This is a genomic window from Xanthomonas sp. XNM01, assembly GCF_014851915.1.
Taxonomy (GTDB): domain Bacteria; phylum Pseudomonadota; class Gammaproteobacteria; order Xanthomonadales; family Xanthomonadaceae; genus Pseudoxanthomonas.
In genome coordinates this window covers 57672-110550 of record NZ_JACVAP010000003.1, presented here as the reverse complement: position 1 = coordinate 110550, position 52879 = coordinate 57672, and the positions used below count along the sequence as shown (strand labels likewise).

The following is a 52879-nucleotide window of genomic DNA, read 5'->3' as shown; positions in this document are numbered from 1 at the left end:
ACCGATCCGGCCAGCCCGATCTACGGCATGCCGATCCTGGACGTGGTCGCCTCGAAGAACACCATCGTGATCAAGCGCGGCAAGGGCACCGGCTTCGCCGGCATCGAGAACGCGCTGTTCTACGCCGACAACACGCGGATGCTGTACGGCGATGGCGCGGAGATGGCCGGAGCGCTGGTCAGCGAGCTCAAGGCGCTGGACGGCGGGCACTGAGACCCGCCTCGCGGCCGCGTCCGGCATCGGGCGTGGCCGCCGCCCGTGCGGTGGCTGTCAGCGTGCGGCCAGCAGCGCCGCCAGCGGTGCCAGCGCCAGGCAGGCCAGGTCGGTGCCGGTGTTGGCCAGCGCCGACAGCGTCCACGCGTAGCCCGGGCCCATCTTCAGCAGCGACTCCCACGGCATCAGGCCCATCTGCGCGCCGATGTGGCCGGCGGCGATCGCCCATTGCGCGGCGGCCACCACCACCAGCGTCGCCAGCACGGCGAGCAGCATCCGTGGCAGGCCGCGGCGCATCCCGCCCAGGCGCAGCATCAGTCCGGCCTGGACGCCGGCGGCCAGCGCCAGCCAGCCATGCTGGCGGCCGGTGGACAGGCCGAGCAGGCTCCAGGCGATGGCCAGCGTCACGGCGCCGAGCACCAGCAGGAACAGGGACACCAGCAGGCCGGGGCGGCGGCTGGGCGATGGCGGGACGGTCGACGGCATCGGCTGGCAACGGCGGAAGGACCGGCAAGGATACGCGAGGCCGCATCGGCTAAAATGACGGCTTGCCCGGACACCCCGGCGCCCCCATAAGCAAGCACATGTACTCCCGCAGCAGTGAACCCGTCCGTTTCGAGCGCGACTGTGCCGCCGTCATGGTGCCGCAGGGCGAAGCCGTGACCCTGCCGGCCGGCAGCGTCGGCTACATCACCCAGGGCCTGGGTGGCAGCTACACCGTCTTCGTCGAAGGCACCCTGTTCCGCATCGCGGGCAAGGACGCCGACGCGATCGGCAAGGAGCCGCCGGAAGAACTGGCATTGCCGGACGACGCCGGCGACGAGGAGGTCGAGGCGATGGTCTGGCGCCAGCTGCGGACCTGTTTCGATCCCGAGATCCCGTTCAACATCGTCGACCTCGGCCTGGTCTACGAGGCCACGCTGCGCCACCGCGAGGACGGCCAGCGCGGCGTCGACGTGAAGATGACCCTGACCGCGCCCGGCTGCGGCATGGGCGAGATCCTGGTCGACGACGTGCGCAGCAAGCTCGAGCAGATCCCGACGATCGCCGACGCCGATGTCGAGCTGGTGTTCGATCCGCCGTGGGGCCAGCACATGATGTCCGAGGCCGCGCGCCTGGAAACCGGGATGTTCTGATCCGATGCCGCCTGCGGGCGGCATCGTCGTTTCCGGCGCCGGTGACCGGCCCTTCGCGCTGGTCGGCGATGCGATGGGGCGTGAGTCGGCTCGATCCGTTTCGCCGCGGGACGTCGGACGTCACCGATGCAGGCGGGAATGTCCGCGTCGCGTTTCCTGCAGCACCGCAGGACCCGGGCGGCGGGCAGGGCGCCCGCCGCGGCGCTCAGTGCGTGCCGAGGTCCGCCAGCTGCGCGTCCAGCACCCGCCGTGCGTCGGCTGGATCGAGCTGCAGCAGCAGGCCGCGCTGGCCGGCGTTGATGTAGACGCTGGCCTCGGCCGCCGCGTCGCGGTCGAGCCACACCGGCACCGGCCGCTGCTGGCCGAACGGGCTGATTCCACCGACCTTGTAGCCGCTGCGGCGTTCGGCCTCGGCGACCTCCATCATCCGCGCCGCCTTGCCGCCGCAGAGGGCCGCCAGCGCCTTGAGCTGCAGCTGGCGGTCGCAGGCCAGCACCACGCAGGCCGGGCGCGCATCGACCCAGGCCATCAGCGTCTTCAGGACCCGCGCCGGTGGTGCTCCCAGCGCGGCGGCGGCCTGCAGGCCCTTGCCCGCGGCATCGGCCGCGTAGTCGTAGGGATGCAACGTGTAGCGCACGCCGGCGGCGTCGAGCACGCGCGTGGCGCGGGTCGCCATCGACACCGCGGCCGGCCTCAGATCGCTTCGAAGCGGTTGGCGTCGACGTTCTTGCGGACCTTCTCGGGGTCCCAGATGCGGCCGTTCATCGCGATGTAGACCCCGGCAGGCAGCGCCTGCACCGCGCCGATCGCGCAGCCGATGTTGAACTCGGCGTCCGAGCCGCGGAAGCGGGCCGGGCTGAGCGCGCCGGTCATCACGATGGTCTTGTCCGGGATCGTCGCCAACACCTTGCCGGTCTGGACCATGCTGTCGGTGCCGTGGGTCACCAGCACGTGCCGGGTCGGCTGCGCGGCGATGGTGGCGCGGACCAGCTCGCGGTCGGCATCGGTGATGTGCAGCGAATCCTTGCGCAGGATCGGGATCACGTTGAAGCGGAAGGTCACGCCCAGCTCGCGCAGGATCATGCCGATCTGCGGGTCGCCGATCTGGTAGTCGGACTTGTCGTCGAAGTAGATCTTGTCGATCGTGCCACCGGTGGTGACGATCAGAAGCTCGTCCATCATGGTTCCTGGGAAGGGCCGGCGCCGGGCGCCTGGTCTGGGAGGACGACATGATACGGCGCGTCGTACCAGTCGCAGAGCCGCAGCCAGTCCGGTCCCGGCGGCGCGATCGCGGTCCAGTCCGTGCCGTCGCGACGCTGGAAGGCGCAGGCCAGCGGCGTCGCGTCATCGGTCGCGCCCGTTGCCACGCCGACGGTGGCCAGCAGATCCATGTTGCCGCCGTCCAGCACCGCGGTCCGCCCGTCCAGCCGCCAGGCATGGAATTCCCAGCTGCAGCAGCTGGCCCGGCCGGCCTCGACCAGATGCCCGTCCATCACCCACAGCTCGGCGTAGCCGCCGCTGAAGAACAGGCGCAGCTCGCCGCTGGCCGGGTCCAGCCGGTAGAGGGCGCCGAGGCAGTTGGGGCCGGCGCCGCACAGCCCGCGGATCTCGACCTCATGGATGCCGTCGCCGTCGATGTCGACCAGGCTGGCGCCGCGCAGCGGCTCGCCCTCGGGATCGGCGACCAGGTCGAGCCGGCGCACGAATCCCTCCACACTGGGTGCGGCGTGATCGACCAGGACCCGAACGAAGCCGGCATCGTCGGGATCGGGCAGGTCGCGCAGTTGCAGTCGCAGACGCGAGCCGTCGCGGTTGCGCTGCTCCTGGACGTCGCTGGCGCAGGCGTCCGCCACGCTGCCGGTGGCCAGCAGCGCGACCAGCAGCCGGGCGCAGGCCGACGTCCGGATCACCGCCGACGCCTGCCGAAGCGCGCGCTCAGCCCGGGCCAGCTCGAGGCCAGCACCGCCAGCACCGACAGCCCGATCTCCGCCAGCGCGAACAGCCGCTGTTCGGGATGGCTCCAGGCCACCATCACGCCATGGCTGAACCAGAACAGCGCCAGCACGCCGGCCCAGAACGTGGCCTTCGGCCCGCCGCGCAGCACGAATGGTGCCAGCAGCAGCGGCGGGGCGGCGAAGACCAGCAGCGAGGCGACGACGTGGCGGTCGTCGTGGTACCAACCCGCGTACAGCAGACCGAGCGCGAGCAGGGTGGCGGCCAGCAGCCGCTGCGAGGTGTGCGCGGCCATCAGCGGGCCAGCCGCGCGGCGATGTCGGCCAGGCGCCGGCCCAGGGCGCGTGCCAGCGCGGCCTCTTCCTCGCTGGGTTGCGGGTCGTCGTTGGCGCCGGACACATGGCTGGCGCCGTATGGCGTGCCGCCGGTGCGGGTGCTGCTGAGCAGCGGCTCGGTGTAGGGAATGCCGACGATCACGCAGCCGTGATGCAGCAGCGGCAGGTGCATCGACAGCAGGGTCGATTCCTGGCCGCCATGCTGGGTCGCGGTGGAGGTGAAGGTGGCGGCCGGCTTGCCGGCCAGCAGGCCGCTGGCCCACTCGGCGCCGAGACCATCGATGAAGTGCTTGACCGGCGCGGCCATGTTGCCGAAACGGGTCGGGCTGCCCAGGGCGATGCCCGCGCAGTCGGCCAGGTCCTGGGAGGTCGCGTAGGGTGCGCCGTCCTCCGGCACCGGCGGGGCCGCCTGCTGGGTCACCGCGGCGACCGGCGGAAGCGTGCGCAGCCGCGCCTGCATGCCCGGGACCTCTTCGATGCCACGGGCGATCTGCCGCGCCAGACGTGCGACCGAACCGCCGCGGCTGTAGTAGAGGACCAGGATCTCGGCCATGCGCGCACTCCGTGTGGGATCGCCGCCCAGTATCGGCGATGCGGCCTTCGCCGCGCATCGGGTAGGCTTGCGCGGATGAGGCTCGCCCGGATCGCGGCAGGGATGAACGAACGCATGCGCGACCGCGCGCGCGCGGCCTCGTTCGGGCGTTTCCTGTGGCGGCGTTTCCTCGACGACCGCCTGTTCCAGGCCGCCGCCGCGCTGGCCTACACCAGCGCGTTCGCGCTGGTGCCGCTGGCGGTGGTGGTGTTCGGCGTGCTGGCGGCGTTTCCGGTGTTCGACCGCTGGAGCGACCAGCTCAGCGACTACGTCTTCTCCAACTTCGTGCCCAGTGCCGCGCGCGCGGTCGAATCCTCGCTGCGCGCGTTCTCGGCCAGCGCCGGGCAGCTGACCGCGGCCGGCATGGTCGCGCTGGTGGCCTCGCTGCTGGTCACCCTCAACAGCATCGAGGGCACGTTCAACCAGATCTGGCGGGTGGCCTCGACCCGGCCGCGGCTGAGCCGCTACCTGGTCTACTGGACCGTGCTGACCCTGGGCGCGCTGCTGGCCGCGGCGATGCTGTCGATCTCGGCGCGCTTCTTCGCGCTGCCGCTGTTCGCCACGCCGGAAGGGCGCTGGCTGGCCGACCTGAGCCTGCGCCTGGCGCCGGTGCTGATCGAGTTCGTGGTGGTGACCCTGGTCTACCGCGTGGTGCCGCACCACACCGTGCAGTGGCGGCATGCGGCGGCCGGCGCGGTGCTGGCGGTGTTCCTGCTGGAGCTGGTCAAGACCGGCCTGAGCCTGTACCTGGGCAGCTTCCAGGCCTACCAGAAGCTGTACGGCGCGCTGGCGATCATTCCGATCTTCCTGCTTTGGATCTACCTCGGCTGGGTCGCGATCCTGCTCGGCGCGTCGCTGGCATCCTCGATGGCCGCATTCCGCTACCAGCCGGCGGCGATGCGGCTGCCGCCCGGCTACGAAGCCTATGCGCTGCTGCGCCTGATCGGTCGCTTCCAGCAGGCCCGGCGCGGTGGCCGTGGCCTGCATACCGCGCAGATGCTCGAACTGGAGCCGCTGCTGACCGACTCGCTGCTGCAGGAATTCCTGTGCCGGCTCGGCGAGATCAACCTGCTGCGCCGCGACGAGCAGGGCGAATGGCTGCTGGCACGCGACCTGGACAGCCTCACCCTGGCCGAGCTGTACGAAGCCTGCCAGCTGCGCGTGCCGGTCGACGAGGCCTGGCTGCCGTGCCGCGACGACGAACTGGGCGCGGCGGTGACCGCCGTGCTCGACGACCTGCGCCTGCCACTGCGTGCCGCACTGAAGCGGCGCGTCGGCGACCTGTATGCGAACACCGGAGACTGACATGCGTGTACCCCTGATCCTCGCCTCGCTGGTGCTGCTGGCCGCCTGCCAGCGCGATGCCGATCCCGCGGCCACGCCGCCTGCCGCTGCTGCGCCGGCCGCCACCGGCGCGCAGGACGGCGGCACCGAGGCGGCGGGCAACGGCGTGGTCGATGCGACCGCGGAGGTGCCCACCTTCACCGGCACCGCCACCGACGGCACGCCGTACGATCTGGCCGCACACCGCGGCCGCTGGGTGGTGGTCAACTTCTGGGCGACCTGGTGCGGGCCGTGCATCAAGGAGATGCCGGAGCTGTCGGCGCTGCACACGATGCGGCAGAACGTGGAGGTGGTCGGCCTGGCCTACGAGGACATCGAGCCGGCCGACATGCAGGCCTTCCTCGAGGAGCGGCCGGTGTCGTATCCGGTCGTGGTGCTGGACCCGATGCGACCGCCGCAGGATTTCGCGACGCCGCGCGGCCTGCCGACCACCTACCTGATCGCGCCGGACGGCAAGGTCGCGCGCCACTTCCTCGGCCCGGTGACCGCGCAAGACATCGAGCAGGCGATCGTCGACGGCGGCGGCAAGGTCGGTTGATGGCCGCGGCGCGCTTTCTCGTCTCCGGGCGCGTGCAGGGCGTGTTCTTCCGTGCCTCGACGCGCGACCAGGCCTTGCGGCTGGGCCTGCATGGCAGTGCCGTCAACCTGGACGATGGCCGCGTGGCGGTGATCGTCGCAGGTGAGGACGCCGCGCTGGAGCAGCTGCAGGTCTGGCTGCATCACGGCCCGCCGGCGGCGCGGGTCGACACGGTCGAGCGGCACCCATCCCCCGACACGGTCGAAGACGGATTCATCATCGGCTGAGCTCGCCGCGGAGGCGCTGCGGCCGCCTGCCGCCGGTGTGGCGACCTTGCCTCAGAACCGGAGCGCGCGCGATGACGGGCGCCGCTGCGCCGCTGCGCCGCTCAGTCATCGGCCGGCGGCGAGAACGACGCGATCGGCGTCAGCACGCCGTAGCGTTCGCGATGCAGGCGTCCGCGCAGCGGCGGCAGCTCCAGGTTCGAGATCGCGTCGGGCCGGGCCGGCAGGCGGTCGAGCAGGTCGCGGATCAGGGTCAGCCGGCCGCGGCGCTGGTCGTTGAAGTCCACCAGCGTCCACGGCGCGTGCGCACTGTGGGTGGCGGCCAGCATCTCCTCGCGGGCGCGGGTGTAGGCCTGGTACTGGTGGCGGGCCTGCAGGTCCACCGGCGACAGCTTCCAGCCCTTCAGCGGATCCTCGCGGCGCTCGGCGAAGCGGCGTTCCTGCTCGGCCTGGTCCACGCCCAGCCAGTATTTGAACAGCAGGATGCCGTCGTCGACCAGCTGCTGCTCGAACACCGGCGCCTGCACCAGGAAGCGCGCGTGCTCGGCGTCGCTGCAGTAGCCCATCACCCGCTCGACGCCCGCGCGGTTGTACCAGCTGCGGTCGAACAGGGTCATCTCGCCGGCGGCCGGCAGGTGGCCGACGTAGCGTTGGAAATACCATTGCGTGGATTCGCGCTCGGTGGGCCTAGGCAGCGCGGCGATCCGGCACTGGCGCGGATTGAGGTGCTTGGCGATCGCCTGGATCGCGCCGCCCTTGCCGGCGGTGTCGCGGCCTTCGAACAGCACCACCAGGCGCTGGCCGCTGTGCTGCAGCCAGGCGGCCATGTGCGCCAGCTCCAGCTGCATCGGTTCCAGCAGTGCGTGGTAGCGACGCTTCTTCAGCGGCTTGTCGCGGTCCTTGCCCATGCCGGTCAGGCCTCGCGCAGCCGTGGACGGATCGTGGCCAGGTTGCAGGGCTTGGTGCGCGCGTCGAGCTGGTGGACGATGATCTTTTCCCACGCGGTGCGGCAGGCCGAGGTCGAACCGGGCAGGGCGAACACGAAGGTCGCGTTGGCCAGGCCGGCGAAGGCGCGCGACTGCAGCGAGGACGTGCCGATCTCCTCCACGCTGACCGCGCGGAACAGTTCGCCGAAGCCGGGCATTTCCTTGTCCAGCAGCGGCAGCAGCGCCTCGGGCGTGGAGTCGCGGCCGGTGAAGCCGGTGCCGCCGGTGACCAGGATGCCGTCCACGTCCGGGTCGGCGATCCAGGCCGAGACCAGCGCGCGCATGCGGTAGCGGTCGTCCGGCAGCAGTGCGCGTTCGCGGACGCGGTGGCCGGCGCCGGTGAGCGCGCCGACCAGATAGTCGCCGGAAGTGTCGGTGTCGAGGCTGCGGCTGTCCGAGACGGTCAGCACGCAGATGTCCAGGGGGATGAAATCGCGTTCGGCAGTCATGCGCCGAGGGTAGCACCGGGCGTGTCCTGCGCAGCTGGACACTTCGTCCCGGACTCAGGGTGTCAGGCGCTCGACCAGCCGTCGCCACGCCTCGCGCGGTCGCCGCAGCAGCGGCAGTCCGGCGATGAAGACCGACAGCGCCATGCCCGGGAACATGCCGGCGACGTACATCCACACATCGGCCGGCCAGACGCGGTAGGGACTGACCCGGTAGACGGACGGATCGTGCGCCATGCCGGGAACGCCGGCCAGGCCGGCGAGCCATGCGGCGACCGACGCCCCGCCGCCGATGGCGACCAGACCGAGCGCGATGAGCTCGACGACCGCGACCATCCCGCCGATGCAACCCTGCGGCAGCCAGCGGAGCGACCAGCGCATCCACAGCAGGAACGGCGGATAGACGGCCCAGAAGATCGGTGGCGCGCACAGTCCGCCGACCAGCCCGCGCAGGAATTCGCCGGCAACCGGCCCGATCATCGGTCCGCGCCGATCATGGCTCCGCGCGGTGGCGTCACTGCGCCGACAGCCGTGCCAGCTCGTCGACCTGGTGCTCGTGCATCAGCCGGTCGACCAGCGGCGCCAGCTCGCCTTCCAGCACGTTGGGCAGGTCGTACAGGGTCAGGCCCTCGACGCGGTGGTCGGTGATCCGGCCCTGCGGGAAGTTGTAGGTGCGGATGCGCTGGCTGCGGTCGCCGCTGCCGACCTGCAGCTTGCGGGTCTGCGCCTCGGCCGCGGCCTGGCGGCTGCGCTCGGCATCGAGCAGCTGCGCCTTCAGCCGCTTCATCGCCTTGTCGCGGTTGGCGTGCTGGCTGCGTTCGGTCTGGCATTCGACCACCACGCCGGTCGGCAGGTGGGTGATGCGGATCGCCGAGTCGGTCTTGTTGACGTGCTGGCCGCCGGCGCCGGAGGAACGGAAGGTGTCGACCTTCAGGTCGGCCGGGTTCAGCGCGACCTCCTCGACCTCGTCGGCCTCGGGGATGATCGCCACGGTCGCCGCCGAGGTGTGGATGCGGCCCTGCGATTCGGTCGCCGGCACGCGCTGTACGCGGTGGGTGCCGGACTCGAACTTCAGCCGCGAATACGCGCCGCGGCCGACGATGCGGGCCACGATCTCCTTGTGCCCGCCGTGCTCGCCGGGGTTGTCCGATTCGACCTCGACCTTCCAGCCCTGGCGTTCGGCATAACGCGCGTACATGCGGAACAGGTCGCCGGCGAACAGCGCCGCCTCGTCGCCGCCGGTGCCGGCACGCACCTCGAGGAACAGGTTGCCGTCGTCGCGCGGATCCTTCGGGACCAGCAGCAGCAGGAGTGCGTCGTTCAGTTCGGCCAGCCGCGCCTGGGCGCTGGCGATCTCCTCGTCGGCCAGTTCGCGCAGCTCGGGATCGGCGCGCATCGCCTCGGCCGCGGCCAGGTCGGCCTTGGCACGGGCCTCGTCGCCCAGCGCTACCGAGACCGGTTCGAGCTGGGCGAACTCGCGCGACAGGTCGCGGAAGCGGGCGTTGTCGGACAGCACGCCGGGGTCGGCGAGCAGGCGTTCGAGTTCTTCGCGGCGCTCGGCCAGCGCTTCGAGCTTACGGCGCAGGCTTGGGGTCATCGGGCTGCCGGGTGTGGTGGTAGGGCGCCTTGTCCGGGAACAGCCGGTCGGCGGCGCGCGCCAGCTCGACATCGCCCGTGAGCGCGGCCTCGCGCAGGGCGGCCGTCGGCGGGTGCAGCAGGCGGTTGGTCAGGGTGTTGGCGAGGAACTGCAGGACCTCGTCCGGATCACGGCCGCCGGCCAGCTGCTGGCGGGCGCGGGCCAGGACCTCGTCGCGGGTGCCGTCGCCGAGCGCGCGCAGGCGCTTGAGCGAATCCTGGCGGCCGGCGGCCTGCAGGGTCTCCATGTAGCGGGCGACCTGCAGGTCGATGATCGCCTCGGCCGCTTCGGCCGCCTCATGGCGGCTGCGGCGGTTGTCCTCGACCGCGCGCTCGAGGTCGTCGACGGTGTACAGGTAGGCGTCGGCCAGGTCGGCGATGCCGGCCTCGATGTCGCGCGGCACGGCCAGGTCGAACAGCAGGACCGGCTTGCGCCGGCGCGCGGCCAGCGCGGCCTCGACCTGGACCCGGCGCAGCACCGGCTCGCGCGCGGCGGTGGCCGAGAACACCACGTCGGCCTCGGCCAGGTGCCGGTCCAGCTCGGTCAGCGGCAGCGCGTAGCCGCCATGGCGCGCGGCCAGTTCCTGGGCGTGGGCGAGGGTGCGGTTGGCGACCAGCAGCCGGCGCACGCCGCCCTTCACCAGATGCCGTGCGGCCAGTTCGATGGTCTCGCCGGCGCCGATCAGCAGCACGGTGGACTCGGACAGGCGCGCGAACGATTCCTGCGCCAGCCGCACCGCGGTCGAGGCGACCGAGACCGGGTTCACGCCGACGCGGGTGTCGGTGCGTGCGCGCTTGGCCACGGCGAAGGTCTGCTGGAACAGCCGGTCCAGGCGCCCGCCCAGCGCGCCGTGTTCGCGCGCCAGCGCCCAAGCGTCCTTCACCTGGCCCAGGATCTGCGGTTCGCCCAGCACCATCGAGTCCAGCCCGGTGGCGACCCGGAACAGATGCCGGACCGCCTCGGCATCGCTGTGCCGGTAGGTGTAGGCGTGAAGGCCGCTGGCGTGGCCGTCCAGCCAGTCCACCAGGGTGGTGTCGCTGGAGGACACCGCGTAGATCTCGGTGCGGTTGCAGGTCGACAGCAGCGCGGCCTCGGACACCTCCGGCAGCGCCCGCAGCGAGGCCAGCGCGCCGGCCAGCGCGTCACCGGCAAAACTTGCCCGTTCGCGCAGGTCGACCGGCGCGGTCTGGTGGTTGAGTCCGAGAAGCCACAACGTCATCTGTTCAGGTGCTTGCGTTAATCTGCTGGCCGTCTTTGGGCCGCCATTTTACGGCCCGGTGGGTGCCAATGCCTGTATCAAATCGTCCCGCTGTCGCAGACCCGTGCCGCGGGCCCCGTCCGGTCGGGTCCGGTGGCCGCGTCGCGCTGCTCGCTTCGGCCCTGCTCGCGGCCGCGCTGCTGCTGCCCGGTCCGGCGATGGCGAGCCCGCGCGACGACGTGATGACCCCGTTGCTGGCCGGCGAGTTCGCGCTGCAGGCCGGGCAGCTGCCCGATGCCGCGCGCTGGTACCTGGAGGCCGCCCGGGGTGCGGAGGCCGACGAGGCGCTGGCCGACCGCGCCACCCGCATCGCGATGCTCGCCAACGACGACAAGGCCGCCGCCGAGGCGCTGGCGCTGTGGCGCGCCCGCGCGCCCGAATCGCTGCCCATGCACGCGGCCAGCGCCTCGCTGGCCCTGCGGCGCGGCCAGGCGCGGCAGGCGCGGCGTGAGCTGGAAGGGCTGCTGCGCTCCAGCGACCCGCGCGGCTGGCGCTATGCCCTGGTTGCCCTCTCCGGCGGGCGCGACCAGAAGACCACGACCCGGGTCCTCGGCCAGCTGGTCGACAGTGGCGCCATTCCCGATGAACTCCCGGCATGGCAGGAGTTCGGGCGGCTGGCGCTGCGCCTGGAAGAACAGCCGCTGGCCAAGCGCATCGTCGACCAGGTCGTCGTCCGCTTCCCCGACGAACCGCGCGTCGCGGTGCTGCGGGCCGGGCAGCTGCAGCAGTCCGGGCGGCCCGAGGAGGCGCGCGCGATGCTGGCCCAGGTCGAGCCGCGTGCCGCCGACGATGGCGAGATCCGCGCGATGCTGGCCATCGCCTACGAATCCATGCGCGATTTCGGCGCGGTGGCCCGCGTGATGGCGATGGGCCCGCAGGACACCCAGACCTATGGCGCGCGCGCCTCGGCGCTGGCGCGCGGCGAGGACACCGGGGGCCTGACCGCGCTGTACGACCAGCTGGTCGCCGAGGGCGCGCAGCCCGATCCCGGACGGCGCCTGCTGCTGGGCCGGCTGGCCGAATTCCTCAAGCGTCCCACCGAGGCGCTGGACTGGTATCGCGGCGTGCCCGGCGGGCCGCAGCGGATCGAAGCGCGGATCCGCATCGCCGCGGTGCTGCACGCGCTGGAGCGCCGCGAGGAGGCCTACACCGAGGCGCGTGCGCTGCAGAACGACGGCACCGCCGACGACGATGCCCGCCGCGACGCCTACCTGCTGGAGGCCGAGCTGCGGCACAGCGCCGACGACGATGCCGGCGAGCTGGACGCGCTCGGCCGCGGCCTGGCCGCCTATCCGGACGACAACGCGCTGCTGTACGCGCGGGCGCTGGCCTGGGAGCGGCGCGACCGCATCGACCGGGCCGAGGCCGACCTGCGCAAGGTGCTGGTCACCGAGCCGGAGAACGTCGCCGCGCTCAACGCGCTCGGCTACACCCTGGCCGACCGCACCACCCGCTACCAGGAGGCGCTGGAACTGATCGACCGCGCCCGCACCGCCGAGCCGGACAATCCGGCCATCGTCGACAGCTACGGCTGGGTGCTGTACCGGCTGGGCCGGCATGCGCAGGCGCTGGTCGAGCTGCGTCGGGCCTGGAGCCTGATGAAGGACCCGGAAGTGGCCGCGCACGTCGGCGAAGTGCTGTGGGTGACCGGCCGGCGCGAGGAAGCGCGGCGCTTCTTCGACGAGGCGCTCAAGCTCGATCCGGAAAACCGCTCGCTGCGGCGCGCGCTGGAAACGCTGGGCGTGGAGGTGGCGCCATGAGCCGCCTGCGCGCGGTCGGGGTACTGCTGGTCGCTGGCCTGCTGGCCGCCTGCGGTTCGGTGCCGCAGCGTCCGGCGCGGGCGCCGGTGGATGTCGAGGCCGCGCAGGCGGCCCAGCGCGAGCGGCAGGCGCAGCTGGCCCGTTTCCCGGACTGGTCGCTGCAGGGCCGGGTCGCGATCAGCCAGCAGGGCAAGGGCGGCAACGGGCGCATCGACTGGTCGCAGCAGGGCACGGCCTACCGCATCGCGCTGAGCGCGCCGGTGACCCGGCAGAGCTGGCAGTTGAGCGGCGAACCCGGCGGCGCGACCCTGGAAGGCCTCGACGGCGGCCCCCGTTCCGGCCCCGATGCGACCGAACTGTTGTGGCAGTCCACCGGCTGGCTGATCCCGGTCGAAGGGCTGGCCGACTGGGTGCGCGGCCTGGCCGCTGGCGATGCGCAGGTGTCCTATGGCGAGGATGGCCACCTGCGCCGGATCGTCGCCGCGGGCTGGACCGTCGAGTACCAGGCCTGGCAGCCGGCCGCCGACGGGTTCCCGGCGATGCCGACCCGGATCCAGGCCGAGCGTGACGGCGCGCGGGTACGGCTGCTGGTCGACCGCTGGATGCCGATGCCGTGAATCACGCGGTCATGGAAGGGCAGGGCTGGAGCCTGTGGCCGGCCCCGGCCAAGCTGAACCTGTTCCTGCGCATCACCGGCCGCCGTGCCGATGGCTACCACATGCTGCAGAGCGTGTTCCGGCTGCTGCACTGGGGCGACCGGATCGGCCTGCGGGTGCGCACGGACGGGGCGATCGTGCGGGTCGGTGCGTCCGTTCCCGGCGTGGCCGCAGCCGACGATCTGGCGGTCCGCGCCGCGAAACTGCTGCAGGAAGCAGCCGATTGCCCGCTGGGTGCCGACATCTTCGTCGAAAAGCACGTCCCCACCGGCGGCGGGTTCGGCGGTGGGTCGTCCGACGCGGCGACCGTGCTGCGTGTGCTGGACCGGCTCTGGCGCCTGGACCTTGGCGAGGAACGGCTGGCCGCGCTCGGCCTGCGACTGGGCGCGGACGTGCCGGTGTTCGTGCGCGGCCGCAATGCCTGGGCCGAGGGGGTCGGCGAGGTGCTGACCCCGCTGGCGCTGGACCCGGCCAGCTACCTGCTGGTCGATCCCGGCGTGCACGTACCGACCCCGGTCCTGTTCCAGGACCCGGATTTGACGCGAAATGCCCCGCCCGCGACAATGTCGGGCTTCGCTGCTGGATCGGTGCTCGACAACGCCTTCGAGCCGGTGCTGCGCTGCCGCGAACCGGCCGTCGAGGCCGTGTTCGATGCGCTGGCGCGTGTCGGCCGGCCACGCCTGACCGGGTCTGGCGCAGGGTGTTTCGTCGAGTTCGCCGATCGCGCCGCCGCCGACCAGGCGCTGGCGCGGCTGCCGCAGGGCCTTCGCGCCTGGGTGGTGGACGGTGCGGCGCGGTCGCCGTTGCTGGATGCGCTGGCGCGGCCACCGGAAGGTTGATCGAACGCAGGGGCGTCGCCAAGAGGTCCAAGGCACCGGGTTTTGATCCCGGCATTCGCAGGTTCGAATCCTGCCGCCCCTGCCATCCGTTTCGTGCGGATGGCGTCCGTCCCGTCCGCGCATCGGAAGGGCGGCATCAATCCGCCGACGGCGGAGTCACGGAACGACGTCTCGATTCACCCGCCCACCGCCACCAGATCGAACGCCGCCGTGATCAAGAAACTGCAAGAAGACCGGAACCTGCTCGTCTTTTCCGGCAATGCCAACCGCCCGCTGGCGAACAGCATCTGCCGCGAGCTGGGCGTGCGCCCGGGCAAGGCCCTCGTTTCCACCTTCTCCGATGGCGAAGTCCAGGTCGAGATCGAGGAGAACGTGCGCCGGCAGGAGGTGTTCGTCATCCAGCCGACCTGCGCGCCGACCGCCGAGCACCTGATGGAATTGCTGGTGCTGATCGACGCGCTCAAGCGCGCATCGGCGGCCAGCGTCACCGCGGTGATGCCGTACTTCGGCTATTCGCGCCAGGATCGCCGCCTGCGCTCCACGCGCGTGCCGATCACGGCCAAGGTCGCGGCCAAGATGATGAGCGCGGTGTCCACCGACCGCGTGCTCACCGTCGACCTGCACGCCGACCAGATCCAGGGTTTCTTCGACATCCCGGTCGACAACGTCTACGCCTCGCCGCTGCTGCTGGCCGACATCTGGCGCGCCTACGGCACCGAGAACCTGATCGTGGTCTCGCCGGACGTCGGCGGCGTGGTCCGCGCCCGTGCGGTGGCCAAGCGCCTCGACGACGCCGATCTGGCGATCATCGACAAGCGCCGGCCGCGCGCCAACGTGTCCACGGTGATGAACATCATCGGCGACGTCGAGGGCAAGACCTGCGTGATGGTCGACGACATCGTCGACACCGCCGGCACGCTGTGCGCCGCCGCGGCCGCGCTGAAGGCGCGTGGTGCGCTGAAGGTCGCCGCGTACTGCACGCACGCCGTGCTGTCCGGCGCGGCGATCGACAACATCAACAACTCGCAGCTCGACGAACTGGTGGTGACCGACACGATCCCGCTGTCGGACGCCGCCAGGGGCTGCAAGCGGATCCGCCAGGTCAGCGTGGCCGAGCTGCTGGCCGAGACGATCCGCCGCATCGCCTTCGGCGAATCGGTGAGCTCGCTGTACGTGGATTGACGGTGCGCGGCGCTGGCCGCGTATCGCAGGAAGGATCGGCCGCCTCCGGGCGGCCGTCCGGACGACGGTAATCGGGAGTGGTCGGCGCGCCGGTCACTCCCGTTTCCCGACCTCCGGGAACGCACGACTCGTCTGGTCGCGGACGAGTCGCCCGGGCCGCCGCAAGGCGGTCCATCGAACGGGATCCCATCCGGTGTCCCGCAACCACCAAGAGTGAATGAAATGTCCAACCATGTGATCAATGTCGAACGTCGCGAGGACGAGGGCAAGGGTGCGAGCCGCCGCCTGCGTCGCGACGGCAAGATTCCGGCCGTCGTCTACGGTGGCGACCTGAAGCCGGTCAACATCCAGCTCGACCACGAGAAGATCTGGCTGGCCCAGCAGAACGAGTGGTTCTACTCCTCGATCCTGGACCTGAGCCTCAACGGCGACGTGCAGAGGGTGCTGCTGCGTGACATGCAGCGTCATCCGTACAAGCAGCTGGTCATGCACCTGGACTTCCAGCGCGTGAACGAGAACGAGGTCCTGCGCGCCGCCGTGCCGCTGCACTTCGTCAACGCCGAGACCTCGCCGGCCGGCAAGGCTGGTGGCGTGGTCATCACCCACGAGCTGAACGAAGTCACCGTGACCTGCCTGCCGAAGGACCTGCCGGAGTCGATCGAAGTCGACCTGTCGCAGCTGGCCGTCGGCGACGTCGTCCACCTGTCGGCGATCAAGCTGCCGGCCGGCGTCGAGATCCCGGAGCTGAAGCTGGGTGCCGACCACGACGTGGCCGTCGTCATCGCCAAGCACGCCCGCGTCGAGGCCGACCCGGCCGAAGGCGAAGGCGAGAAGGCCGAGTAAGCCGCACACCTGCTGCCCGGCCTTGCCGGGCAGCAGGCGGCTGCAGACACGATGGCGGAACTGCGTCTCATCGTCGGACTGGGCAATCCCGGTCCGGAACACGCCCGGACCCGGCACAACGCCGGGTTTCGTTTGGTCGACACCCTGGCCGAGCGCGCCGGTGCGCGTTTCGCGCTCGAATCCAAGCTGTTCGGCGAGACCGCGCGGGTCGACATCGGCGGACGCAGCGTCTGGCTGCTGAAGCCGGCGACCTACATGAACCTCAGCGGCAAGTCGGTCACCGCCGCGCTGCGGTTCTGGAAGATCGCGCCGGAGGAGGCGCTGCTGGCGCACGACGAACTCGACCTGGCGCCCGGCGTGGCGCGGCTGAAGTTCGACGGAGGTCATGGCGGCCAGAACGGCCTGCGCGACACCATCCAGCTGCTCGGCCACGGCAGGTTCCATCGCCTGCGCATCGGCATCGGCCATCCCGGCCACAAGGACCGCGTCACCGGCTGGGTGCTCGGGCGTCCGGGCGCCGACGACGAGATCATGATCGGCCGCGCGATCGACGACGCGATCGACGTGCTGCCGCTGGTGGCGTCCGGCGAGGTCAACGAGGCGATGAAACGGCTGCACACGGCGCGGTAGAGGACGATCCCGGCGGCTGGTCCGCCCCCGGAGAGTCAAGGGTCAAGCTGGGCGCGCGGCATCCTGCTTGACCCTTCACTTTTCACTGTTGACGGCACTCATCATGGGCATCAAATGCGGCATCGTCGGCCTGCCGAACGTCGGCAAGTCGACCCTGTTCAACGCGCTGACCAAGGCCGGCATCGCCGCGGCCAACTTCCCGTTCTGCACGATCGAGCCGAACGTCGGCGTGGTGCCGGTGCCGGACCCGCGCCTGAACCAGCTGGCCGAGATCATCAACCCGCAGAAGGTCGTGCCGACCGCGGTCGAGTTCGTCGACATCGCCGGCCTGGTCGCCGGCGCGGCCAGCGGCGAGGGCCTGGGCAACAAGTTCCTGGCGCACATCCGCGAGGTCGATGCGATCACCCACGTGGTGCGCTGCTTCGAGCATGGCGACATCATCCACGTGAACAACAAGGTCGACCCGCTCTCTGACATCGACACGATCGACACCGAGCTGGCCCTGGCCGATCTGGACAGCGTCGAGAAGGCGCTCAACCGCGCCGAGCGCTCGGCCAAGGGCGGCGACAAGGAGGCTGCTGCGCGCAAGCCGGTACTGGCCAAACTGCAGGCGGCGCTGGCCGAGGGGCGTTCCGGCCGCAGCGCCGGCCTGGACGACGAGGAGAAGGCGCTCGTCCGCGACCTGTTCCTGCTGACCCTCAAGCCGGTGATGTACATCGCCAACGTGCTGGAGGACGGCTTCGAGAACAATCCGCACCTGGAGGCCGTGCGCGCCCGCGCCGCCGCCGAGGGTGCCGAGGTGGTGCCGGTCTCGGCCGCCATCGAAGAAGAGCTGTCGCAGCTGGACGATGCCGACCGCGACACCTTCCTGGCCGATCTCGGCCTCGAGGAGCCGGGCCTGAACCGCGTGATCCGTGCCGCCTACAAGCTGCTGGGGCTGCAGACCTACTTCACCGCCGGCGTGAAGGAGGTCCGTGCGTGGACGGTCAAGGCCGGCGCCACCGCGCCGCAGGCCGCCGCGGTGATCCACACCGACTTCGAGAAGGGCTTCATCCGCGCCGAAACCATCGCCTTCGACGACTTCATCCGGTATCGTGGCGAGTCGGGTGCGCGCGAGGCCGGGCGCATGCGTCTGGAGGGCAAGGAATACCGCGTGCAGGAAGGGGATGTGCTGCACTTCCGCTTCAACGTCTGACCACTGGAATCCGATGCAACAAATCTGTTGACAGGCGTATCGGATGCGGTCAGAATTTCGGGCTCCTTCACCCCTCCAGCGATTTCGGCGGGGCGGACAAGGAGGGATACCCAAGCGGCCAACGGGGGCAGACTGTAAATCTGCTGGCTTACGCCTTCGGTGGTTCGAATCCACCTCCCTCCACCAGGTTCAAGTGGTGCCGGAAACATCGTGACAGGCTTCGGAGTGTGGTTTGCCGAAGTGCGGTTCCCCTCGCGGGAGTAGTTCAATGGTAGAACCTCAGCCTTCCAAGCTGATGGTGCGGGTTCGATTCCCGTCTCCCGCTCCATTGCGCCACACGATGTTCCGTTGAAAAGTTGTTGCATGTGCTCACGTAGCTCAGTCGGTAGAGCACCTCCTTGGTAAGGAGGAGGTCGAAGGTTCGATTCCTTTCGTGAGCACCACTTTTCAAGTCGCCCGAGCAGGGCGGTTCTTTCAAATCATCATCCGAGAAGCAGCCATGGCCAAGGGTAAGTTCGAGCGCACCAAGCCGCACGTCAACGTCGGCACCATCGGTCACGTCGACCACGGCAAGACCACGCTGACCGCCGCGCTGACCAAGATCGGCGCCGAGCGCTTCGGTGGCGAGTTCAAGGCCTATGACGCGATCGACGCGGCGCCGGAAGAGAAGGCGCGCGGCATCACGATCTCGACCGCGCACGTCGAGTACGAATCCCCGACCCGTCACTACGCCCACGTCGACTGCCCGGGCCACGCCGACTACGTCAAGAACATGATCACCGGCGCCGCGCAGATGGACGGCGCGATCCTGGTGTGTTCGGCTGCCGACGGCCCGATGCCGCAGACCCGCGAGCACATCCTGCTGTCGCGTCAGGTCGGCGTGCCGTACATCGTCGTGTTCCTGAACAAGGCCGACATGGTCGACGACGCCGAGCTGCTCGAGCTGGTCGAGATGGAAGTGCGCGAGCTGCTGAGCAAGTACGACTTCCCGGGCGACGACACCCCGATCGTGCACGGTTCGGCCCGCCTGGCGCTGGAAGGCGACCAGAGCGACATCGGCGTGCCGGCGATCATCAAGCTGGTCGAGGCGCTGGACACCTGGATTCCTGAGCCGGAGCGTGCGATCGACCGTCCGTTCCTGATGCCGGTCGAGGACGTGTTCTCGATCTCGGGCCGCGGCACCGTGGTGACCGGCCGCATTGAGCGCGGCGTGATCAAGGTCGGCGAGGAAATCGAGATCGTCGGCATCCGTCCGACTCAGAAGACCACCGTCACCGGCGTGGAAATGTTCCGCAAGCTGCTGGACCAGGGCCAGGCAGGCGACAACGCCGGTCTGCTGCTGCGCGGCACCAAGCGTGACGACGTCGAGCGCGGCCAGGTGCTGGCCAAGCCGGGTTCGATCACCCCGCACACCTCGTTCGACGCCGAAGTCTACGTGCTGTCGAAGGACGAGGGCGGCCGCCACACCCCGTTCTTCAAGGGCTACCGTCCGCAGTTCTACTTCCGCACCACCGACATCACCGGTGCGGTCGAGCTGCCGGAAGGCGTGGAGATGGTGATGCCGGGTGACAACGTGAAGATGGCCGTCACCCTGATCAACCCGGTGGCGATGGACGAAGGCCTGCGCTTCGCGATCCGCGAAGGCGGCCGTACCGTCGGCGCCGGCGTGGTCTCCAAGATCACCAAGTAAGCCCCCTGCGGGTCCCGGCGACGGGTCGCCGGGAAAGCGCGAAGGGCGGGCCGGAGCTTCGGTCCGCCTTCGCCGTCTAAGGAAGTCCTGGTCAGTTCCTGTACGCCAGTAGCTCAATTGGCAGAGCAGCGGTCTCCAAAACCGCAGGTTGGGGGTTCGAGTCCCTCCTGGCGTGCCATCTGACGGAGTTCCATGCAGTAATCCGGTCCGCGTCTGTCGGGCCGTACCGATTGAGAGCGACCGCGACTTGAACAGCAAGATCGATCCGGCCCAGTCCGCCGCCGGCGGCGACATCGCCAAGTACGTCATTGCCGCGTTGCTGGTCCTCGGCGGTCTCTTCGTCTGGTTCTGGTTCGGTGCCGCCGAGCGCTCCGCCCAGCTGGGTGCATGGGGCGGTCAGCTGCGTGGCCTGGCCGTCGTGGCTGGTCTGCTCGCGGGTCTCGGCGTCTTCATGGTCACCGCCAAGGGGCGCGACACCCGCGATTTCCTGAGCGAATCCCGCTTCGAGCTGCGCAAGGTGGTGTGGCCCACCCGTCAGGAAGCGACCCGCATGACCTGGGTGGTGATCGTGGTGGTGATCATCCTGAGCCTGCTGCTCGCCGGTTTCGATTTCTTCGTCAAGTGGGCGATCGAGCTGTTCCTGAACTACGGCCGCTGAGGAGAATGTCGCAGTGAAGCGTTGGTATGTGGTTCACGCCTATTCCGGATTCGAGAAGTCCGTTGCCCAGGCCCTGCGCGACCGCATCGTCCGCAACGGCATGGAAGAGCGTTTCGGCGAAGTGCTGGTGCCGACCGAGGAAGTGATCGAGATGCGCTCCGGCCAGAAGCGCCGTTCCGAGCGCAAGTTCTTCCCGGGGTATGTGCTGGTCCAGATCGAGACCCACGACGAGAACGGTATTCCGCGCATCGACAGCGAAAGCTGGCACATGGTCAAGGAAACCTCGAAGGTGATGGGCTTCATCGGCGGCACCGCCGATCGCCCGCTGCCCATCCAGGACCATGAGGCCGCCGCGATCCTCGATCGCGTGCAGGAAGGCGTCGAGAAGCCGCGTCCGAAGGTGCTGTTCGAACCGGGCCAGATGGTCCGCGTCACCGATGGCCCGTTCAACGACTTCAACGGCGTCGTCGAAGAGGTCAACTACGAGAAGAGCCGCCTGCGTGTCGCGGTGCTCATCTTCGGTCGCTCGACCCCGGTCGAGCTCGAGTTCGGTCAGGTCGAGAAGGCCTGACCAGGCTCCCGGGCGCGCGCCTGCGGCCGCCCCGGATATCTGATACACTGCGCGGCTTCCTGTCCGGGATGCCGGGCATCCACATCGGCCGCCCTCGGGGCGGCCGTTCGTGCGAGATGGATCTAGCGTCAACGCGATACCGGGACGCGTGATTTTCCCGGAGCGATGGGGAGCCTGAATCCAGGCGTCTGCACCCGGAGAGTACTCAAATGGCAAAGAAAGTTGTCGGTTACATCAAGCTGCAGGTGAAGGCCGGTCAGGCCAACCCCTCGCCGCCGGTCGGTCCTGCGCTGGGTCAGCGCGGCCTGAATATCATGGAGTTCTGCAAGGCATTCAACGCAGCGACCTCCAAGCTCGAGCCGGGTCTGCCGACCCCGGTCATCATCACGGCCTATTCGGACCGTACCTTCACCTTCGTCACCAAGAGCACCCCGGCGACCGTGCTGCTCAAGAAGGCCGTGGGCATCACCTCCGGCTCCAAGCGCCCGAACACCGACAAGGTGGGCAAGGTCACCCGCAAGCAGCTCGAGGACATCGCCAAGGCGAAGGAACCCGATCTGACCGCGGCCGACCTGGATGCGGCGGTACGTACCATCGCGGGCTCGGCCCGTTCGATGGGTCTGGTGGTGGAGGGCTGAGATCATGGCACTGAACAAGCGACAGAAGGCAATCAAGGCGGCCGTCGAGCCGGGCAAGGCGTACGCGATCGATGACGCCCTGAAGATCATCAAGGGCTTCACCAAGGCCAAGTTCGTCGAGGCCGTCGACGTCTCCGTCCGCCTGGGCGTGGATGCGAAGAAGTCCGACCAGCAGGTGCGCGGTTCGACCGTGCTGCCGGCCGGTACCGGCAAGTCGGTGCGCGTGGCGGTGTTCGCCCCGGCGGGCGCCAAGGCCGACGAGGCCCTGGCCGCTGGCGCCGAGGCCGTCGGCATGGACGACCTGGCCGAGAAGATGCAGGCCGGCGACCTGAACTACGACGTGGTCATCGCCACCCCGGACGCGATGCGCGTCGTCGGCAAGCTGGGCACCCTGCTGGGTCCGCGCGGTCTGATGCCGAACCCGAAGGTCGGCACCGTGTCGCCGAACCCGGCCGAGGCGGTCAAGAACGCCAAGTCGGGCCAGGTGCGCTACCGCACCGACAAGGCCGGCATCATCCACGCCACCATCGGCAAGGCCGACTTCGGTGACGATGCGCTGAAGTCGAACCTGCAGGCGCTGCTGCTGGACCTGATCAAGGCCAAGCCGGCGACCTCGAAGGGCCAGTACCTGCAGAAGGTCTCGCTGAGCTCGACGATGGGCCCGGGCGTGACCGTCGACCAGACCTCGCTGTCCCTGAAGTAATCGCGTGTCCCGGGCCGTCGCTGCGCGCGGGGGTCCGGTTGCAAGAGTTTGAGGGCAGTCGCCGGCCATGCGCCGGCGACAGCCGTCAAAGACCGCAGGCGCGGTCGGCGCACATCGGCGACGGGCAGGGAGGCTCGTACTGGCAGGGAATCGCCGTCGATGCAGCGGGGCTGCTTAATCCGGGCCGTCTGGTCCGAACCTGCGTAGATGGTGCCGCCTTCTGGATGCTTTCCCGATCGGCCTTCGGGCCCGAGCGGATCAGATAGGCCAGCACCGGGGCGCCACGAGGCGTCCCCGACACCCACGGAAGGGCGTCGCCCAGGACCGCAACCGGCAGGAGCCGCGAGCGGAGTTCATACGGAGGAGTGTTATGGCTCTTAATCTGTCCCAGAAGAAGGAAGTCGTCGCCGAACTGGCCGACGTCGCCGCCAAGGCGCACTCCCTGATCGCCGCCGAGTACGCAGGCACCACGGTCTCCCAGATGACCGCGATGCGCAAGAAGGCCCGCGAGAACGGCGTGTACTTGAAAGTCGTCAAGAACACGCTGGCCGCGCGCGCCGTCGAAGGCACGGAGTTCGAGTGCACCAAGGATGCACTCGTGGGTCCGCTGCTGTATGCGTTCTCGACCGAGGAGCCCGGCGCAGCCGGTCGCCTGATCAAGGAGTTCGCCAAGACCAACGACAAGCTGAAGCCGCAGGTGGTCGCCGTCGGCGGTCAGCTGTATCCGGCCAGCCATGTCGAGGTCCTGGCGTCGCTGCCGACCCTCGAGCAGGCCCTGGCGATGGTCGCCCGTGCCCTGGCCGAGCCGGCCACCATGTTTGCTCGCGCGGTCAAGGCCGTCGCCGATCAGCAGGGTGGTGGCGATGCCGCGCCGGCCGAAACCGACGCCGCTGCCGAAGAAGCCGCGACCGAAGCCTGATCGCTTCGACGATTTCCTAAATTTCCTTTCCAGAAAACATTTCAGAAGGTAATCACAATGTCCCTTTCCAACGAGCAGATCGTCGAAGCCATTGCCGGCAAGACCCTGATGGAAGTGATGGAGCTGGTCAAGGCCATCGAAGAGAAGTTCGGCGTCTCCGCCGCCGCCCCGGTCGCCGTGGCTGCCGGCCCGGCCGCTGCCGCTGCCCCGGTCGAGGAGCAGACCGAGTTCACCGTCGTGCTGAAGGCCGCCGGCGACAAGAAGGTCGAGGTCATCAAGGCCGTCCGTGCCATCACCGGCCTGGGCCTGAAGGAAGCCAAGGACCTGGTCGAAGGCGCTCCGAAGGACGTCAAGGACGGCGTGTCGAAGGACGACGCCGCCAAGTTCAAGAAGGACCTCGAGGCCGCCGGCGCGACCGTCGAACTCAAGTAAGCGACACCTTGCATCGCCGGCACATTCGGTGATGCACCAAGGCTGGGGGCGAAAGCCCCCGGCCTTTGGTCGTTCCGGGAGCATGGCTCCCGCGATGGCCCGAAACACCTGAAAACCCAGTGTCACGCACGCGCGGAGCTGGTAGTCGGAAGTAGCGGGAGATGGCGTGCTGGTGCCGGCAATACCAGCGACTTCCTACTGACAGTTTCATGTTCCCCTCGGGCCGCGACGCACGGCCCGCAATGACAGAGGTGGTAGACCCATGACGTCGTATTCGTTCACCGAGAAGAAGCGCATCCGCAAGGATTTCGGCAAGCAGAGCTCGATCCTGGAAGTGCCGTTCCTGCTCGCCATCCAGGTCGATTCCTACCGTGATTTCCTGCAGGCCGACACCGATGGCGCCAAGCGCCGCGACCAGGGCCTGCATGCCGCCCTGAAGTCGGTCTTCCCGATCAGCAGCTACAGCGGCAACGCCGCGCTGGAGTACGTCGGCTACAAGCTCGGCGAGCCGGTGTTCGACGAGCGCGAGTGCCGCAACCGTGGTCTGTCCTACGGTGCGCCGCTGCGCGTGACCGTGCGCCTGGTGATCTACGACCGCGAGTCGTCGACCAAGGCGATCAAGTACGTGAAGGAGCAGGAGGTCTACCTCGGCGAGATCCCGCTGATGACCGAGCACGGCACCTTCATCGTGAACGGCACCGAGCGCGTCATCGTCTCGCAGCTGCACCGTTCGCCGGGCGTGTTCTTCGACCACGACCGCGGCAAGACCCACAGCTCGGGCAAGCTGCTGTACAGCGCCCGTATCATCCCCTACCGCGGCTCCTGGCTGGACTTCGAGTTCGACCCCAAGGACGCGCTGTACACCCGTATCGACCGTCGCCGCAAGCTGCCGGTGTCGGTGCTGCTGCGTGCGCTGGGCTACTCGAACGAAGAGATGCTGCGTGCGTTCTTCGAGATCAACACCTTCCACATCGACCCGAGCGAAGGCGTGCAGCTGGAGCTGGTGCCCGAGCGCCTGCGCGGCGAGACGCTGAACTTCGATCTGGCCGATGGCGACAAGGTCATCGTCGAGGCCGGCAAGCGCATCACCGCGCGCCACGTGCGTCAGCTGGAGCAGTCGGGCATCACCGCCCTGGCCGTGCCGGACGAGCACCTGGTCGGTCGCATCCTGGCCCATGACGTGGTCGACGCCGCCACCGGCGAACTGCTGGCCAGCGCCAACGACGAGATCAACGACGAGCATCTGGCCGCGTTCCGCAAGGCCGGCGTCGCCAGCGTCGGCACGCTGTGGGTCAACGACCTGGACCGTGGTCCGTACCTGTCCAACACCCTGCGCATCGACCCGAGCCGCACCCAGCTCGAGGCGCTGGTCGAGATCTACCGGATGATGCGTCCGGGCGAGCCGCCGACCAAGGAAGCCGCGCAGAACCTGTTCCACAACCTGTTCTTCACCTTCGAGCGCTACGACCTGTCGGCCGTGGGCAGGATGAAGTTCAACCGTCGCGTGGGCCGCAAGGAAACCACCGGCGAAGCCGTGCTGTACGACAGCAAGTACTTCGGCGAGCGCAACGACGAGGAATCCAAGCGCCTGGTGGCCGAGCGCGGCCAGACCTCGGACATCCTCGACGTGCTGAACGTGCTGACCGAGATCCGCAATGGTCGCGGCGTGGTCGACGACATCGACCACCTGGGCAACCGCCGCGTGCGTTCGGTCGGTGAAATGGCCGAGAACGTGTTCCGCGTGGGCCTGGTCCGCGTCGAGCGCGCGGTCAAGGAGCGCCTGTCGATGGCCGAGTCCGAGGGCCTGACCCCGCAGGAGCTGATCAACGCCAAGCCGGTGGCTGCCGCGATCAAGGAGTTCTTCGGCTCCTCGCAGCTGTCGCAGTTCATGGACCAGAACAACCCGCTGTCGGAAGTCACCCACAAGCGCCGCGTGTCGGCTCTTGGCCCGGGCGGCCTGACCCGCGAGCGTGCCGGCTTCGAAGTGCGCGACGTGCACCCGACTCACTACGGCCGCGTCTGCACCATCGAAACGCCGGAAGGCCCGAACATCGGCCTGATCAACTCGCTGGCCGTGTTCGCACGCACCAACCAGTACGGCTTCCTGGAGACGCCGTACCGCCGCGTCGTGGACGGCCAGATCACCGATGCCGTCGACTACCTGTCGGCGATCGAGGAGAACGAGTACGTCATCGCGCAGGTCAACGCCGCGCACGATGGCAACGGCAAGCTGACCGAGCTGTTCGTCCCCTGCCGTTACCAGGGCGAGTCGCTGCTGAAGCCGCCGGCCGAGATCCACTACATGGACGTCTCGCCGATGCAGACCGTGTCGGTCGCCGCGGCGCTGGTGCCGTTCCTCGAGCACGACGACGCCAACCGCGCGCTGATGGGCGCCAACATGCAGCGCCAGGCCGTGCCGACGCTGCGTGCGCAGAAGCCGCTGGTCGGTACCGGCATCGAGCGCGCCGTGGCGCGCGACTCGGGCGTGACCGTGAACGCCCGCCGTGGTGGCGTGATCGAGCAGGTCGACGCCGGCCGCATCGTGGTCAAGGTGCATGAAGTGGAGATCTCCGGCGAGCACGACGCCGGCGTCGACATCTACACCCTGACCAAGTACACCCGCTCCAACCAGAACACCTGCATCAACCAGCGTCCGCTGGTGCACGTGGGTGATCTGGTCGCGCGCGGCGACGTGCTGGCCGACGGCCCGTCCACCGACATCGGCGAGCTGGCCCTGGGCCAGAACATGCTGATCGCGTTCATGCCGTGGAACGGCTACAACTTCGAAGACTCGATCCTGCTGTCCGAGCGCGTGGTCCAGGAAGACCGCTACACCACGATCCACATCGAAGAGCTGACCTGCGTCGCGCGCGACACCAAGCTGGGGCCGGAGGAGATCACCGCCGACATCCCGAACGTGTCCGAGCAGGCGCTGAACCGCCTCGACGAGTCGGGCGTGGTGTACATCGGCGCCGAAGTGCGCGCCGGCGACATCATGGTCGGCAAGGTCACGCCGAAGGGCGAGAGCCAGCTGACCCCGGAAGAGAAGCTGCTGCGCGCGATCTTCGGCGAGAAGGCTTCGGACGTGAAGGACAGCTCGCTGCGCGTGCCGCCGGGCATGGACGGCACCGTCATCGACGTGCAGGTCTTCACCCGCGACGGCATCGAGAAGGACAAGCGCGCGCGTCAGATCGAAGAGTCCGAGATCAAGCGCGTCAAGAAGGACTTCGACGACCAGTTCCGGATCCTGGAAGCGGCGATCTACGCGCGCCTGCGCGGCCAGATCATCGGCAAGGTCGCCAATGGCGGCACCGGCCTGAAGAAGGGCGACACCGTCACCGACGCATACCTGGATGGCCTGAAGAAGGCCGACTGGTTCCTGCTGCGGATGAAGGACGAGGATGCCTCCGACGCCATCGAGCGTGCGCAGAAGCAGATCCAGGCGCACGAGAAGGAGTTCGAGGCACGCTTCGCCGACAAGCGTGGCAAGATCACCCAGGGCGACGACCTCGCACCGGGCGTGCTGAAGATGGTCAAGGTGTTCCTGGCCGTGAAGCGCCGCATCCAGCCGGGCGACAAGATGGCCGGTCGCCACGGCAACAAGGGCGTGGTGTCGAACGTGGTGCCGGTCGAGGACATGCCGTACATGGCCGACGGCAACTCGGTCGACATCTGCCTCAACCCGCTGGGCGTGCCGTCGCGCATGAACATCGGCCAGATCCTCGAGGTGCACCTGGGCTGGGCCGCGAAGGGCCTGGGCAAGCGCATCCAGAAGATGCTGGACGAGCAGCGTGCGGTGACCGAGCTGCGCGAGTTCCTGGGCAAGGTCTACAACCACGACTCGGCCCTGGCCGGCGATCGCGTCGACCTCAGCCAGTTCAGCGACGAGGAGCTGCTGACCTTGGCGCGCAACCTGACCGACGGCGTGCCGATGGCCACCCCGGTGTTCGACGGTGCGTTCGAGGAAGAGATCCGCGAAATGCTGAACCTGGCCTACCCGGACGGCGACGCCGACACCGAGCGCCTGGGCTTCAACGTCACCAAGACGCAGATGCAGCTGCACGATGGCCGCACCGGCGAGGCGTTCGACCGCAAGACCACGGTCGGCTACATGCACTACCTGAAGCTGAACCACCTGGTCGACGACAAGATGCACGCCCGTTCGACCGGCCCGTACTCGCTCGTCACCCAGCAGCCGCTGGGCGGCAAGGCGCAGTTCGGCGGCCAGCGCTTCGGTGAGATGGAAGTCTGGGCGCTGGAAGCCTACGGCGCGGCCTACACCCTGCAGGAAATGCTGACGGTGAAGTCCGACGACGTGCAGGGCCGCAACCAGATGTACAAGAACATCGTCGACGGCAACCACGAGATGGTCGCGGGCATGCCGGAGTCCTTCAACGTGCTCGTGAAGGAAATCCGCTCGCTGGCCATCAACATGGAGCTGGAAGACTGATACGGCGCCAGAGGGACGGCGCGGCCGCCAGGCCCGCCGTCCGCACGGAATCCGCTCTAGCCACCGAATCGCCTCCAACTCCTGACGGAGAAAAGAAATGAAAGACCTGCTCAACCTCTTCAACCAGCAGCGCCAGACGCTGGACTTCGATGCGATCAAGATCGCGCTGGCCTCGCCGGACCTGATCCGTTCGTGGTCCTTCGGCGAAGTGAAGAAGCCGGAAACGATCAACTACCGCACCTTCAAGCCGGAACGTGACGGCCTGTTCTGCGCGGCCATCTTCGGCCCGATCAAGGACTACGAGTGCCTGTGCGGCAAGTACAAGCGCATGAAGCACCGCGGCGTGGTCTGCGAGAAGTGCGGCACCGAGGTCACCCTGGCCAAGGTCCGTCGCGAGCGCATGGGCCACATCGACCTGGCCTCGCCGGTCGCGCACATCTGGTTCCTCAAGTCGCTGCCGTCGCGCATCGGCCTGATGCTGGACATGACCCTGCGCGACATCGAGCGCGTGCTGTACTTCGAAGCCTTCGTGGTGACCGAGCCGGGCCTGACCCCGCTCGAGCGCCGCCAGCTGCTCAACGAGGAGCAGTACCTGCAGGCGCGCCAGGAGCATGGCGACGACTTCGACGCCGCGATGGGCGCCGAGGCGGTCTATGACCTGCTGCGCACGATCGACCTGCAATCGGAAGTGGTCCGCCTTAAGGAAGAGATCGCCGCCACCGGTTCGGAGACCAAGCTCAAGCGCCTGACCAAGCGGATCAAGCTGATCGAGGCCTTCATCGAGTCCGGCAACCGTCCGGAGTGGATGGTCATGACCGTGCTGCCGGTGCTGCCGCCGGATCTGCGCCCGCTGGTGCCGCTGGACGGCGGCCGCTTCGCGACCTCCGACCTGAACGACCTGTACCGCCGCGTCATCAACCGCAACAACCGTCTGCGCCGCCTGCTGGAGCTCAACGCTCCGGACATCATCGTGCGCAACGAAAAGCGCATGCTGCAGGAGTCGGTCGATGCCCTGATGGACAACGGCCGCCGCGGCCGCGCCATCACCGGCACCAACAAGCGCCCGCTCAAGTCGCTGGCCGACATGATCAAGGGCAAGCAGGGCCGCTTCCGCCAGAACCTGCTGGGCAAGCGCGTCGACTACTCGGGCCGTTCGGTCATCGTGGTCGGTCCGTACCTGCGCCTGCACCAGTGCGGCCTGCCGAAGAAGATGGCGCTGGAGCTGTTCAAGCCGTTCGTGTTCGCCAAGCTGCAGCGTCGCGGCCTGGCCACCACGATCAAGGCCGCCAAGAAGCTGGTCGAGCGCGAAGAAGCCGAGGTCTGGGACATCCTGGAAGAGGTCATCCGCGAGCATCCGGTGCTGCTGAACCGTGCGCCGACCCTGCACCGTCTGGGCATCCAGGCGTTCGAGCCGGTGCTGATCGAAGGCAAGGCGATCCAGCTGCACCCGCTGGTCTGCACCGCGTTCAACGCCGACTTCGACGGCGACCAGATGGCCGTCCACGTGCCACTCTCGCTGGAAGCCCAGCTGGAAGCGCGCGCGCTGATGATGTCGACCAACAACATCCTGTCGCCGGCCAACGGCGAGCCGATCATCGTGCCGTCGCAGGACGTCGTGCTCGGCCTGTACTACATGACCCGCGCCTTGGAGAACAAGAAGGGCGAGGGCATGGCGTTCGCCAACGTCGCCGAGGTCAAGCGCGCCTACGACAACCGCACCGTCGAGCTGCACGCCAAGGTCAAGGTCCGCATCAACGAGACCACGATCGACGAGCAGGGCAACAAGACCCGCAAGCCGACCATCGTGGACACCACGGTCGGTCGCGCGCTGCTGGCCGAGATCCTGCCGGACGGCCTGCCGTTCGCGCTGGCCAACACCGAGCTGAGCAAGAAGAACATCTCGCGCCTGATCAACTCGTGCTACCGCCAGCTGGGCCTGAAGGACACGGTCGTGTTCGCCGACCAGCTGATGTACACCGGCTTCGCCTACGCGACCCGCGCCGGCGTGTCGATCGGCATCGACGACATGCTGATCCCGGACGAGAAGAAGGGCATCCTGACCGAGGCCGAGGCCGAGGTGCTGGAAATCCAGGAGCAGTACCAGTCCGGTCTGGTCACCGCCGGCGAGCGCTACAACAAGGTCGTGGACATCTGGTCGCGCACCAACGAGCGCATCGCCAAGGCGATGATGGAAACCATCGGTACCGAGAAGGTCCTCAATGCCAAGGGCGAGACCATCGACGAGAAGTCGATGAACTCGCTGTACATCATGGCCGACTCCGGCGCGCGTGGTTCGCAGGCGCAGATCCGTCAGCTGGCCGGCATGCGCGGCCTGATGGCCCGCCCGGACGGCTCGATCATCGAGACGCCCATCAAGGCGAACTTCCGCGAAGGCCTGAACGTGCAGGAGTACTTCAACTCCACGCACGGTGCCCGTAAGGGTCTGGCCGATACCGCGCTGAAGACCGCGAACTCCGGTTACCTGACCCGTCGTCTGGTCGACGTGGCGCAGGACGTGGTGATCACCGAGGTCGACTGCGGCACGCTGCACGGCCTGACCATGACCCCGATCGTGGAAGGCGGCGACGTGGTCGAGCCGCTGAAGGACCGCGTGCTGGGCCGTGTGGTCAGCGAGGACGTGTTCCTGCCCGGCAACGACGAGGATCCGATCGTCACCCGCAACACCCTGCTCGACGAGCAGTGGGTGGCGCGTCTTGAAGATGCCGGCGTGCAGTCGATCAAGGTCCGCTCGACCATCACCTGCGAATCGGCGTTCGGCGTCTGCGGCCACTGCTACGGCCGCGACCTGGCCCGTGGTCACCTGGTCAACATCGGCGAATCGGTCGGCGTCATCGCCGCGCAGTCGATCGGCGAGCCGGGTACCCAGCTGACCATGCGTACGTTCCACATCGGTGGTGCGGCGTCGCGTGCGGCTGCGGTCGACAACATCACCGTCAAGACCACCGGTTCGGTCAAGTTCAACAACCTCAAGTCGGTCGAGCATGCCGCCGGCCACCTGGTCGCGGTGTCGCGTTCGGGCGAGGTGTCGGTGCTCGATCCGCACGGCCGCGAGCGCGAGCGCTACAAGCTGCCGTACGGCGCGACCATCACGGTCAAGGACGGCGCGGAGATCAAGGCCGGCCAGTCGGTCGCCAACTGGGATCCGCACAACCACCCGATCGTGTCGGAAGTGGCCGGTTTCGTGCGCTTCATCGACTTCATCGACGGCGTCACCGTCATCGAGAAGACCGACGAACTGACCGGCCTAGCCTCGCGCGAGATCACCGATCCGAAGCGTCGCGGCTCGCAGGGCAAGGACCTGCGTCCGATCGTGCGCATCGTCGACAAGGACGGCAACGACCTGACCATCCCGGGCACCGACCTGCCGGCGCAGTACATGCTGCCGCCGCGCTCGCTGGTGAACCTGCAGGACGGCGTGGCCGTGGGCGTCGGCGACGTGGTCGCCAAGATCCCGCAGGAAGCCTCGAAGACCCGCGACATCACCGGTGGTCTGCCGCGCGTGGCCGACCTGTTCGAAGCGCGCAAGCCGAAGGATCCGGCGATCCTGGCCGAGCGCTCGGGCGTGGTCAGCTTCGGCAAGGACACCAAGGGCAAGCAGCGCCTGATCATCAAGGGGCCGGACGGCGAGGAGCACGAGGAGCTGATCCCGAAGTACCGCCAGATCATCGTGTTCGAAGGCGAGCACGTGACCAAGGGCGAGACCGTGGTGGACGGCGAGCCGAGCCCGCAGGACATCCTGCGCCTGCTGGGCATCGAGCCGCTGGCGGCCTACCTGGTCAAGGAAATCCAGGACGTCTACCGCCTGCAGGGCGTGAAGATCAACGACAAGCACATCGAGGTCATCACCCGCCAGATGCTGCGCAAGGTCGAGATCACCGACCAGGGCGACAGCAGGTTCCTGAATGGCGAGCAGGTCGAGAAGCAGCGTGTGATCGAGGAGAACGTGCGCCTGGGCAACCGCAACGAGCTGGTGGCCAAGTTCGATCCGGTCCTGCTGGGCATCACCAAGGCCTCGCTGGCGACCGAGTCGTTCATCTCGGCCGCCTCCTTCCAGGAGACCACCCGCGTGCTGACCGAGGCCGCCGTGCGCGGTACCCGTGACAGCCTGCGCGGCCTGAAGGAGAACGTGATCGTCGGCCGCCTGATCCCGGCCGGTACCGGTCTGGCGTACCACAGCCAGCGCCGCCGCAGCGCGACCGGTCTGACCGAGTCGGAGATGCAGACCCTGGCCGGCGGCAGCGCCGAGCCGGTGGCGGTGACCGAGTCGGCCGCCGATGCGGCGGGCGACGACGCCGAGTAAGCAGCAGTTCCCGGGAGCCGGTCCGCCGGCCCCGGGAACGACGCGACGGCAGGACGCCATCGCGCGCGGGAAGGGAGGCCGGCAACCGCCGGCGTCCCGGCCCGCCAACAGGGACGGGTAGGGCTGGTTGACGGCTTTTTCGCCACCCGGCTATACTTTCATGTCTCGGCAGGCCGTCTTCGGCCTGCCGTGCGTTTTCACGTACCGGCCCCGGCATCCGTGCAGGGCCCCAAGCAGAAGAACCTTAAAGATGGCGACGATCAACCAGCTGGTCCGCAAGCCGCGGCAGGCGACGACCTACAAGAGTGCCTCGCCGGCGCTCGAGAAGTGCCCGCAGCGCCGTGGCGTCTGCACCCGCGTGTACACCACCACCCCGAAGAAGCCGAACTCGGCGCTGCGTAAGGTCGCCAAGGTGCGCCTGACCAACGGCTACGAGGTCATTTCCTACATCGGCGGCGAAGGCCACAACCTGCAGGAGCACTCCGTGGTGCTGATCCGCGGCGGCCGCGTCAAGGATCTGCCGGGTGTGCGCTACCACACCGTCCGTGGTTCGCTCGACGCCGCCGGCGTGAGCAAGCGCCGTCAGGGCCGTTCCAAGTACGGCGCCAAGCGTCCGAAGGCTTAAGGAAATCGATCATGTCCCGTAAAGGCTCTACCCCCCAGCGTTCCGTCCTCCCCGATCCCAAGCACGGGAGCGAGACCATCGCCCGCTTCATCAACATGGTGATGAAGAGCGGCAAGAAGTCGATCGCCGAAAACATCGTGTATGACGCGATGGACGTCATCGGCGAGAAGAACCCGAACCCGATCGAGCTGGTCCAGAAGGCCCTCGACAACGTGTCGCCGGCCGTCGAGGTGAAGTCCCGCCGCGTCGGTGGTGCGACCTACCAGGTGCCGGTCGAAGTGCGTTCGTCGCGTCGTCTGGCGCTGTCGATGCGCTGGCTGATCGATTCGGCCCGCAAGCGCGGCGAGAACACGATGGCCCGCAAGCTGGCCGCCGAGCTGCTCGATGCGTCGGAAAACCGCGGTGGCGCGATCAAGAAGCGCGAAGAGACCCACCGCATGGCCGAGGCCAACAAGGCCTTCGCCCACTACCGCTGGTAATGCGGCCGGGCCCCCGAGCGGGGCCCGACCCCAGGCGGTCCGGGCGGCGCGGCATGGTCCGCGCCCTCCGTTTTTCAGGGGAGCCGGCGCCGCGCGCCACTCCTACTTCCAAAAGTCAAAAGCAAACGAGAGGCTCCCGTGGCCCGCACTACTCCCATCGAGCGTTACCGCAACTTCGGCATCATGGCCCACATCGATGCCGGCAAGACCACGACGTCCGAGCGCATCCTGTTCTACACCGGCAAGAGCCACAAGATCGGTGAAGTGCACGACGGTGCCGCCACCATGGACTGGATGGAGCAGGAGCAGGAGCGTGGCATCACGATCCAGTCCGCTGCCACCACCGCGTTCTGGAAGGGCATGGACAAGTCGTTCCCGGAACACCGCTTCAACATCATCGACACCCCCGGGCACGTCGACTTCACCATCGAAGTCGAGCGCTCGCTGCGCGTGCTCGACGGTGCGGTGTTCGTGCTGTGCGCCGTCGGCGGCGTGCAGCCGCAGTCGGAGACCGTGTGGCGCCAGGCCAACAAGTACCACGTGCCGCGCATCGCGTTCGTCAACAAGATGGACCGCACCGGCGCCAACTTCTTCAAGGTCCGTGACCAGCTGAAGGCCCGTCTGGGTGCCGTCGCCGTGCCGATGCAGGTGCCGATCGGCGCCGAGGACGGCTTCGAGGGCGTGGTCGACCTGCTGAAGATGAAGGCGATCCACTGGGATACCGCCTCGCAGGGCATGACCTTCGAGTACCGCGACATCCCGGCCGACCTGGTCGAGCAGGCGAACGCCGACCGTGCCTACATGGTCGAGACCGCCGCCGAGGCCAGCGAAGAGCTGATGGAGAAGTACCTGGGCGGCGAGGAGCTGACCGAGGCCGAGATCATCGCCGCGCTGCGTCAGCGCACCCTGGCGACCGAGATCGTGCCGATGTTCTGCGGCTCGGCGTTCAAGAACAAGGGCGTGCAGGCCATGCTCGACGGCGTCATCAACCTGCTGCCGTCGCCGGTGGACGTGCCCGACGTGAAGGGCGTGGACGTCGACGACGAGACCAAGGAAATGACCCGCAAGTCGGACGACAAGGCGCCGTTCTCGGCCCTGGCGTTCAAGATCATGACCGACCCGTTCGTGGGTTCGCTGACCTTCTTCCGCGTCTACTCCGGCACGCTGAACGCCGGCGACGCCGTGCTGAATTCGGTCAAGAACAAGAAGGAGCGCATCGGCCGCCTGCTGCAGATGCATTCCAACAACCGCGAGGAGATCAAGGAAGTGCTGGCGGGCGACATCGCAGCGGCCGTGGGCCTGAAGGACGTCACCACCGGTGACACCCTGTGCGCCCAGGACTCGCCGATCGTGCTCGAGCGCATGGTGTTCCCGGAGCCCGTCATCTCGATGGCGGTCGAGCCGAAGACCAAGTCGGACCAGGAAAAGATGGGTCTGGCCCTGGGTCGTCTGGCGCAGGAAGACCCGTCGTTCCGCGTCAAGACCGACGAAGAGTCCGGCCAGACCATCATCTCGGGCATGGGCGAGCTGCACCTGGACATCATCGTCGACCGCATGAAGCGCGAGTTCAACGTCGAGGCCAACGTCGGCAAGCCGCAGGTCGCCTATCGCGAGACCATCCAGCTGGCCGACGTGAAGTCGGACTACAAGCACGCCAAGCAGTCCGGTGGTAAGGGCCAGTACGGTCACGTCGTGATCGAGCTGTCGCCGCTGACCCCCGAGGACCGTGCGAACGAGAAGCTGGCCGGCGACATCAAGGACGACTTCCTGTTCATCAACGACATCACCGGCGGCGTGATTCCGAAGGAATTCATCCCGTCGGTCGAGAAGGGCCTGCGCGAGACGATCACCAGCGGTCCGCTGGCCGGCTTCCCGGTCGTGGACGTGAAGGTCAAGCTGGTGTTCGGCTCGTACCACGACGTCGACTCCTCGGAAATGGCGTTCAAGCTGGCCGCCTCGATGGCGTTCAAGCAGGGCTTCGCGAAGGCCAAGCCGGTGCTGCTGGAGCCGATCATGAAGGTCGAGATCGTGACCCCGGACGACTACCAGGGTGACGTGATGGGCGACGTCAGCCGTCGCCGCGGCGTCCTGCAGGGTTCGGACACCAGCGTTTCGGGCAGCGTCATCAACGCGATGATTCCGCTGGGCGAGATGTTCGGTTACGCCACCCAGTTGCGTTCGATGACCCAGGGTCGCGCGACGTTCTCGATGGAGTTCGACCACTACGAGCCGGCTCCGCAGAACATCGCCGACACGGTCACCAAGAAGGGCTGATCCATTGCGCCGCCTCCTCCGGGAGGCGGGCAGGGCGCCTGACACAGACATGCGGTCGCGCCCGGCGCGACCGCGCATTTCTCAAAGTTGAGCAAGAGGTTCTACAACCATGGCAAAGGGTAAGTTCGAGCGCACCAAGCCGCACGTCAACGTCGGCACCATCGGTCACGTCGACCACGGCAAGACCACGCTGACCGCCGCGCTGACCAAGATCGGCGCCGAGCGCTTCGGTGGCGAGTTCAAGGCCTATGACGCGATCGACGCGGCGCCGGAAGAGAAGGCGCGCGGCATCACGATCTCGACCGCGCACGTCGAGTACGAATCCCCGACCCGTCACTACGCCCACGTCGACTGCCCGGGCCACGCCGACTACGTCAAGAACATGATCACCGGCGCCGCGCAGATGGACGGCGCGATCCTGGTGTGCTCGGCTGCCGACGGTCCGATGCCGCAGACCCGCGAGCACATCCTGCTGTCGCGTCAGGTCGGCGTGCCGTACATCGTCGTGTTTCTGAACAAGGCCGACATGGTCGACGACGCCGAGCTGCTCGAGCTGGTCGAGATGGAAGTGCGCGAGCTGCTGAGCAAGTACGACTTCCCGGGTGACGACACCCCGATCGTGCACGGTTCGGCCCGCCTGGCGCTGGAAGGCGACCAGAGCGACATCGGCGTGCCGGCGATCATCAAGCTGGTGGAGGCGCTGGACACCTGGATTCCGGAGCCGGAGCGTGCGATCGACCGTCCGTTCCTGATGCCGGTCGAGGACGTGTTCTCGATCTCGGGCCGCGGCACCGTGGTGACCGGCCGCATCGAGCGCGGCGTGATCAAGGTGGGCGAGGAAATCGAGATCGTCGGCATCCGTCCGACCCAGAAGACCACCGTCACCGGCGTGGAAATGTTCCGCAAGCTGCTGGACCAGGGCCAGGCAGGCGACAACGCCGGTCTGCTGCTGCGCGGCACCAAGCGTGACGACGTCGAGCGCGGCCAGGTGCTGGCCAAGCCGGGTTCGATCACCCCGCACACCTCGTTCGACGCCGAAGTCTACGTGCTGTCGAAGGACGAGGGCGGCCGCCACACCCCGTTCTTCAAGGGCTACCGTCCGCAGTTCTACTTCCGCACCACCGACATCACCGGTGCGGTCGAGCTGCCGGAAGGCGTGGAGATGGTGATGCCGGGTGACAACGTGAAGATGGCCGTCACCCTGATCAACCCGGTGGCGATGGACGAAGGCCTGCGCTTCGCGATCCGCGAAGGCGGCCGTACCGTCGGCGCCGGCGTGGTCTCCAAGATCACCAAGTAAGGCAACCGTGAGCGACCACCCCGCCTGGGCGGGGTAGGTCGCCGGAACACAGCGAAAAGAGGTGCAGGATGCGCCTCGTGTTCGCCGGACAGGGAAGGTCGCGTGGACTGATCACGGACAACAGCGCAAGCTGTTGACTCCGTCGTTTGCGCGCTCTATACTTTTCCGTCTGGGCAGACCGGCTTGCTGGTCTGCCCGCGTTTTTGGGGCCAGGAGGCCCCGGCGTTGCGGGCTCCGTCCGGGCCTTCCTCGCTTAGTTGTGAACCATCCGGGGCAGGCATCCCAGAGGCCGCGCCCGTCGCTCTTTATAACGAAGGAACTCCGTCATGGCGGACCAAAAGATCCGGATTCGGCTCAAGGCGTTCGATCACCGTTTGATCGACCGTTCGGCCAGCGAGATCGTCGAGACGGCAAAAAGGACTGGCGCGCAGGTGCGTGGCCCGATTCCGCTGCCGACCAAGATCGAGCGTTACACCATTCTCGTCTCCCCGCATGCCGACAAGGATGCGCGCGACCAGTACGAGACCCGCACGCACAAGCGCGTGCTCGATATCGTGGACCCCAACGACAAGACCGTGGACGCGCTGATGAAGCTCGAACTCGCGGCTGGCGTCGACGTCCAGATCAAGCTGGCTTGAGGTAACCGACCATGACTGCGAAGAAGTATTCGTTGGGCATCGTCGGCCGCAAGGCTGGCATGAGCCGCATCTTCACCGAGGACGGTCGTTCCGTTCCGGTCACCCTGATCGAAGCCACCCCGAACCGCATCACCCAGGTGAAGACGGTCGAGGTCGACGGCTACAGCGCCGTCCAGATCACCACCGGCACCCGCCGCGCCGCGCTTGTCAACAAGCCGCAGGCCGGCCACTACGCCAAAGCCAAGGTCGAAGCCGGCCGCGGTCTGTGGGAGTTCCGCGTCGCCGACGAGAAGATCGGTGATTTCGCCATCGGTGGCGAAATCAAGGCCGACATCTTCGAGGTCGGCCAGATCGTCGACGTCCAGGGCGTGACCAAGGGCAAGGGCTTCCAGGGCACGATCAAGCGCCACAACTTCACCATGGGCGATGCGACCCACGGTAACTCGCTGTCGCATCGCTCGCCGGGTTCGATCGGCCAGCGTCAGACGCCGGGCCGTGTGTTCCCGGGCAAGAAGATGTCCGGCCACATGGGTGCCGAGGTGCAGAGCGTGCAGAACCTCGAGGTTGTGCGCGTGGATGCCGAGCGCGGTCTGATCGCCGTCCGTGGCGCCGTTCCGGGAGCTCCGGGTGGCGACGTGGTCGTGCGTCCGGCGAGCAAGGCGTAAGGAGAAGCATGATGGAACTCACCATTACGGGTAGCGCCAACAAGCTGTCGGTCTCCGACGCGGTGTTCGGTCGCGAATTCAGCGAGGACCTGGTCCACCAGGTCGTGGTTGCCTACCGCAACGCCGGTCGCGCCGGCACCAAGGCGCAGAAGACCCGCGCCGAGGTCAATGGCACCACCAAGAAGTCGAAGAAGCAGAAGGGCGGCGGCGCGCGTCATGGCGCACTGACGGCTCCGATCTTCGTCGGCGGCGGCGTGACCTTCGCGGCCAAGCCGCGCAGCTTCGCGCAGAAGGTCAACCGCAAGATGTACCGCGCGGCGATGGCAGTGATCCTGTCCGAGCTGAACCGCCAGGGCCGTCTGAAGGTCGTCGACGCGTTCGACGTCGATGCCGTCAAGACCAGCGCGCTGGTCGAGAAGCTGGCCGGTTTCGAGCTGGGCAAGCGCCCGCTGATCGTCACCGAGGACGCCTCCGAGAACCTGTTCCTGTCCGCCCGCAATCTGCCGTACGTGCAGGTCCGCGACGTGCAGGGCCTGGATCCGGTCGCCCTGGTCGGCGCCGATTCCGTGCTGATCACCGCCGATGCGGTCAAGAAGGTCGAGGAGTGGCTGGCATGAGCACCAATGAGAAGGTTTTCAGCGTGCTGCTGGCTCCGCGCGTTTCCGAAAAGACCGCGCGTCTGCAGGAAGTGAGCAACCAGTACGTGTTCGAAGTTTCGAACGACGCCACCAAGGCTGACGTCAAGGCTGCAGTGGAAGAGCTGTTCGCCGTGAAGGTCGAGTCGGTCAACGTCGTCAACGTGAAGGGCAAGAGCAAGTCCTTCCGCTTCCGTTCCGGTCGCCGCGGCGACTGGCGTAAGGCGTACGTGCGCCTGGCCGAAGGCCAGAGCATCGACGTGTCCGCCAAGGCCTGAGGTACATCCCATGCCATTGATGAAGTTCAAACCCACCTCCGCCGGCCGTCGTTCCGCCGTGCGCGTGGTCACCCCCGACCTGCACAAGGGCGCGCCGCACGCGGCGCTCGTCGAGAAGCAGAGCAAGTCCGGTGGCCGTAACCACCATGGCCGCATCACCACCCGTCACATCGGTGGTGGCCACAAGCAGCACTACCGCCTGATCGACTTCAAGCGCAACAAGGAAGGCATCGTGGCGCGCGTCGAGCGGATCGAGTACGACCCGAACCGTACCGCGCACATCGCCCTGCTGTGCTACGCCGACGGCGAGCGCCGCTACATCATCGCGCCGAAGGGCCTGAAGGCCGGCGATCAGGTGATCGCGGGTTCGGATGCGCCGATCAAGGCCGGCAACACGCTGCCGCTGCGCAACATCCCGGTCGGTACGACGGTGCACTGCATCGAGCTGAAGCCGGGCAAGGGTGCGCAGATCGCGCGTGCCGCCGGTGCCGCCGTGCAGCTGGTCGCCCGCGAAGGCGTCTACGCGCTGCTCCGCCTGCGTTCGGGCGAAATGCGCAAGGTGCCGGCCGAGTGCCGCGCCACCATCGGCGAAGTCGGCAACGACGAGCACAACCTCGAAAAGCTGGGCAAGGCCGGTGCGAAGCGCTGGCGTGGCGTCAAGCCGACCGTCCGCGGTGCGGCCATGAACCCGGTCGACCATCCGCACGGCGGTGGTGAGGCCAAGGCCGGCCAGGGCAACCCGCACCCGGTTACTCCGTGGGGCGTGCCGACCAAGGGTTACAAGACGCGCAAGAACAAGCGCACCCAGCAATTCATCGTCCGTGATCGTAGGGGCTAATCGACCATGCCACGTTCCCTCAAGAAAGGCCCGTTCGTCGATCACCACCTCGTCAAGAAGGTGGAGACCGCGGGCGGCACCAAGAAGCCGATCAAGACCTGGTCGCGCCGTTCCATGATCCTGCCGGAAATGGTGGGCTTCACCATCGCTGTGCATAACGGCAAGAACCACGTTCCGGTGCTGGTCAACGAGAACATGGTCGGCCACAAGCTCGGCGAGTTCGCTGTCACCCGGACCTTCAAGGGTCACGGCGGCGACAAGAAGTCGAAGTAAGGAGAGATGACCATGGAAGCGAAAGCCATCCTGCGCACTGCGCGCATCTCCCCCCAGAAGGCCCGCCTGGTCGCCGACCAGGTGCGTGGTCTGCCGGCCGAACGCGCCGTCGCGCTGCTGAAGTTCTCGGACAAGAAGGCCGCCGCCCTCATCAAGAAGGTGGTCGAGTCGGCTATTGCCAATGCCGAGAACAACCAGGGCGCCGACGTCGACGAGCTCAAGGTCAAGACGATCATGGTCGACGAAGGTCCGACCCTGAAGCGTTTCATGGCCCGGGCCAAGGGCCGCGGCACCCGCATCCTCAAGCGCACCAGCCACATCACTGTGGTCGTGGGCGCCGGCAAGTAAGCGGACAAAGGAAAAGACGATGGGTCATAAAGTTCATCCGACCGGAATCCGCCTCGGTATCGCCAAGGACTGGAATTCGAAGTGGTATGCCGACAAGGGCGAGTACGCCCAGTACCTGGCGGCCGACCTGAAGGTTCGCGAGATGCTGCGCAAGAAGCTGGCGCAGGCCGGGATCAGCAAGATCCTGATCGAGCGTCCCGCCAAGACCGCGCGCGTCACGATCCACACCGCCCGTCCGGGCGTGGTGATCGGCAAGCGTGGCGAGGACATCGAGAAGCTGCGCAAGGAAGTCAGCGCGCTGATGGGTGTCCCGGCTCACATCAACGTGACCGAGGTCCGCAAGCCGGAACTCGACGCGCAGCTGGTGGCCGAGTCGATCGCGCAGCAGCTCGAGCGCCGCATCATGTTCCGTCGTGCGATGAAGCGCGCCGTGGGCAATGCGATCCGCCTGGGCGCCCTGGGCATCAAGGTCAACGTCGCCGGTCGCCTCAACGGCGCCGAGATCGCGCGCTCGGAGTGGTACCGCGAAGGTCGCGTTCCGCTGCACACCCTGCGTGCGGACATCGACTACGGCTTTGCCGAGGCGCACACCACCTATGGCGTGATCGGCATCAAGGTGTGGGTCTACAAGGGCGAAGTCTTCGATTTCTCCCAGGTTGGCCAGGAAAAGCAGGACGACAGCCCGCGCAACGATCGTAACGATCGCGGTGACCGTGGCGACCGTCCGTCGCGTCCTGCACGTGAAGCGAGGTAACGGCCATGTTGCAACCCAAGCGAACCAAATACCGCAAGCAGCACAAGGGTCGTAACGACGGCCTGAGCTGGAGCGCCAACGCCGTGTCGTTCGGCGAGTACGGCCTGAAGGCGACCGATTTCGGCCGCCTGACCGCCCGCCAGATCGAGGCGGCCCGCCGCACGATCAGCCGCTACGTCAAGCGTGGCGGCAAGATGTGGATCCGCGTGTTCCCCGACAAGCCGATCACCCAGAAGCCGATCGAAGTCCGCATGGGCTCGGGCAAGGGTAACGTCGAGTACTGGGTCGCCCAGATCCAGCCGGGCCGCATGATCTATGAAATCGAGGGTGTGCCGGAAGACGTGGCACGCGAGGCCTTCCGCCTGGCGGCGGCCAAGCTCTCGGTCACCACCACCTTCGTGACCCGCACGGTGCGCTAATGGCTACGATCAACGAACTCCGCGAAAAGTCGGCTGACCAGCTGAAGGAGCACCTGCTGGACCTGCGCAAGGAGCAGTTCTCCCTGCGCATGCAGAAGGTGACCGGTCAGCTGTCGAAGACCCACGAAACCGGCCGGGTGCGCCGCGAGATCGCTCGCGTCAAGACCCTGCTCGGCAGCAACAAGTAAGGGATCGCAGCGATGAGCGACAATACTGAAAGCAAGACGCTGCGCACGGTCGAAGGCCGCGTCGTCAGCAATAAGATGGACAAGACGGTCACCGTTCTGGTGGAGCGCCAGGTCAAGCACGCCCTGTACGGCAAGTACATCAAGCGCTCGACCAAGCTCCACGCCCACGACGCCGACAACGCCTGCAGCGAAGGCGACGTGGTGCGCGTGACGGAGATCGCGCCGCTGTCCAAGACCAAGAACTGGCGCGTGGTGGAAATCGTCACCCGCGCGGCTGAATAAGGGAGATCTGAATCATGATCCAGATGCAGAGCTACCTCGACGCCGCCGACAACTCCGGCGCCAAGGAACTGATGTGCATCAAGGTGCTCGGCGGCTCCAAGCGCCGTTACGCCGGCATCGGTGACATCATCAAGGTGACCGTCAAGGACGCCATCCCGCGTGGCAAGGTCAAGAAGGGCGAAGTCTACGACGCCGTTGTTGTCCGTACCCGCAAGGGTGTGCGTCGCCCGGACGGTTCGCTGATCCGCTTCGATGGCAACGCTGCCGTCCTGCTGAACAACAAGCAGGAACCGATCGGTACCCGTATCTTCGGACCGGTGACCCGTGAGCTGCGTTCCGAGAAGTTCATGAAGATCGTTTCGCTCGCGCCTGAAGTGCTCTGAGCGGAGGAAGCAGACATGGCAAACCGTATCAAGAAGGGCGACCAGGTCGTCGTCACCACCGGCAAGGACAAGGGCAAGCAGGGCGAGGTTGTGCGCGTGGATGGCGACCGTGTGGTCGTTTCCAACGTCAACCTGGTCAAGCGGCACACCAAGCCGAACCCGCAGGCGGGCGTCGCCGGCGGCGTGGTCGAGCGTGAAGCCTCGATCCACATTTCCAACGTGATGCCGCTCAATCCTGCCACCGGCAAGGGCGAGCGCATCGGTTTCAAGGTCCTGGAGGATGGACGCAAACTGCGTGTGTTCCGCTCCAGTGGTGAGGCGCTCGACGCCTGAGGAATGAAGTCATGACCACGCGGCTCGAAAAGTTCTACAAGGAAGAAGTGGTGCCGGCCCTGATCAAGGAGTTCGGCTACACCAATCCGATGCAGGTTCCGAAGCTCACCAAGATCACGCTCAACATGGGCGTGGGCGAGGCGGCCACGAACAAGAAGGTCCTGGAAAACGCCGTTGCCGACCTGGCCCGGATCACCGGCCAGAAGCCGGTGACCACCAAGGCGCGCGTTTCCGTTGCCTCGTTCAAGATCCGTGACGGCTGGCCGATCGGCTGCAAGGTCACGCTGCGTCGCGCCCAGATGTTCGAGTTCTTCGATCGTCTGATCAGCGTCTCGCTGCCGCGCGTCCGCGACTTCCGCGGCGTGTCGGGCCGGTCGTTCGACGGTCGCGGCAACTTCAACATGGGCGTGAAGGAACAGATCATCTTCCCGGAAATCGACTTCGACGCCGTCGACGCCGTCCGTGGCATGGATATCGCCATCACCACCACCGCCAAGACCGACGCGGAAGCGAAGGCGCTGCTCGCAGCGTTCAAGTTCCCGTTCCGCAACTGATCCGCGAGGAAACCTGACATGGCAAAGACTTCGATGGTGAACCGCGATCTCAAGCGCGCCAAGCTGGCCAAGAAGTACGCGGCCAAGCGTGACGAGCTGAAGAAGGTCGTTTCCAGCCAGACCGCCTCCTACGAGGAGAAGGTCGAGGCCGCGACCAAGCTGGCCAAGCTGCCCCGCGACTCGTCGCCGAGCCGCCAGCGCAACCGTTGCGAGCTGAGCGGCCGTCCGCGCGGCGTGTACCGCAAGTTCGGCCTGGGCCGCAACAAGCTGCGTGAAGCCACCATGCGCGGCGACGTGCCCGGCCTGCGCAAGGCCAGCTGGTAAGGCCCGACGCCAGGTGTCCTGTCCCGATGGGGCAGGGGACCGGCCGGATCCGCGGATCCGGCCCGGCGGACACGAACCCGGCCACATGGCCGGGTTTATGTCGTATACTTCCGCGCTTCCCCGGACCCGGTCCGGGGCTGACATGGGCCCTGGCCCCTCCAGGACAACCAAAGATTTTCGCGAAAGCGGATATCGGTGCACTCATAGGAACCGCACATGAGCATGACTGATCCCATCGCCGACATGCTGGTCCGCATCAAGAATGCGGCCGCCGTCGGCAAGCAGACGGTGAAGCTGCCGTCCTCCAAGATCAAGGTCGCGATCGCCAACGTGCTGAAGGCCGAGGGCTACATCTCGGACCTGCGCGTCACCCCGGGCGAGAACAACAAGACCGAGCTGGAAATCGTGCTGAAGTACTTCGAAGGCCGTCCGGTCATCGAGACGCTCAAGCGCGCTTCGCGTTCGGGCCTGCGCCTGTACCGCGGCAAGAGCGAGCTGCCGAAGGTGCTCGGCGGGCTGGGCGTGGCCATCATCTCCACTTCGCAGGGCATCATGACCGATGCGCAGGCGCGTCGCGCCGGCGTCGGTGGCGAAGTCCTTTGCTACGTGGCCTAAGGAGTACGACACATGTCCCGCGTAGCCAAGAAGCCGATCGCCCTGCCGAAGGGCGTTGAGTTGAACATCCAGCCGGAAAGCGTCAGCGCGAAGGGTCCGAAGGGCACCCTGTCGCTGGCCAAGCCGGTCGGCGTGCAGATCGCAGTCGAAGACGGCAATGCCGTGCTGTCGGCGAACGACGCCTCGCTGGTGCCGCTGACCGGTACCGTCCGCGCGATCCTGGCCAACATGGTCAAGGGCGTCTCCGAAGGCTTCGAGCGCAAGCTCGAGCTGGTCGGCGTCGGTTACCGCGCCGCGATGCAGGGCAAGGATCTGAGCCTGTCGCTCGGCTTCTCGCACCCGGTCGTGTACGTGGCGCCGGAAGGCATCACCATCAGCACCCCGACCCAGACCGAGATCCTGGTCCAGGGCGCGGACAAGCAGCTGGTGGGCGAAGTCGCCGCCAAGATCCGCGCGTACCGCAAGCCGGAGCCGTACAAGGGCAAGGGCGTCAAGTACTCCGACGAAGTCATCATTCGCAAGGAAGCCAAGAAGGCCTAAGGCCGTCCCGCCCGCCGGACATGGTCCGGTGGTCTGGCAGACCGATAGCCGATCCGCTTTCCGAGGACACCCACATGAGCATCAAGAACAACGCCCGTCTGCGCCGCGCCAAGTCGACCCGCGCCCACATCCGCAAGCTCGGCGTGCCGCGCCTGTCGGTCCTGCGTACCGGTCAGCACCTGTACGCCCAGCTGTTCACCGCCGACGGCTCCAAGGTGCTGGCTGCCGCCAACACCCTGCAGGCCGACGTCAAGGATGGCCTGAAGAACGGCAAGAACGCCGACGCCGCCGCCAAGGTGGGCAAGCTGATCGCCGAGCGCGCCAAGGCCGCCGGTGTGGAGAAGGTCGCGTTCGACCGTTCGGGCTACCGTTTCCATGGCCGCATCAAGGCCCTGGCCGACGCGGCCCGCGAAGGCGGCCTGCAGTTCTGATTCCCCCGGGCCTGCCAGCGGGCGGGCCCGGTTTCTCCGCCGGCGCGGACTGCGCCGGGCACGGCGCCCCTTCTGCGGGCGTCAGCTGCGTCACTGCTGCACTCAACAACAACAAGCGGCCACGAGCCGTACATATCCCATAGTCAAGGAATTTCGAGATGGCAGAAGAACGTGCACCGCGCGGCCGCGATCGTGATCGCAACCGCGAAGAGAAGATCGACGACGGCATGATCGAGAAGCTGGTCGCGGTCAACCGCGTCAGCAAGACCGTCAAGGGTGGCCGCCAGTTCACCTTCACCGCGCTGACCGTGGTCGGCGACGGCGAGGGCAAGGTCGGCTTCGGTTACGGCAAGGCGCGCGAAGTGCCGGTCGCGATCCAGAAGTCGATGGAGTACGCCCGCAAGAACATGGCGACCGTCGACCTGAACAACGGCACCCTGTGGCACCCGATCAAGTCGGGCCACGGCGCAGCCCGCGTGTTCATGCAGCCGGCGTCGGAAGGTACCGGCGTGATCGCTGGTGGCGCGATGCGTGCCGTGCTGGAAGCGGTCGGCGTGAAGAACGTGCTGGCCAAGGCCACCGGTTCGCGCAACCCGATCAATCTGGTCCGCGCCACCGTGCGTGGTCTGACCGAAACCCAGTCGCCGGCCCGCATCGCGGCCAAGCGCGGCAAGAAGGTCGAGGAGATCACCCATGGCTAATGAATCCGCCAAGACCGTCAAGGTGCGCCTGGTGCGCGGCCTGCGCGGCACCCAGTCCCGTCACCGCCTGTCGGTGAAGGCTCTGGGCCTGAACAAGCTCAACGACGTGCGCGAGCTGAAGGACAGCCCGCAGGTCCGCGGTCTGATCAATCAGCTGCACTACCTGGTGCGGGTCGAGGAGTAAGGAGAATCCCATGCGTCTGAATACTCTCAAGCCCGCAGAGGGCGCCCGTCAGGAACGGACCCGCGTCGGTCGCGGCATCGGTTCCGGCCTGGGCAAGACCGCTGGCCGCGGTCACAAGGGTTCCTTCGCTCGTTCGGGCAAGGGCAAGATCAAGGCCGGCTTCGAAGGCGGCCAGACCCCGATGCAGCGTCGTCTGCCGAAGATCGGCTTCCGTTCGATGACGGCCAAGGACACCGCCGAGGTGCTGTTGTACAAGCTGGCGCTGATCGAGGGCGACACCGTCGACTTCGCGGCCCTGCGTGCAGCCAACCTGGTGCCGTCGCGGGCCAAGCGCGCCAAGATCGTCCTCAAGGGCGAGCTGTCGCGCAAGCTGACCATCAAGGGCGTGGCGGCCACGGCCGGCGCCAAGGCGGCGATCGAAGCCGCCGGCGGCAGCATCGAGGAGTAACCGGCACATGGCGCAGAGCGGCATCGGCAATCTCGGCAGCGGTCTTGGCAAGTTCACCGAACTTCGCCAGCGCCTGCTGTTCGTGCTGGGTGCGTTGATCGTCTACCGCATCGGCTGCTTCGTGCCGGTGCCTGGCGTCAACCCGGATGCGATGCTGGCGATGATGCAGGCGCAGGGCGGCGGCATCGTGGACATGTTCAACATGTTCTCGGGCGGCGCCCTGCACCGGTTCAGCATCTTCGCGCTCAACGTGATGCCGTACATCTCGGCGTCGATCGTGATGCAGCTGGCCGTCCACATCTTCCCGGCGCTCAAGGCGTTGCAGAAGGAGGGCGAGTCCGGTCGTCGCAAGATCACCCAGTACTCCCGCATCGGTGCGGTGGGCCTGGCGATCGTGCAGGGCGGCAGCATCGCGATGGCGCTGCAGAACCAGACCGCCCCGGGCGGCATGCCGGTGGTGTACGCGCCGGGCATGGGCTTCGTGCTGACCGCGGTGATCGCGCTGACCGCCGGCACCATCTTCCTGATGTGGGTCGGCGAGCAGGTCACCGAGCGCGGCATCGGCAACGGTGTGTCCCTGATCATCTTCGCGGGCATCGTGGCCGGGCTTCCGGGCGCCGTGATCCAGACGGTCGAGGCCTACCGCAGCGGCAGCATGAACTTCATCTCGCTGCTGCTGATCGTGGTCGTGGTGCTTGCCTTCACCTGGTTCGTGGTGTTCGTCGAACGCGGCCAGCGCCGCATCACGGTGAACTACGCGCGTCGCCAAGGTGGCCGCAACGCGTACATGAACCAGACCTCGTTCCTGCCGCTGAAGCTCAACATGGCGGGCGTGATCCCGGCGATCTTCGCGTCGAGCATCCTGGCGTTCCCGGCGACCCTGAGCATGTGGTCCGGGCAGGCGACGTCGGTCACCTGGCTGCAGCGCGTCGCCAACGCGCTGGCGCCGGGCGAGCCGCTGCACATGATCGTGTTCGCGGCGCTGATCAGTGGTTTCGCGTTCTTCTACACCGCGCTGGTGTTCAACTCGCAGGAAACCGCGGACAACCTGAAGAAGTCGGGCGCGCTGATTCCGGGCATCCGTCCGGGCAAGGCCACCGCCGACTACATCGATGGCGTGCTGACCCGTCTGACGGCAGCCGGCTCGGTGTACCTGGTGCTGGTCTGCCTGTTGCCTGAAGTGATGCGCACCCAGCTCGGCACCTCGTTCTACTTCGGCGGCACTTCGCTGCTGATCGTGGTGGTGGTGGTGATGGATTTCATCGCGCAGATCCAGGCGCACCTGATGTCCCACCAGTACGAGAGCCTGCTCAAGAAGGCCAACCTCAAGGGTGGCAGCCGCGGCGGTCTTGCCCGCGGTTGATCCGACCCAATGGCCGGCGGGCCCATCCCGCCGGTCCTCCGGATGCGACCGGAGCTTTCAAGATGGGCGGCCCGTGCGACGTCTCGCGCGCGGGTGAGACGATGCGGTTGCTGCGCTGGAGTAGCGCGGCCGGCGGAACGGGTAACCGGCTCCGTCAGTATCGTCCGGCGCCGGAGCATGGGCACACTCCCCATGCCGGGCCTGCGGTCTTCGGACCACGGGCTTCCATGTAATCCGAGACATTGATAACATTCGCAGTTCACTTTTGAACCAATCCAGTCGGACGCGCCATGGGCGTGTGCCGACCCTCAAGTTTGGAGATCGCGTCATGGCGCGTATTGCAGGCGTCAACCTGCCGACCCACAAGCATGTGTGGGTGGGGTTGCAGAGCATCTATGGCATCGGCCGCACCCGGTCGAAGAAGGTGTGCGAGGCCGCTGGTGTGGCTTCCGTCACCAAGATCCGTGACCTGTCCGAGCCGGAAATCGAGCGCCTGCGCGCCGAGATCGGCAAGTACATCGTCGAAGGCGACCTGCGTCGCGAAGTGGGCATGGCCATCAAGCGTCTGATGGACCTCGGCTGCTACCGCGGCCTGCGCCACCGTCGCGGCCTGCCGCTGCGTGGCCAGCGCACCCGTACCAACGCCCGCACCCGCAAGGGTCCGCGCAAGGCGATCAGGAAGTAAGGGATAAGACATGGCCAAGCCAGCTGCTGCCAAGACCAAGAAGAAGATCAAGCGCGTCGTCACCGACGGCATTGCACACGTGCACGCTTCGTTCAACAACACCATCGTGACCATCACCGACCGCCAGGGCAACGCGCTGTCGTGGGCGACCTCCGGCGGCGCGGGTTTCCGCGGTTCGCGCAAGTCGACCCCGTTCGCTGCCCAGGTCGCCGCCGAGAAGGCCGGCAAGGCCGCGCTCGACTACGGCGTGAAGTCGCTGGAAGTGCGCATCAAGGGCCCGGGTCCGGGTCGTGAGTCGGCCGTGCGTTCGCTGAACAACGTGGGCTACAAGATCACCAACATCATCGACGTGACGCCAATCCCGCACAACGGGTGCCGTCCGCCGAAGAAGCGTCGCGTCTAAGGGGGCGATAAGAAATGGCTCGTTATATCGGTCCTACCTGTAAGCTCGCGCGCCGCGAAGGCGCCGACCTGTCCCTCAAGAGCCCGGCCCGTGCGCTGGACTCCAAGTGCAAGCTGGAGCAGAAGCCCGGCCAGCACGGCGCCACCGCGCGCAAGGGCAAGCTGTCCGACTACGCCACCCAGCTGCGCGAGAAGCAGAAGGTCAAGCGTATCTACGGTCTGCTGGAGCGCCAGTTCCGCAACTACTACAAGAAGGCCTCGACCAAGAAGGGCAACACCGGCGAGAACCTCCTGCAGCTGCTGGAAACCCGTCTGGACAACGTGATCTACCGCATGGGCTTCGCGGTGACCCGTCCGGCCGCCCGCCAGCTGGTCTCGCACCGTGGCGTGCTGGTCAACGGCAAGCCGGTGAACCTGCCGTCGTACCAGGTCAAGGCCGGCGACGCGATTGCCCTGTCCGAGAAGGCACAGAAGCAGCTGCGCGTCCAGGAAGCCCTGACCGTCGCCGAGCAGCATGACCTGAACCCGTCGTGGGTCGAGGTCGACGCGAAGAAGTTCAGCGGCGTGTTCAAGGCCGTTCCGGACCGCGCGGACCTGCCGGCCGACATCAACGAAGCGCTGATCGTCGAGCTGTACTCGAAGTAATACGTGGCAATCCGCCGCGCCCTCCGGGGCGCGGCGTCGCATTCCACCCCCGGCCGGATCGCGTCGTGTCGCCATCCGGCCGTCCCCGGATGACGGGGCCACAAGCCAAGCCGCCGATTCACCGGGTCGTCGGCTTACTGCAGGAGAATCCGCAACATGACGGTTACCGCAAACCAGGTCCTGCGCCCGCGCGGACCGCAGATCGAACGCCTTACCGACAATCGCGCCAAGATCGTGATCGAGCCGCTGGAGCGGGGCTATGGCCACACGCTCGGCAACGCGCTGCGGCGCGTGCTGCTGTCCTCGATCCCGGGCTTTGCGATCACCGAGGTCGAGATCGACGGCGTGCTGCATGAGTACACCACCGTCGAGGGTCTGCAGGAAGACGTGCTGGAAGTCCTGCTCAACCTGAAGGACGTCGCGATCCGCATGCACACCGGCGAGAGCGCGACGCTGAGCCTGGCCAAGCAGGGCCCGGGCGTCGTCACCGCCGGCGACATCAAGACCGACCACAACGTCGAGATCCTGAACGTCGACCACGTGATCTGCCACCTGACCAAGGACACGGCGCTGAACATGCGCCTGAAGATCGAGCGTGGCTTCGGCTATCAGCCGGCCGCCGCGCGCCGCCGTCCGGACGACGAGACCCGTGCGATCGGTCGCCTGATGCTGGACGCTTCGTTCTCGCCGGTCCGCCGCGTCGCCTACGCGGTCGAAGCCGCGCGCGTCGAGCAGCGCACCGACCTGGACAAGCTGGTCATCGACATCGAGACCAACGGCACCATCGATGCCGAGGAAGCCGTGCGCACCGCCGCCGACATCCTCAGCGACCAGCTGTCGGTGTTCGGCGACTTCACCCACCGCGACCGCGGCGCCGCAAAGGCGGCTCCGACCGGCGTGGATCCGGTGCTGCTGCGCCCGATCGACGACCTCGAGCTGACCGTGCGTTCGGCCAACTGCCTGAAGGCCGAGAGCATCTACTACATCGGCGACCTGATCCAGAAGACCGAAGTCGAGCTGCTCAAGACCCCCAACCTCGGCAAGAAGTCGCTCACCGAGATCAAGGAAGTCCTGGCCCAGCGCGGCCTGTCCCTGGGCATGAAGCTGGAGAACTGGCCGCCGGCCGGCGTCGCCAGCCACGGCATGCTGGGCTGAGCGTGATCGCAGGTCCCTGCGCGGTACGCCGCGCGGGGACCTGCCGTTTCAAGCAGTACGCAGTACCGCGTCGACGGACCTCGAAGTCCGCGGCGCCGACCGGCCAGGAAGGACGGTCAGGGCCATCCGCAGTCCATTGCTCCAGCGCCTGGAAGGCGACAACGACGTTCAACGCTCCATCATTCACATAAGGAATCACACCCATGCGTCACCAGAAAGCCGGCCGCAAGTTCAGCCGCACCAGCGCCCACCGCGAGGCGATGTTCAAGAACATGGCCGCGTCGCTGTTCAAGCACGAGCTGATCAAGACCACCCTGCCGAAGGCCAAGGAACTGCGCCGCGTCGCCGAGCCGCTGATCACCCTGGCCAAGGTCGACTCCGTCGCCAACCGTCGTCTGGCCTTCGCCCGCCTGCGTGACAAGGAAGCCGTCGGCAACCTGTTCACCATCCTGGGCCCGCGCTACGCCAGCCGTCCGGGCGGCTACCTGCGTCTGCTGAAGTGCGGCTTCCGCGCCGGCGACAATGCGCCGATGGCCTACGTCGAGCTGGTCGATCGCCCGCAGGCGGCCGAGTAATCCAGCAGGCCCGCCCTGCCGCGTCACGAGAACCCCGGCCCAGGCCGGGGTTTTTCGTTTCGGCAGGCCGATGTGAGGGTGACGTCGTGGCCGCCGATGCGGAATAATCGGCGGCGACCTTTTCCGACAGGCTTTGACGTCGATGAATCCGATGCGCTGGGGTTTCCGCGCGCAGTTCTTCGCAGGCTTCCTCGCCTGCGTCGCACTCCTGGGGTACGCGATCTACACGCAGCTGCACGACGGCCTCGAGCCTTGCCCGCTGTGCATCTTCCAGCGCATCGCCTATGCGGCGCTGGCGCTGGTGTTCCTGATCGGCGCGCTGCACGGGCCCAGGACGCCCGGCGGGCGCGGCGGTTACGGCGCACTGGTGGCGCTGGCCTCGCTGGTCGGCATCGGCATCGCCGGGCGGCATGTGTGGCTGCAGATGTTGCCGGCCGGCACCGCGCCGTCCTGCGGCCCGCCGTTGGGCTTCCTGCAGGAGACGATGGGCCCGATGGAGCTGGTCCGCCGCGTGCTGACCGGCACCGGCGACTGCGGCACCGTGGACTGGACGCTGTTCGGCCTGAGCATGCCGGTGTGGAGCCTGATCGGCTTCGTGCTGCTGGCGGCCTGGGGCCTGTTCGCCGCGTTCCGCAAGCGCCGCTCGCGGCACCGTCTCTGAGTCTCTTCCGCCGCACCGCCTTCTGCAGGACACCCGCGCCATGAACACAGTGGACCGCCATCCCCATCCGGTACGGCTGCCGCAGGACTGGGCGCCCGCCAGCTGGCGCGAACGCCCTGCGCTGCAGCTGCCGCAGTATCCGGACCCGCAGGCGCTGGCGGCGGCCACCGACGAGCTCGGCCGCCTGCCGCCGCTGGTGACCTCGTGGGAGATCTTCGCGTTGAAGCGGCAGCTGGCCGAGGCGCAGGAAGGCAAGCGCTTCCTGCTGCAGGGCGGCGACTGCGCCGAGAACTTCAGCGACTGCGAGTCCGGCACCATCTCCAACCGGCTCAAGGTGCTGCTGCAGATGAGCCTGGTGCTGGTGCACGGCCTGCACCTGCCGGTGGTGCGCGTCGGCCGCTTCGCCGGCCAGTACGCCAAGCCGCGCTCTGCCGACACCGAGACCCGTGACGGGGTCACGCTGCCCAGCTACCGCGGCGACGTGGTCAACGGCCCGGCCTTCACCGCCGAGGCCCGGGTACCCGATCCGCAGCGGATGATCACCGCGCATGCACGCTCGGCGATGACGATGAACTTCGTGCGGGCGCTGATCGACGGCGGCTTCGCCGACCTGCATCACCCCGAGTACTGGAACCTCAGCTGGGTCGGCTGCTCGCCGCTGGCCGAGGACTACCAGAAGATGGTCAATTCGATCGGC

Annotated in this window: 65 protein-coding genes and 5 tRNA genes (2 of these 70 only partly in view); 59 read left to right on the top strand and 11 right to left on the bottom strand. The window is 67.5% G+C overall.

What is annotated here, in order from left to right; all coding sequences use genetic code 11:
* Positions 1-213, top strand: partial view of an NAD(P)(+) transhydrogenase (Re/Si-specific) subunit beta gene (locus tag IB242_RS11870; protein WP_192279547.1) — the 3' end only. Its footprint begins 1242 nt before the window's first position; the window shows 213 of its 1455 coding nt (coding positions 1243-1455); the start codon falls outside the window, past its left edge; its stop codon occupies positions 211-213.
* Between the two features lie 57 nt (positions 214-270).
* On the opposite strand, the gene IB242_RS11865 is transcribed toward IB242_RS11870, so the two are convergent.
* Positions 271-699, bottom strand: a complete 429-nt coding sequence (locus tag IB242_RS11865; protein ID WP_192279546.1) for a hypothetical protein — start codon at positions 697-699, stop codon at positions 271-273.
* 98 nt (positions 700-797) lie between these two features.
* On the opposite strand from IB242_RS11865, the gene sufT reads away from it, so the two are divergent.
* Positions 798-1349 carry a putative Fe-S cluster assembly protein SufT gene (gene sufT / locus IB242_RS11860; protein ID WP_192279544.1) on the top strand — a complete coding sequence of 184 codons (552 nt, stop codon included), beginning with the start codon at positions 798-800 and terminating at the stop codon, positions 1347-1349.
* Positions 1350-1554: 205 nt separating this feature from the next.
* On the opposite strand, the gene ybaK is transcribed toward sufT, so the two are convergent.
* The 5 genes from ybaK to wrbA are packed head-to-tail and all read right to left on the bottom strand — an operon-like array spanning position 1555 to position 4190.
* On the bottom strand, positions 1555-2031 hold the full coding sequence (ybaK, locus tag IB242_RS11855) for a Cys-tRNA(Pro) deacylase (protein ID WP_192279542.1): 477 nt from the start codon (positions 2029-2031) through the stop codon (positions 1555-1557).
* A gap of 11 nt (positions 2032-2042) precedes the next feature.
* Positions 2043-2528, bottom strand: a complete 486-nt coding sequence (locus tag IB242_RS11850) for an asparaginase domain-containing protein (protein WP_192279533.1) — start codon at positions 2526-2528, stop codon at positions 2043-2045.
* A complete protein-coding gene (locus tag IB242_RS11845; protein ID WP_192279531.1) occupies positions 2528-3259 on the bottom strand; it encodes a hypothetical protein in 732 nt (243 codons plus the stop codon). The genes IB242_RS11850 and IB242_RS11845 overlap by 1 nt, the downstream gene beginning before the upstream one ends.
* A complete protein-coding gene (locus tag IB242_RS11840) occupies positions 3256-3597 on the bottom strand; it encodes a DUF2069 domain-containing protein (RefSeq protein ID WP_192279529.1) in 342 nt (113 codons plus the stop codon). Before IB242_RS11840 ends, IB242_RS11845 begins: the two co-directional genes overlap by 4 nt.
* Complete coding sequence (wrbA, locus tag IB242_RS11835; RefSeq protein ID WP_192279527.1) at positions 3597-4190, bottom strand: NAD(P)H:quinone oxidoreductase; 594 nt, start codon at positions 4188-4190, stop codon at positions 3597-3599. The genes IB242_RS11840 and wrbA overlap by 1 nt, the downstream gene beginning before the upstream one ends.
* Positions 4191-4292: 102 nt before the next feature.
* Here wrbA and IB242_RS11830 point away from each other — a divergent pair, with 102 nt between their 5' ends.
* The 3 genes from IB242_RS11830 to IB242_RS11820 are packed head-to-tail and all read left to right on the top strand — an operon-like array spanning position 4293 to position 6377.
* Positions 4293-5534: a YihY family inner membrane protein gene (locus tag IB242_RS11830; RefSeq protein WP_225540541.1), complete on the top strand. Its 1242-nt coding sequence runs from the start codon at positions 4293-4295 to the stop codon at positions 5532-5534.
* A 1-nt stretch (position 5535) separates the two neighbouring features.
* Positions 5536-6111, top strand: coding sequence for a TlpA disulfide reductase family protein (locus IB242_RS11825; RefSeq protein ID WP_192279523.1), 576 nt, complete (start codon positions 5536-5538; stop codon positions 6109-6111).
* Positions 6111-6377 (top strand): acylphosphatase, encoded by a 267-nt coding sequence (locus IB242_RS11820; RefSeq protein WP_192279521.1) that lies wholly within the window; start codon positions 6111-6113, stop codon positions 6375-6377. The genes IB242_RS11825 and IB242_RS11820 overlap by 1 nt, the downstream gene beginning before the upstream one ends.
* Before the next feature lie 101 nt (positions 6378-6478).
* Here the strand turns inward: IB242_RS11820 and ppk2 are convergent, their stop codons facing one another.
* From ppk2 to hemA, 5 genes are read right to left on the bottom strand one after another with little or no spacing between them, the layout of a single operon-like run.
* Complete coding sequence (gene ppk2 / locus IB242_RS11815) at positions 6479-7282, bottom strand: polyphosphate kinase 2 (RefSeq protein WP_192279519.1); 804 nt, start codon at positions 7280-7282, stop codon at positions 6479-6481.
* 5 nt (positions 7283-7287) lie between these two features.
* Positions 7288-7809 (bottom strand): molybdenum cofactor biosynthesis protein B, encoded by a 522-nt coding sequence (gene moaB / locus IB242_RS11810; protein WP_192279517.1) that lies wholly within the window; start codon positions 7807-7809, stop codon positions 7288-7290.
* Between the two features lie 54 nt (positions 7810-7863).
* Complete coding sequence (locus IB242_RS11805) at positions 7864-8286, bottom strand: hypothetical protein (protein ID WP_192279515.1); 423 nt, start codon at positions 8284-8286, stop codon at positions 7864-7866.
* A gap of 34 nt (positions 8287-8320) precedes the next feature.
* Positions 8321-9403, bottom strand: coding sequence for a peptide chain release factor 1 (prfA, locus tag IB242_RS11800; protein ID WP_192279513.1), 1083 nt, complete (start codon positions 9401-9403; stop codon positions 8321-8323).
* Complete coding sequence (gene hemA, locus IB242_RS11795; protein ID WP_192279511.1) at positions 9381-10661, bottom strand: glutamyl-tRNA reductase; 1281 nt, start codon at positions 10659-10661, stop codon at positions 9381-9383. The genes prfA and hemA overlap by 23 nt, the downstream gene beginning before the upstream one ends.
* 197 nt (positions 10662-10858) lie before the next feature.
* On the opposite strand from hemA, the gene IB242_RS11790 reads away from it, so the two are divergent.
* The 54 genes from IB242_RS11790 to IB242_RS11525 form a co-directional block, all read left to right on the top strand.
* Positions 10859-12460, top strand: coding sequence for a tetratricopeptide repeat protein (locus IB242_RS11790; protein ID WP_225540540.1), 1602 nt, complete (start codon positions 10859-10861; stop codon positions 12458-12460).
* Positions 12457-13077, top strand: coding sequence for a lipoprotein insertase outer membrane protein LolB (gene lolB / locus IB242_RS11785; protein WP_192279507.1), 621 nt, complete (start codon positions 12457-12459; stop codon positions 13075-13077). The genes IB242_RS11790 and lolB overlap by 4 nt, the downstream gene beginning before the upstream one ends.
* Before the next feature lie 11 nt (positions 13078-13088).
* A complete protein-coding gene (gene ispE, locus IB242_RS11780; protein WP_192280525.1) occupies positions 13089-13955 on the top strand; it encodes a 4-(cytidine 5'-diphospho)-2-C-methyl-D-erythritol kinase in 867 nt (288 codons plus the stop codon).
* 8 nt (positions 13956-13963) lie between these two features.
* Positions 13964-14040: transfer RNA gene (locus IB242_RS11775), tRNA-Gln, on the top strand.
* 137 nt (positions 14041-14177) lie between these two features.
* Positions 14178-15137: a ribose-phosphate diphosphokinase gene (locus IB242_RS11770; protein WP_192280522.1), complete on the top strand. Its 960-nt coding sequence runs from the start codon at positions 14178-14180 to the stop codon at positions 15135-15137.
* Between the two features lie 222 nt (positions 15138-15359).
* Positions 15360-15980, top strand: a complete 621-nt coding sequence (locus IB242_RS11765; protein ID WP_192279505.1) for a 50S ribosomal protein L25/general stress protein Ctc — start codon at positions 15360-15362, stop codon at positions 15978-15980.
* Positions 15981-16031: 51 nt separating this feature from the next.
* Positions 16032-16610, top strand: coding sequence for an aminoacyl-tRNA hydrolase (gene pth / locus IB242_RS11760; protein ID WP_192279503.1), 579 nt, complete (start codon positions 16032-16034; stop codon positions 16608-16610).
* Between the two features lie 103 nt (positions 16611-16713).
* Complete coding sequence (ychF, locus tag IB242_RS11755; RefSeq protein WP_192279501.1) at positions 16714-17805, top strand: redox-regulated ATPase YchF; 1092 nt, start codon at positions 16714-16716, stop codon at positions 17803-17805.
* Positions 17806-17905: 100 nt separating this feature from the next.
* A tRNA-Tyr gene (locus tag IB242_RS11750) sits at positions 17906-17991 on the top strand.
* A 68-nt stretch (positions 17992-18059) separates the two neighbouring features.
* Positions 18060-18133: transfer RNA gene (locus IB242_RS11745), tRNA-Gly, on the top strand.
* A 39-nt stretch (positions 18134-18172) separates the two neighbouring features.
* Positions 18173-18248 (top strand) — tRNA-Thr (locus IB242_RS11740).
* 56 nt (positions 18249-18304) lie between these two features.
* On the top strand, positions 18305-19495 hold the full coding sequence (tuf, locus tag IB242_RS11735) for an elongation factor Tu (protein WP_192279471.1): 1191 nt from the start codon (positions 18305-18307) through the stop codon (positions 19493-19495).
* Positions 19496-19597: 102 nt separating this feature from the next.
* Positions 19598-19673, top strand: a tRNA-Trp gene (locus IB242_RS11730).
* Between the two features lie 69 nt (positions 19674-19742).
* Positions 19743-20153: a preprotein translocase subunit SecE gene (secE, locus tag IB242_RS11725; protein WP_192279499.1), complete on the top strand. Its 411-nt coding sequence runs from the start codon at positions 19743-19745 to the stop codon at positions 20151-20153.
* A gap of 13 nt (positions 20154-20166) precedes the next feature.
* Positions 20167-20724, top strand: a complete 558-nt coding sequence (gene nusG / locus IB242_RS11720; RefSeq protein ID WP_192279497.1) for a transcription termination/antitermination protein NusG — start codon at positions 20167-20169, stop codon at positions 20722-20724.
* A 209-nt stretch (positions 20725-20933) separates the two neighbouring features.
* Positions 20934-21362, top strand: a complete 429-nt coding sequence (gene rplK / locus IB242_RS11715) for a 50S ribosomal protein L11 (protein WP_192279495.1) — start codon at positions 20934-20936, stop codon at positions 21360-21362.
* Positions 21363-21366: 4 nt separating this feature from the next.
* Positions 21367-22065 carry a 50S ribosomal protein L1 gene (gene rplA, locus IB242_RS11710; RefSeq protein ID WP_192279493.1) on the top strand — a complete coding sequence of 233 codons (699 nt, stop codon included), beginning with the start codon at positions 21367-21369 and terminating at the stop codon, positions 22063-22065.
* A 370-nt stretch (positions 22066-22435) separates the two neighbouring features.
* Positions 22436-22984 (top strand): 50S ribosomal protein L10, encoded by a 549-nt coding sequence (gene rplJ / locus IB242_RS11705; protein WP_192279492.1) that lies wholly within the window; start codon positions 22436-22438, stop codon positions 22982-22984.
* A 57-nt stretch (positions 22985-23041) separates the two neighbouring features.
* The gene (rplL, locus tag IB242_RS11700) at positions 23042-23416 is read left to right on the top strand and encodes a 50S ribosomal protein L7/L12 (RefSeq protein WP_192279490.1); all 375 of its coding nucleotides are present in this window, start codon (positions 23042-23044) and stop codon (positions 23414-23416) included.
* 262 nt (positions 23417-23678) lie between these two features.
* Positions 23679-27866 carry a DNA-directed RNA polymerase subunit beta gene (gene rpoB, locus IB242_RS11695; RefSeq protein ID WP_192279488.1) on the top strand — a complete coding sequence of 1396 codons (4188 nt, stop codon included), beginning with the start codon at positions 23679-23681 and terminating at the stop codon, positions 27864-27866.
* Positions 27867-27963: 97 nt separating this feature from the next.
* On the top strand, positions 27964-32187 hold the full coding sequence (rpoC, locus tag IB242_RS11690; protein WP_192279486.1) for a DNA-directed RNA polymerase subunit beta': 4224 nt from the start codon (positions 27964-27966) through the stop codon (positions 32185-32187).
* Positions 32188-32437: 250 nt separating this feature from the next.
* Positions 32438-32812 carry a 30S ribosomal protein S12 gene (gene rpsL / locus IB242_RS11685; RefSeq protein ID WP_192279484.1) on the top strand — a complete coding sequence of 125 codons (375 nt, stop codon included), beginning with the start codon at positions 32438-32440 and terminating at the stop codon, positions 32810-32812.
* An 11-nt stretch (positions 32813-32823) separates the two neighbouring features.
* Positions 32824-33291: a 30S ribosomal protein S7 gene (gene rpsG / locus IB242_RS11680; RefSeq protein ID WP_192279482.1), complete on the top strand. Its 468-nt coding sequence runs from the start codon at positions 32824-32826 to the stop codon at positions 33289-33291.
* Between the two features lie 138 nt (positions 33292-33429).
* A complete protein-coding gene (gene fusA, locus IB242_RS11675) occupies positions 33430-35565 on the top strand; it encodes an elongation factor G (protein ID WP_192279473.1) in 2136 nt (711 codons plus the stop codon).
* Between the two features lie 109 nt (positions 35566-35674).
* Entirely contained in the window at positions 35675-36865 is a 1191-nt protein-coding gene (gene tuf, locus IB242_RS11670) for an elongation factor Tu (RefSeq protein WP_192279471.1), read from the top strand.
* A gap of 326 nt (positions 36866-37191) precedes the next feature.
* Positions 37192-37503 (top strand): 30S ribosomal protein S10, encoded by a 312-nt coding sequence (rpsJ, locus tag IB242_RS11665; RefSeq protein ID WP_013535997.1) that lies wholly within the window; start codon positions 37192-37194, stop codon positions 37501-37503.
* Between the two features lie 11 nt (positions 37504-37514).
* Entirely contained in the window at positions 37515-38168 is a 654-nt protein-coding gene (rplC, locus tag IB242_RS11660) for a 50S ribosomal protein L3 (protein WP_192279469.1), read from the top strand.
* Between the two features lie 11 nt (positions 38169-38179).
* A complete protein-coding gene (rplD, locus tag IB242_RS11655) occupies positions 38180-38785 on the top strand; it encodes a 50S ribosomal protein L4 (protein WP_192279467.1) in 606 nt (201 codons plus the stop codon).
* On the top strand, positions 38782-39081 hold the full coding sequence (gene rplW / locus IB242_RS11650) for a 50S ribosomal protein L23 (RefSeq protein ID WP_192279465.1): 300 nt from the start codon (positions 38782-38784) through the stop codon (positions 39079-39081). The genes rplD and rplW overlap by 4 nt, the downstream gene beginning before the upstream one ends.
* A 10-nt stretch (positions 39082-39091) precedes the next feature.
* Positions 39092-39919, top strand: coding sequence for a 50S ribosomal protein L2 (rplB, locus tag IB242_RS11645; RefSeq protein ID WP_192279463.1), 828 nt, complete (start codon positions 39092-39094; stop codon positions 39917-39919).
* Between the two features lie 6 nt (positions 39920-39925).
* Entirely contained in the window at positions 39926-40192 is a 267-nt protein-coding gene (gene rpsS, locus IB242_RS11640) for a 30S ribosomal protein S19 (protein WP_192279461.1), read from the top strand.
* Between the two features lie 12 nt (positions 40193-40204).
* The gene (gene rplV / locus IB242_RS11635) at positions 40205-40540 is read left to right on the top strand and encodes a 50S ribosomal protein L22 (RefSeq protein ID WP_192279459.1); all 336 of its coding nucleotides are present in this window, start codon (positions 40205-40207) and stop codon (positions 40538-40540) included.
* Between the two features lie 19 nt (positions 40541-40559).
* Positions 40560-41294: a 30S ribosomal protein S3 gene (rpsC, locus tag IB242_RS11630; RefSeq protein WP_192279450.1), complete on the top strand. Its 735-nt coding sequence runs from the start codon at positions 40560-40562 to the stop codon at positions 41292-41294.
* A gap of 5 nt (positions 41295-41299) precedes the next feature.
* Positions 41300-41713: a 50S ribosomal protein L16 gene (gene rplP, locus IB242_RS11625; RefSeq protein ID WP_192279448.1), complete on the top strand. Its 414-nt coding sequence runs from the start codon at positions 41300-41302 to the stop codon at positions 41711-41713.
* Complete coding sequence (gene rpmC / locus IB242_RS11620; RefSeq protein ID WP_192279446.1) at positions 41713-41901, top strand: 50S ribosomal protein L29; 189 nt, start codon at positions 41713-41715, stop codon at positions 41899-41901. The genes rplP and rpmC overlap by 1 nt, the downstream gene beginning before the upstream one ends.
* Positions 41902-41913: 12 nt before the next feature.
* Positions 41914-42183: a 30S ribosomal protein S17 gene (gene rpsQ, locus IB242_RS11615; protein ID WP_192279444.1), complete on the top strand. Its 270-nt coding sequence runs from the start codon at positions 41914-41916 to the stop codon at positions 42181-42183.
* 14 nt (positions 42184-42197) lie between these two features.
* Entirely contained in the window at positions 42198-42566 is a 369-nt protein-coding gene (gene rplN, locus IB242_RS11610) for a 50S ribosomal protein L14 (RefSeq protein ID WP_013535986.1), read from the top strand.
* Positions 42567-42581: 15 nt separating this feature from the next.
* Positions 42582-42899, top strand: a complete 318-nt coding sequence (rplX, locus tag IB242_RS11605) for a 50S ribosomal protein L24 (RefSeq protein ID WP_162407462.1) — start codon at positions 42582-42584, stop codon at positions 42897-42899.
* Positions 42900-42910: 11 nt separating this feature from the next.
* Positions 42911-43453 carry a 50S ribosomal protein L5 gene (rplE, locus tag IB242_RS11600; RefSeq protein ID WP_192279442.1) on the top strand — a complete coding sequence of 181 codons (543 nt, stop codon included), beginning with the start codon at positions 42911-42913 and terminating at the stop codon, positions 43451-43453.
* Between the two features lie 18 nt (positions 43454-43471).
* Positions 43472-43777 (top strand): 30S ribosomal protein S14, encoded by a 306-nt coding sequence (gene rpsN, locus IB242_RS11595; protein ID WP_192279440.1) that lies wholly within the window; start codon positions 43472-43474, stop codon positions 43775-43777.
* A gap of 216 nt (positions 43778-43993) precedes the next feature.
* Complete coding sequence (rpsH, locus tag IB242_RS11590) at positions 43994-44392, top strand: 30S ribosomal protein S8 (RefSeq protein WP_192279438.1); 399 nt, start codon at positions 43994-43996, stop codon at positions 44390-44392.
* A 12-nt stretch (positions 44393-44404) separates the two neighbouring features.
* Positions 44405-44932, top strand: a complete 528-nt coding sequence (rplF, locus tag IB242_RS11585; protein WP_192279436.1) for a 50S ribosomal protein L6 — start codon at positions 44405-44407, stop codon at positions 44930-44932.
* A 74-nt stretch (positions 44933-45006) separates the two neighbouring features.
* The gene (rplR, locus tag IB242_RS11580; protein WP_192279434.1) at positions 45007-45363 is read left to right on the top strand and encodes a 50S ribosomal protein L18; all 357 of its coding nucleotides are present in this window, start codon (positions 45007-45009) and stop codon (positions 45361-45363) included.
* A 158-nt stretch (positions 45364-45521) separates the two neighbouring features.
* A complete protein-coding gene (rpsE, locus tag IB242_RS11575; protein WP_192279432.1) occupies positions 45522-46064 on the top strand; it encodes a 30S ribosomal protein S5 in 543 nt (180 codons plus the stop codon).
* Positions 46057-46248 carry a 50S ribosomal protein L30 gene (rpmD, locus tag IB242_RS11570; protein ID WP_192279430.1) on the top strand — a complete coding sequence of 64 codons (192 nt, stop codon included), beginning with the start codon at positions 46057-46059 and terminating at the stop codon, positions 46246-46248. The genes rpsE and rpmD overlap by 8 nt, the downstream gene beginning before the upstream one ends.
* Before the next feature lie 10 nt (positions 46249-46258).
* Complete coding sequence (gene rplO, locus IB242_RS11565) at positions 46259-46696, top strand: 50S ribosomal protein L15 (RefSeq protein ID WP_192279428.1); 438 nt, start codon at positions 46259-46261, stop codon at positions 46694-46696.
* A 7-nt stretch (positions 46697-46703) separates the two neighbouring features.
* Positions 46704-48059, top strand: coding sequence for a preprotein translocase subunit SecY (gene secY / locus IB242_RS11560; protein WP_192279426.1), 1356 nt, complete (start codon positions 46704-46706; stop codon positions 48057-48059).
* Positions 48060-48387: 328 nt separating this feature from the next.
* Positions 48388-48744, top strand: a complete 357-nt coding sequence (gene rpsM / locus IB242_RS11555; RefSeq protein WP_192279424.1) for a 30S ribosomal protein S13 — start codon at positions 48388-48390, stop codon at positions 48742-48744.
* A gap of 10 nt (positions 48745-48754) precedes the next feature.
* The gene (gene rpsK / locus IB242_RS11550) at positions 48755-49147 is read left to right on the top strand and encodes a 30S ribosomal protein S11 (RefSeq protein ID WP_013535974.1); all 393 of its coding nucleotides are present in this window, start codon (positions 48755-48757) and stop codon (positions 49145-49147) included.
* Between the two features lie 14 nt (positions 49148-49161).
* Positions 49162-49791, top strand: a complete 630-nt coding sequence (rpsD, locus tag IB242_RS11545; protein ID WP_192279422.1) for a 30S ribosomal protein S4 — start codon at positions 49162-49164, stop codon at positions 49789-49791.
* Positions 49792-49947: 156 nt separating this feature from the next.
* Positions 49948-50946: a DNA-directed RNA polymerase subunit alpha gene (rpoA, locus tag IB242_RS11540; protein ID WP_192279414.1), complete on the top strand. Its 999-nt coding sequence runs from the start codon at positions 49948-49950 to the stop codon at positions 50944-50946.
* A gap of 203 nt (positions 50947-51149) precedes the next feature.
* The gene (rplQ, locus tag IB242_RS11535; RefSeq protein WP_192279412.1) at positions 51150-51521 is read left to right on the top strand and encodes a 50S ribosomal protein L17; all 372 of its coding nucleotides are present in this window, start codon (positions 51150-51152) and stop codon (positions 51519-51521) included.
* A 142-nt stretch (positions 51522-51663) separates the two neighbouring features.
* On the top strand, positions 51664-52182 hold the full coding sequence (locus IB242_RS11530) for a disulfide bond formation protein B (RefSeq protein ID WP_192279410.1): 519 nt from the start codon (positions 51664-51666) through the stop codon (positions 52180-52182).
* A 40-nt stretch (positions 52183-52222) separates the two neighbouring features.
* A protein-coding gene (locus tag IB242_RS11525) for a 3-deoxy-7-phosphoheptulonate synthase class II (RefSeq protein WP_192279409.1) crosses the window boundary here: on the top strand, positions 52223-52879 show its 5' portion. 738 nt of this gene lie beyond the right edge of the window; only the first 657 of its 1395 coding nucleotides appear in the window; the start codon lies at positions 52223-52225; its stop codon lies off the right edge, out of view.

What these genes read in the sequence shown, in the direction of transcription:
- IB242_RS11865 (WP_192279546.1), bottom strand. Translation starts at nt 699, where the DNA reads ATGCCGTCGACCGTCCCGCCATCGCCCAGCCGCCGCCCCGGCCTGCTG.
- sufT (WP_192279544.1), top strand. Translation starts at nt 798, where the DNA reads ATGTACTCCCGCAGCAGTGAACCCGTCCGTTTCGAGCGCGACTGTGCC.
- IB242_RS11850 (WP_192279533.1), bottom strand. Translation starts at nt 2,528, where the DNA reads ATGGACGAGCTTCTGATCGTCACCACCGGTGGCACGATCGACAAGATC.
- IB242_RS11840 (WP_192279529.1), bottom strand. Translation starts at nt 3,597, where the DNA reads ATGGCCGCGCACACCTCGCAGCGGCTGCTGGCCGCCACCCTGCTCGCG.
- wrbA (WP_192279527.1), bottom strand. Translation starts at nt 4,190, where the DNA reads ATGGCCGAGATCCTGGTCCTCTACTACAGCCGCGGCGGTTCGGTCGCA.
- IB242_RS11830 (WP_225540541.1), top strand. Translation starts at nt 4,293, where the DNA reads ATGAACGAACGCATGCGCGACCGCGCGCGCGCGGCCTCGTTCGGGCGT.
- IB242_RS11825 (WP_192279523.1), top strand. Translation starts at nt 5,536, where the DNA reads ATGCGTGTACCCCTGATCCTCGCCTCGCTGGTGCTGCTGGCCGCCTGC.
- IB242_RS11820 (WP_192279521.1), top strand. Translation starts at nt 6,111, where the DNA reads ATGGCCGCGGCGCGCTTTCTCGTCTCCGGGCGCGTGCAGGGCGTGTTC.
- ppk2 (WP_192279519.1), bottom strand. Translation starts at nt 7,282, where the DNA reads ATGGGCAAGGACCGCGACAAGCCGCTGAAGAAGCGTCGCTACCACGCA.
- moaB (WP_192279517.1), bottom strand. Translation starts at nt 7,809, where the DNA reads ATGACTGCCGAACGCGATTTCATCCCCCTGGACATCTGCGTGCTGACC.
- IB242_RS11805 (WP_192279515.1), bottom strand. Translation starts at nt 8,286, where the DNA reads ATGATCGGGCCGGTTGCCGGCGAATTCCTGCGCGGGCTGGTCGGCGGA.
- prfA (WP_192279513.1), bottom strand. Translation starts at nt 9,403, where the DNA reads ATGACCCCAAGCCTGCGCCGTAAGCTCGAAGCGCTGGCCGAGCGCCGC.
- hemA (WP_192279511.1), bottom strand. Translation starts at nt 10,661, where the DNA reads ATGACGTTGTGGCTTCTCGGACTCAACCACCAGACCGCGCCGGTCGAC.
- IB242_RS11790 (WP_225540540.1), top strand. Translation starts at nt 10,859, where the DNA reads ATGGCGAGCCCGCGCGACGACGTGATGACCCCGTTGCTGGCCGGCGAG.
- lolB (WP_192279507.1), top strand. Translation starts at nt 12,457, where the DNA reads ATGAGCCGCCTGCGCGCGGTCGGGGTACTGCTGGTCGCTGGCCTGCTG.
- ispE (WP_192280525.1), top strand. Translation starts at nt 13,089, where the DNA reads ATGGAAGGGCAGGGCTGGAGCCTGTGGCCGGCCCCGGCCAAGCTGAAC.
- IB242_RS11765 (WP_192279505.1), top strand. Translation starts at nt 15,360, where the DNA reads ATGTCCAACCATGTGATCAATGTCGAACGTCGCGAGGACGAGGGCAAG.
- pth (WP_192279503.1), top strand. Translation starts at nt 16,032, where the DNA reads ATGGCGGAACTGCGTCTCATCGTCGGACTGGGCAATCCCGGTCCGGAA.
- ychF (WP_192279501.1), top strand. Translation starts at nt 16,714, where the DNA reads ATGGGCATCAAATGCGGCATCGTCGGCCTGCCGAACGTCGGCAAGTCG.
- tuf (WP_192279471.1), top strand. Translation starts at nt 18,305, where the DNA reads ATGGCCAAGGGTAAGTTCGAGCGCACCAAGCCGCACGTCAACGTCGGC.
- rplK (WP_192279495.1), top strand. Translation starts at nt 20,934, where the DNA reads ATGGCAAAGAAAGTTGTCGGTTACATCAAGCTGCAGGTGAAGGCCGGT.
- rplA (WP_192279493.1), top strand. Translation starts at nt 21,367, where the DNA reads ATGGCACTGAACAAGCGACAGAAGGCAATCAAGGCGGCCGTCGAGCCG.
- rplJ (WP_192279492.1), top strand. Translation starts at nt 22,436, where the DNA reads ATGGCTCTTAATCTGTCCCAGAAGAAGGAAGTCGTCGCCGAACTGGCC.
- rplL (WP_192279490.1), top strand. Translation starts at nt 23,042, where the DNA reads ATGTCCCTTTCCAACGAGCAGATCGTCGAAGCCATTGCCGGCAAGACC.
- rpoB (WP_192279488.1), top strand. Translation starts at nt 23,679, where the DNA reads ATGACGTCGTATTCGTTCACCGAGAAGAAGCGCATCCGCAAGGATTTC.
- rpoC (WP_192279486.1), top strand. Translation starts at nt 27,964, where the DNA reads ATGAAAGACCTGCTCAACCTCTTCAACCAGCAGCGCCAGACGCTGGAC.
- rpsL (WP_192279484.1), top strand. Translation starts at nt 32,438, where the DNA reads ATGGCGACGATCAACCAGCTGGTCCGCAAGCCGCGGCAGGCGACGACC.
- rpsG (WP_192279482.1), top strand. Translation starts at nt 32,824, where the DNA reads ATGTCCCGTAAAGGCTCTACCCCCCAGCGTTCCGTCCTCCCCGATCCC.
- tuf (WP_192279471.1), top strand. Translation starts at nt 35,675, where the DNA reads ATGGCAAAGGGTAAGTTCGAGCGCACCAAGCCGCACGTCAACGTCGGC.
- rpsJ (WP_013535997.1), top strand. Translation starts at nt 37,192, where the DNA reads ATGGCGGACCAAAAGATCCGGATTCGGCTCAAGGCGTTCGATCACCGT.
- rplC (WP_192279469.1), top strand. Translation starts at nt 37,515, where the DNA reads ATGACTGCGAAGAAGTATTCGTTGGGCATCGTCGGCCGCAAGGCTGGC.
- rplD (WP_192279467.1), top strand. Translation starts at nt 38,180, where the DNA reads ATGGAACTCACCATTACGGGTAGCGCCAACAAGCTGTCGGTCTCCGAC.
- rplW (WP_192279465.1), top strand. Translation starts at nt 38,782, where the DNA reads ATGAGCACCAATGAGAAGGTTTTCAGCGTGCTGCTGGCTCCGCGCGTT.
- rplB (WP_192279463.1), top strand. Translation starts at nt 39,092, where the DNA reads ATGCCATTGATGAAGTTCAAACCCACCTCCGCCGGCCGTCGTTCCGCC.
- rpsS (WP_192279461.1), top strand. Translation starts at nt 39,926, where the DNA reads ATGCCACGTTCCCTCAAGAAAGGCCCGTTCGTCGATCACCACCTCGTC.
- rplV (WP_192279459.1), top strand. Translation starts at nt 40,205, where the DNA reads ATGGAAGCGAAAGCCATCCTGCGCACTGCGCGCATCTCCCCCCAGAAG.
- rpsC (WP_192279450.1), top strand. Translation starts at nt 40,560, where the DNA reads ATGGGTCATAAAGTTCATCCGACCGGAATCCGCCTCGGTATCGCCAAG.
- rplP (WP_192279448.1), top strand. Translation starts at nt 41,300, where the DNA reads ATGTTGCAACCCAAGCGAACCAAATACCGCAAGCAGCACAAGGGTCGT.
- rpmC (WP_192279446.1), top strand. Translation starts at nt 41,713, where the DNA reads ATGGCTACGATCAACGAACTCCGCGAAAAGTCGGCTGACCAGCTGAAG.
- rpsQ (WP_192279444.1), top strand. Translation starts at nt 41,914, where the DNA reads ATGAGCGACAATACTGAAAGCAAGACGCTGCGCACGGTCGAAGGCCGC.
- rplN (WP_013535986.1), top strand. Translation starts at nt 42,198, where the DNA reads ATGATCCAGATGCAGAGCTACCTCGACGCCGCCGACAACTCCGGCGCC.
- rplX (WP_162407462.1), top strand. Translation starts at nt 42,582, where the DNA reads ATGGCAAACCGTATCAAGAAGGGCGACCAGGTCGTCGTCACCACCGGC.
- rplE (WP_192279442.1), top strand. Translation starts at nt 42,911, where the DNA reads ATGACCACGCGGCTCGAAAAGTTCTACAAGGAAGAAGTGGTGCCGGCC.
- rpsN (WP_192279440.1), top strand. Translation starts at nt 43,472, where the DNA reads ATGGCAAAGACTTCGATGGTGAACCGCGATCTCAAGCGCGCCAAGCTG.
- rpsH (WP_192279438.1), top strand. Translation starts at nt 43,994, where the DNA reads ATGAGCATGACTGATCCCATCGCCGACATGCTGGTCCGCATCAAGAAT.
- rplF (WP_192279436.1), top strand. Translation starts at nt 44,405, where the DNA reads ATGTCCCGCGTAGCCAAGAAGCCGATCGCCCTGCCGAAGGGCGTTGAG.
- rplR (WP_192279434.1), top strand. Translation starts at nt 45,007, where the DNA reads ATGAGCATCAAGAACAACGCCCGTCTGCGCCGCGCCAAGTCGACCCGC.
- rpsE (WP_192279432.1), top strand. Translation starts at nt 45,522, where the DNA reads ATGGCAGAAGAACGTGCACCGCGCGGCCGCGATCGTGATCGCAACCGC.
- rpmD (WP_192279430.1), top strand. Translation starts at nt 46,057, where the DNA reads ATGGCTAATGAATCCGCCAAGACCGTCAAGGTGCGCCTGGTGCGCGGC.
- rplO (WP_192279428.1), top strand. Translation starts at nt 46,259, where the DNA reads ATGCGTCTGAATACTCTCAAGCCCGCAGAGGGCGCCCGTCAGGAACGG.
- secY (WP_192279426.1), top strand. Translation starts at nt 46,704, where the DNA reads ATGGCGCAGAGCGGCATCGGCAATCTCGGCAGCGGTCTTGGCAAGTTC.
- rpsM (WP_192279424.1), top strand. Translation starts at nt 48,388, where the DNA reads ATGGCGCGTATTGCAGGCGTCAACCTGCCGACCCACAAGCATGTGTGG.
- rpsK (WP_013535974.1), top strand. Translation starts at nt 48,755, where the DNA reads ATGGCCAAGCCAGCTGCTGCCAAGACCAAGAAGAAGATCAAGCGCGTC.
- rpsD (WP_192279422.1), top strand. Translation starts at nt 49,162, where the DNA reads ATGGCTCGTTATATCGGTCCTACCTGTAAGCTCGCGCGCCGCGAAGGC.
- rpoA (WP_192279414.1), top strand. Translation starts at nt 49,948, where the DNA reads ATGACGGTTACCGCAAACCAGGTCCTGCGCCCGCGCGGACCGCAGATC.
- rplQ (WP_192279412.1), top strand. Translation starts at nt 51,150, where the DNA reads ATGCGTCACCAGAAAGCCGGCCGCAAGTTCAGCCGCACCAGCGCCCAC.
- IB242_RS11530 (WP_192279410.1), top strand. Translation starts at nt 51,664, where the DNA reads ATGAATCCGATGCGCTGGGGTTTCCGCGCGCAGTTCTTCGCAGGCTTC.